This is a genomic window from Granulicella mallensis (assembly GCF_014203225.1).
GTDB classification, from domain to species: Bacteria; Acidobacteriota; Terriglobia; order Terriglobales; family Acidobacteriaceae; genus Granulicella; species Granulicella mallensis_A.
In genome coordinates this window covers 461,372-519,042 of sequence record NZ_JACHIO010000001.1, presented here as the reverse complement: position 1 = coordinate 519,042, position 57,671 = coordinate 461,372, and the positions used below count along the sequence as shown (strand labels likewise).

Sequence of the window (57,671 nt, the reverse complement as noted above, 5' to 3'; positions counted from 1 at the left end):
GGAATCCGTTGTCGCCCGGCACGGTTGGGCTGTCGCAAGTAGTCGCCATGGGCGACTCCATAGTGTGGGGCAATGGGGATAGACCCGGCTTCAAATTGTTGATCTTGTTGGACAACAGCGAGCCACATGCTCCGGCAGCCCCGTCCTTATGACAAGCTGGGTGCACTTGGGGGCGAATATGTTGAATGAGGTATAATTATTACTGAAATATGGTGTATTCGATATGGAGACAGTATCCAAATCGTGGGGCCGAACAATCCGAGATAGGCGCCAACTGCTTCGGCTCTCTCAATCTCAGGTAGCAGCGCTCAGCGGGAAAACACAGTCTCAGATCGCCCGGTTAGAAGCCGGCCTCGATGACCCGCGCCTGTCCAGTGTAGTGCAAGTCTCAAGAAGCCTAGGTACAGAGATCATTCCAGTGCCTGTGCGCCTCTTATCTGCAGTCAGGCATCTTCTCAAGTCCCACGAGCGATCCTCCCCGCCGAGTGAGATCCCCGGATTGGTAGGGAATGATCCCGAAGATAGGGCGGAGGATGCCGATGAGTAAAATGCGTCCTCTAGCAAGACTGTCTGTTTGGCTTGGGCAGACCCTCGTGGGCGGCATCACGGAACTGCCCAACGATAGAAATATCTTCGTTTTCGATCAGAGCTATATCGGGAACCGGAATCGTCCTGTTCTCAGCCTCTCCTTTTTCAATGCCGAGGGCAATCTCAATTCGGCAACCATCGAAACCCAAACAAAAGTCGCTCCGTTCTTTTCGAATCTCCTTCCCGAAGAAGACTTGCGTCGCTATGTGGCTAGGCTCGCCAACGTGAAAGAGGTTCGAGATTTGCCTCTGCTACAGCTTCTTGGTGAGGATCTCCCCGGTGCTGTGGTCGTTCGCTCCGAGAGCGATGGTCCTCCACCAGAAGGATTCGAGGAAGACCTGACAGTCCAAGGCCCGAGTCGCGAAAATCAACCGCTAAGGTTTTCACTCGCCGGAGTCCAGATGAAATTCTCGGCCGCCGGCTCTCCGGAGAAAGGGCTCACCATCCCCGTCGAGGGTAGGGGAGGCCATTGGATCGTCAAACTTCCCTCGCAACGATACCCGCTGGTACCCGAAAACGAGCATTCGATGATGCAGTTCGCACGTGCCGTGGGAATCGACACAGCAGAGACAGGGCTCGTTCCCACAGAGGAGATTGAAGGACTTCCCGAACCGTTCCGAACGAAGGCTAATTCTCTCTGGGTGCGTCGCTTCGACAGAACGCACGAAAATACTCGCATCCACATGGAAGATTTCAACCAGCTCTATCGGCAATTTCCGCGAGAGAAATATGACAACTATAGCTATGGAAACATGGCAAAAGATCTGGCGAGTATTGCGGACTTGGAAGCAGTGAGAGAGTTTGTGAGCCGTCTCATCTTCAGTGCCGCAATCGGCAATGCCGATATGCACCTTAAGAATTGGACTCTGCTTTACCAAGATGGCCGAACTCCGAAGCTCTCGCCGGCATATGACTTTGTTTCGACCATTGCTTATCTCGACGACTTTACGATGGCGCTTTCGGTCTCCAAAGAGAAAGACGTGCGGAAGTTTGACAGAGCGCTCTTGACAAGATTTGCAGCGAAGGTTCCTGTCCCCGAACGCCTGATGACGGATGCCGCAATGCAGACCGCAGAGCGGATGGTCACCGTCTGGCCGCAGATTCGGGAAGACCTCGTGATGAGTACAGAAGCGAAAGAACGCGTCACAAAGCGTATGCAGATATTTCCCTTGACAAGGCAATTCATGCAATAAGGACGCGCGACCCAGGAGTGCCGATGACTGCAGAAGGACTATCGAAGTTGGGTGAAGCGATAGACGATGCTACGGGCTCAAGCAATATTGCGGCGCTGGAATCTTTGGATGCGTATGAGTACATATGTGGCCCGAGGATGCCTATGCGTCCAGAAACCCACGCTTCATTGCAATCATTACCGCGTGAGTTCTATCGTTCGCACAAAGCTTAGCCAGAACGCTCTTGATGTGGCCCTTTACCGTTTCCTCAGAGATAGCGAGCCTGTCCGCGACAATCTTGTTCGAGCAACCGGACGCCACGACACGGAGCACCTCAGTCTCGCGGGCTGAAAGGGCATCAGCACCAATGTGCTCGGCGATCTCATCGGCAATCTCCCTTGGGATTCTTCGCTGTCCTGCATGGACGCCACGTATCGTGTCGATGAGTTCTGTGCGGAGCATGCTCTTAAGGAGGTATCCCACCGCGCCTGCCTCGAGAGCGCGCGTCGCCTGCACATCGCCAGAGTAGGTGGTGAGGACGACGATGCGAGCGCGAGGAAATTCTTTACGGATGGCAAGAATTGCTTCAATACCGTTCATCTGTGGCATCTGCAAATCCATGAGCGTAACGTCTGGTCGCTGTTGCCGGAAGGCAGCGACAGCCTCCCTCCCGTTTGTAGCCTCAGCTACGAGCTCCATATCCCTCTCAGCCTGGAGCGCGAAAGCAATACCATCCCTGACGAGCGGATGATCATCGACACAGAGGACCCTTATGCGATCGGATTTGTTCACAAAGCGCCTCCTGAAGAGTTCAGCCGTAGATACAGCGAGAAAAGTTCGCGAGAAGCCAGCCAAGATTTTGGGAGTGATGCTGAATCAGCCGCCAAGATATCACGTTTCCTCTCGGAAGGACCCCCTCATAAGGGTTGCTCTACGACGGTCTTCCTGCGGGTAGCCATTCTTGATCTTCGGACCTACTGTACAGAGGTGCAAAGGCTCCGCAGCTCCTATCCAAGTGGCATTCCAGGGATCGCCCTGGTCTTGCTTCGATTGTCCGTGGCGGCGCTCTTGTTCGCCGGAGGCGATTCGCGCTCGTCGCTTGTCAGGTCAAGCCCATTATTTTTCTTCAGCCTAGCCGTAGCTGTCGCCCTTTGTACAGGGGGCGGCACAAAACTGGCGGCATTCCTTGCGCTGGTTGTGCAGGGACTTCTCCTGGTTCGTTCGCCGCAGGAAAACATCGTGTTGAGCGCCATCTTCATGACGCAGAGCCTTTCAGCCGCAATGCTTGGAGGGGGTTATTACTCCATTGATGGTTTTATGTACGGACGGAAGCGAGTTATCTTCCCGCCTTCTCATAAGTGAAACAGATGCGATGCAGGTAAATTAGGGTATGGTGTTATCGCGCCGCCTCCTGCGTGTGATCTTCGGACTGTCTCTCGTGGGCGGTGGAGCGATCACCTGCCGGGCAGACGAGTACCCCCCGATCAGCGAGTTTCAGCACACTGCCTGGAGTGCCAGGGAGGGAGCACCGGCTATCGCAACATGTTTTGCGCAGACCCCAGATGGGTATCTTTGGATTGCATCGCCGATTGGCCTCTATCGTTTCGATGGCGTGCAATTTCAGAAGTTTCAAACCGCGCACGGCGAGCATCTTCTTGATATAGGTATATCGACGCTCTTTGTCGCAAAAGAGGGGGGACTTTGGATCGGTTATACCCATGGCGGAGCGAGCCTGCTCAAGGACGATCGCCTGACTAACTTCGTTGACGCGGAAGGACTGGCGGCGAACGTCAAGGTATTTCATTTCGCGGAAGACAGAGATGGTCGAATGTGGGCGGCAACTAGAGGCGGTCTATTTCGTCTCGAAGACGAAGGCTGGAAGGAAGTGGGGGACGATTCCGGCTATACCGAATCTTTGGCGCAGGAGGTGGCGATCGATGAAGATGGAACGCTCTGGGTGCTTACAAGTCAGAATGTTGTCTATCTACCAAGAGGCGCTTCGCGATTTAAGATAGCGGGGCCGCAAGTTGCCGGGTTCGGCTTTGTCTATCGATATGGTGGAACCATTTGGATGACGCGCTCAATTCGGCACAAACCCATGGGACATCAAACGCCAGAGCACACGCCCTATCTGAACGGATCTGTTGTGGGACATGATGCCCCCGGTTATTTTGTGGACCAGGCGGGCGGTCTTTGGGTCGAAAACACGGGCGATGGGCTCTATCGGGTCTCTGACGCATCACGCGTGTCAAGCAGCGATGGAGTTCCCCCTACCAGTGGCGTAGAGGAGTTTTCGAGTAGAGACGGGCTGAGTGGAAACGAGATCTTCAGTGTCTTTGAGGACCGGGAAAAGAATGTTTGGATAGGCACGCAAAACGGCATTGACCGGTTTACTCCAAGCAAGTTTGTATCGGTCAAATTACCCACGGGCGCGACCGATCTGGAATTGGCTCCTGGAGATCATGGATCAGTCGTCGTCACAACCTTCCACGGCTCAGCGATCACGATCGATGCCGACGGAAAGACAGGGAATAGGATAGGTGCCGGTGGGAGCGTCAGCTCCCTGTATCGCGATCCAAAGGGGGCTCTTTGGTTGAGCACGCCGCATGGACTGTCACGGACCATCGCAGGTCGATCGGAGCAGATTGCTCTGCCTGATTTCCATCGCCGGCGAGGGATCGACAACGTACTCGCCATGACGATGGACAAGGGAGGCGCGCTATGGGTCTCTATAGATGGAGAAGGGGTCTTTCGTTTGTCGGGCGGGACCTGGACCCAGATCAAGACACCCTCCATTCCATCGAAGACCGCCGCACTGTGTGCGTTCACCGATAGCGGCGGAGCCATCTGGCTGGGCTATCCCGATGACCTCATCCTTGAATTCAGCGGGAAAGGGGTGAGATCTTTCACTCATTCGTCTGGTCTGGAACTCGGAAACATCAAGACTCTGACGGAAGAAGCAGGGACTCTATGGGCTGGCGGGGACACTGGCATAGCGTTTTTCAGGAATCAAATCTTTAATCCAGTACAACTGGCAGACCGCAAAGAGCTGCGAGGCGTGTTTGGCCTCGTCTTCGCACGAACCGGGGATCTGTTCATTACGGATAGATCCGCTGTAGGTCGTATTGCTAGGTCAGAGCTCGCTAGACTGCCTAGAAATTTGGAACAACCGGTGACCTATCAGTCACTCTACCTCGATAGTTCTCCCCCCGGTTTGACTCCGCGTTCGAGCTCGGTTCAGGCCTCAGACGGCAGGTTGTGGTTCGTTTCGTCGAATGGGCTCGCATGGCTCAATCCCTTGCAGTCATGGAGCAATCCTCCTCCTCCGCCGGTGCTTATAAAGTCCGTGAACATCGGTGACAGGTCTTTCGAAGCGACCTCCAAGCTGGACTTTCCGCCACGAACCAAGAGCGTACAGATCAGCTACACCGCTCCGACCCTAACCTCTTCGGAGAATGTCCATTTCAAATATCGGCTCGATGGAAACGATTCAGAATGGCAGGATGCAGGAACGCGAAGAGAGGCTTTCTACACAAACCTTGCTCCGGGGAGCTATGTGTTTCATGTGATCGCCTCCAATAGAGACGGCATTTGGAACGACACGGGGGCGTCTCTTGCCTTCCACATCTCGCCAGCATTCAATCAGACGAGAGGATTTTTTCTCGCCTGCGCGGTGGTCTTTTGCGGATTGATCTATCTTCTCTACCTCTTCAGAATTCGACAGGTTCTCTCTCTGCACGAGACCATGGCCGCGGATCGAATGGCGGAGCGAGAGCGTATAGCGCGAGAGTTGCATGACACTCTCTTGCAGGGGGTGCATGGCCTCATCTTAAGGTTCGGCGTTCTCACAACGAATTACCCAGAAGGAAATTCGACCCGCGCCGCATTGGAGGACACCCTGGTTCTTGCAGAGAAGATGCTCATCGAGGGCCGTCAACGAGTTCGCGATCTCCGTTCCGAGGCGAACTCGGTTGATCTTCCAGAAGCTCTCTCTGAGGCAGGGCATGAAATGGCAAGGAACGCTAATCTCCCATTCGTATTGCAAGTACATGGCACGCCTCGACCACTACGGCGGATAGTGTCCGAGGAGATATTTAACATTGGGCGGGAGGCGATCAACAATAGCTTCCTGCACGCACAAGGTTCGAAAGTGGAGGCGGAGCTGGTCTATTCCAAAACCTCCATAACGCTTCAGGTGCGAGATGATGGCCGCGGCCTCGAACCCTCGGTCCTTAAGTCAGGTCGTACGGTGGATCACTGGGGCCTCCCGGGTATGCGAGAACGCGCTGCTTCTCTCGGCGCAGAATTCCAGATCTATAGCAAAGCGGGATTTGGAACTGAGGTTGAACTCCGTATCGCAGGCCGTATCGCCTTTCAAAAAGGGCAGCCTCTTGGCTATGGAGCACGGGTATGGAGAGGTATTCGCCGTACGATGGCCAGGAGCGGCGCCACGAAGAGAATGCCCGACTAGTTGAGAGGGCTTACGGCAAACCCGAGCTGGCGGTAGTATACGCTCCCTCAAAAGGGTTATAGGAACACGACCCTATTCAGCATTTACGGGCTTGACCTCATCAGGGACACTCATCGTGTCGATCTAGTTTTGGTCCACGTGAGAGATTCGAAGGATCTTTCCCCCGACTCCGTTCCCATCAACGTTTCCTTGTAGAGGTCATCATCGTGAGCACTTCGTGTAGCAGGCCTACTTGCGCTAAATTGGCACTCTTCCTTTCGTTCATGGTTCTGGTGAGCCAGCTCTGGAGCCCGTCAGCAGCCGCTCAGCTTTCTTCGGCATCGGTTACAGGAGGGGTCAAGGATGTGAGCGGTGCAGTCGTGCCAGGCGCGCGGATTGTGCTGAAGAATGGGGCAACGGGAGTGGAGCGCGCTGCGACCTCCAACGACAGCGGGAGCTATAACTTTCCTGCCGTCCCTCCGGGACCCTATACCTTGCAAGCGACGAAGACCGGATTCGCTACGTTTAGCCGCGGTGGCTTCACGCTCGTTGTTAGCCAAACGAGCACCATTGACATAACGATGACGGTCGGAGCCGTCAATGAGACCGTCTCCGTGCAAGCGGAAGGACAGACGCTCGAAACCGGCAGCTCCCAGTTGGGCACGGTCATCGGAAGTAGGGAAGTGACGGACCTGCCTCTGAATGGACGTAACTTCACCCAATTACTTTCGCTCACGCCCGGCGCCTCGCCGATCAGCGTGGCCCAGAATGGCAGCGGTGATCGAACGCCCACTACCTTTGGCTCAGCATTCACATTTCCCGCGGTAAATGGGCAGACGAACCGTAGCAACTTTTTCATGGTGGACGGCTTGAACGATGAGAACAGCTGGTACAACACCTACACCGTTGCCCCGATTATTGATGCGATTCAAGAGTTCAAGGTTCTCTCTCATCCGGATCAGGCCCAATATGGAGGCGTAACGGGTGGCATCGTCAATGTCGTGACGAAATCTGGGACGCAGCACTTCCATGGCTCTGCCTGGGAGTATTTACGCAACGACTTTTTCGATGCGCGCAATCCATTTCTGAGCTCTGTTACGCCGCTTCGACAGAACCAGTTTGGCGGTTCGCTCGGCGGCCCGGTAATACTTCCTAAACTGGCAGGACTGCGCAAGAACACCTTTTTCTTTGTGGCCGCCGAGGGATTTCTCTTCAGTCAGCCTTCCAATAGCTTCTTTATCGTTCCTACCGCCGCAGAGCTCAGCGGCGATTTAAGTGCGGTGCCTACGCAGATCTATGATCCCTCGTCGACTCGACCCGATCCCGCAAACCCTGGTCAATTTCTCCGGACGGCTTATGCCAATAACCAAATTACGCCCTCAGAGGTTGATCCAAGAGCGGTTGCCTATGCAAAGCTGGTTCTGCCGGCCCCGATCTTCATACCCAGTGCGCCGCAATATAACGCCATCAATACAGAGTCGAACAAGCAGCAGCAACAAAACTATACCGTCAGGATCGACCATAACTTCGGGGATCACGACTTCGTTTGGTTTCGCTACAGCGCAGAGCGCTTGAATGAAACGACGCCAGGAGGCCTTCCCAGCATCACGCAAACCCTCAGTGAGCCGGGTCAGAACTACGGAGCGAGTTGGATGCACGTCTTCGGACCTTCACTCAGCCTGCAGGCCCAATTCGCGCGTTCTCATCTTGGCTACGATAGCGAGAGCCTCTTCTCTATCCCCAATGTAATTGGGACATACGGAGCGACGCCCGCGATTGCAGGATTTGTCGGCGGCATTCAACTGATGCCACAGATTGGTGTCAATGGCTTCTTCAGCGGCGGGGAATCGTCTGCTCCTTCCCCCGATCTATCGACGACATGGCAGTACAAGAGCGATGTCACGAAGAGCTTCGGGCGGCATGTCCTCCAGGTTGGCGGAGAGTGGAATAGTCTGGGGCATACCGAGAAACAGCTCTACGGACAGGTCGGGTTTGCGCCTCAGCAGACAGCCGATCCGAATAATCTCGGCACCACGGGAAGCGCCCTCGCTTCCTTCTTGCTCAATGTTCCGGATAACGCCTACCGCCGTAACGTGAACATCGCGGAGAGACCGGGCGGCATCATGGGATTCTATGTACAGGATCAGATACGAGTCACGGAGAAACTAACGGTCAACGCTGGGCTTCGCTATGACCGCACCTTCATCCCTGGCTACGGAACAGAGAGTTCAGTCGGAACGCAGGGCAGCATCGAGACAGGAGACATGGACTTTGACAATGGCACCTACATTGTCCAACAGCTGCCGCCTTCCTGTGAGGATCGCGGGTACGCCCCCTGCATACCGGGAGGCGTTCTGCCCGCGCATGTCGTCGTAAGCCCTGATAGGCGGATACTGCATGACACGAAGGCGAACTTCGGCCCCCGTATCGGTGCAATATACCGTGCCAACCCACGCCTTGTGATTCACGTAGGTTTTGGGATCATCTTCGATAATTGGGCTGCTGCCATCCAACTGGCGCAGAACTATCAAGGCTCCTGGCCGGATATAGGAACTCAATCCGTTCAGAGTCTCAATCTGCCTAGCGGCACAAGCTTACTTCCAACAGTGACCGGGCAAAATCCGTTTCTCGGTGCTAGTGCCTCCGATCTACCTGCAAGTACTCCGTTCACTCCGTCAAATGCGAATTACTACGTAGATCCGAATATCCGGAACCCCTATTCCGAACAATACAACCTCGGAATCGAGCAGCAGCTGACCCAAAATATGAACCTTTCTCTCAATTATGTTGGGTCGGAATCGCACCGTCTGGATGTCGGAACCTACTACAACACCGCCGTCACACCCGGCCCCGGAGATCCAAGCGCGAGATCGCTGTACCCTTACATGATTGCCAGCAACTATGATCGCTCCATCGGAAACGGAACGTATAACGCCTTGCAGCTTGCTTTGAGCCGGCGCTTTGAAGGTGGCCTCGCCTATCAAATCTCCTACACCTGGAGTAAGTCGATCGATGAAGGATCCTCGGGTTACTTCGGCGTTGAAGGTACCAATGTCCAGAACCCGTACAACATCCGCGGTGACCGCAGCGTATCTGCATTCGATCTTCCTCAACAGTTCACGGCGAACATCAACTACGAGGCGCCGGTCGGCCGCGGCAAGCGCTTCTCGACCGGCAACAGATTGGCCGATTATGCACTTGGCGGCTGGCAGGGTAATGCCATCTTCAGCGCCCACTCCGGCCAGAATTTTAGTCTCAATCTTGATCCGGACATCGCCAACGTTGGAAATGAGGGATACGAAAGGCCGGATCTTATCGGCAACCCGAAGCCAGCACATCAATCGAAAGACGAGTGGTTCAACACCGCCGCTTTCGTCGCACCTGCGCAATACACCTATGGAAACGTTGGACGCAATTCTCTGCGGCAACAAGGTTTCTGGGATCTTGACCTCTCTGTCTTCCGGCAATTTCCAATGTACGGGTCGGCGCGCCTCGAGCTGAGAGGCGAGGCGTTCAACGCAACCAATAGTGTCATCTTAGGTACACCTGGAACCGATCTTTCGAGCCCGACGACCTTCGGAGTAGTCTCCAGTACGGCCAATGATGCTCGCAAGCTTCAGATTGCCGCAAAGATCATCTTTTGAAGAGAACGCCACTGCCTCTTGACTGACAGATGGCCTCGGGTCGCTCTATCGTGATTTGGTTTGCGCTGCAATGGCAGACGTTCTTCCCTAACAGTAATGCATAACGGGACGGCCCCTTTGCCGCAAGGAGAAATTGAGTGACGATCAGCCGGCGAGAATTCAACTATGGGCTCATGACAGCTGCGACGTTGCTAGGAGGCGCGCGCAGATTGGACGCTTTGTCCGCTCCGACTCAAGTGCGGGAGCCGTTGTTAGATCTGCAGCAGAAGTTTCTGGACTTGCGTTTCGGGATGTTCATTCACCTGAACATGGCTACCTTTGAGGAGCGTGAGTGGGGAGACCCAAAGGCATCTCCGAAGCTGTTCGATCCAGCTCATCTGGACACGGATCAGTGGGCAGAGGCGGCCGCGTCCGCCAACATGGGATATGGATGTCTGACGACGAAACACCATGACGGCTTTTGTCTCTGGCCCACAAGGACTAGTAGCCCAAGTGTCAAGGACTCGTCCTTCCCGCATGACATCGTCCGCTCTTATACCGATTCCTTTCGGAAGCGCGGGCTGAAAGTTTGCCTCTATCTCTCTATTCTCGATCTGAGGGCTGATATCCGTCCGTATCAGATCACATCGCAGAAGATCGACCTGATTAAAGTCCAGCTAACCGAGCTTCTGACCAACTACGGAGAGATCACGATGTTGATCTTCGACGGGTGGGACTGTGGTTGGGCGCGGTTGCACTACGATCAACTCCCCTTTAGGACAATCTACGATCATATAAAGAGCCTTCAGCCCAATTGTTTGGTCTCTGACCACAACGCGGGCCAGTATCCTGGCCCCGCTCTCTATTACTCAGATATCAAGGAGTACGAGCAACACGCCGGCCAGAAGATTCCAGCTGACAGTCTGGTTCCATCGCAGTCTGGCACTACGTTGCAGAGCGAATGGTTTTGGAAGTCTGACTATCCTCGGCAAGAGCTAACGTCAGCCAAGCAGATTGTCGACGAATGGCTAATTCCGTTCAATCAAGGACATTGCAATCTCATCCTGAATGTCGCTCCGAACCGGGATGGGCGATTTGATCCAAACGCAATTGCGAGGCTTGAGGAGATTGGCAAGCTTTGGAAGAACCCCGGTCCTTCCCCGAAGATAGCCGCCTCCATCCAGATCACGACTCCGAATCTGGCATTTGCCAAGCGTTCTTTTGCCAGCAGCAGTGCCGATACGTCCGGACCCGATCTCGCGAATGACAATAACTTTCGAAGTTCCTGGATATGCGATGAAGGGCAGAAGTCAGGCTGGCTAGAGATTGATTTTGATCAATCGGTCGCATTCAATACCGTTTCGATCGTGGAGTCCCGCTACGACTCGGACTCTGGAGCGAAGAGCCGAATTGACAGCTATCGAGTGCAGCATTGGCATGACGGCTCATGGTCCGATCTCGCAATAGGCAAAGGTGGGAATACATTCCAGCTGCACCAGTTCGAACGGATCAGTGCGGAGCGTATTCGGTTGGTATTGTCTGGCTCGACGTTACCTCCTGGCATTACCGAATTCGGAGTCTACAATGAACCCCTGTGATCGCAGCCTCCATTGGTCGCCGCAAATCCGGTGTCGGACCTCGATTCATGTTGGAGTGAGCAAAACCTGTTGGCATCCCCGTCCTCGCCATTCATGGCACAGGATGCCATCGACGTTTGGGCGTACTTGAGAGTTTGCGCTGCGCATCCCTGGTAAATGCCTGGGTAAACGCCGGTGCGTCGACGTCGCACTTTCCCTTCTTGGCTAATTCGATTCGAATCGGTCGTGGTTCCAGCAACTGTTGAGATCCGGCAATGATCGCTGCGAGATCATTGCCGGATCAGACGGTAAAGCCGCGAGTTCAGTGATTGCGTTGGTAGCGTGCACGTTCTGCCCCTCTAAAGGGGTGTTGGCGCGCGCCTCAAACGAGGATATGCCGCTTCGCCTTCTTGAGAAAAACTCATCGTGTTGACCCTCTGAAATTCGCGTGAAAGAAGCGAGAGTGGGCGAAGCCCATTTAACTCTCACGAAAGATTGATGGGGTTATGGGTTCAGGTAGCTGCGACTGTGCCTCGGCCTGCAGAGTGCTGTGAATTGAACCGAGATCTCCGAACACCTCAGGGCCCATGTTTCTGGCTGTGACGATGATCCCCAGGAATCCAGTCGAAAACACAGATTCAACCGAACAAGTACATCCATTTCAGAGGTCAGCAATGCCTAAGCTAATGTCAAATCTGCAACAGCGTCTCTTCCTCGGAATTTGCCTGTTAACGTTCTTTCTCTCGGCATGTTGTGGGGCTCAGGAATATCGAGGCACGATCACTGGACGGGTAACGGATCAATCAGGAGCGGTGATACCCAAAGCTGCGATCACTGCCGTAGGCCCGCAGCAGACTTATCATGCGGTGACAAGTGCCAATGGGGAATACACGATTCCCTATGTTCAATTGGGCGTGTACCGGGTATCTGCCAAGGCGCCGGACTTTGGCGAGGTTACGAAAAGCAATATTAATATCGAAGTCTCTTCAAAGATCAATCTGAACTTCGCTCTGCAAGTTGGTGGCGTCTCCGAATCAGTAGTAGTTTCCGCTGATGCCGTGGGGCTCAATACAGATGACGCCTCCGGTGGAACTGTAATGGATCCAGAGAAGGTCCAAAATCTTCCTTTGAATGGCCGCCAGGTCTATGGACTTTTGTCACTTGTTCCTGGGGTAAAAAACTATGCCACGACAGGCGCACAACAGGCCACCGGGCAGGACGAGAGCAATGCCTATTCCATCAATGGGCAATCAGGGAACTATAATCAGTTCTCTTTGAACGGCGCCTCAGTATCACAGCAGGGAGGAGGCGGTTCGGGAACCTGGAACATCTCGCCCAGCGTCGATGCTGTCGAAGAGTTCAAGGTGATGACCAATACCTATGACGCTCAGTACGGCCGCGAGGCGGGTGGAACCGTCAATACCGTGCTCAAGAGTGGAACCGACCAATTCCACGGGACGGTCTATGATTTTTGGCGCAATTCGATCTTGGATGCGAATTATTATCAGTTGAATCAGCAGGGGCAAAGTAAAGCATTTCACAATCAGCACCAGTTTGGTGGCACCGTTGGTGGGCCTATTCTCCATAAGAAGCTCTACTTCTTCGGTAGCTATGAAGGGTGGCGGGAAGTGTATCCGGTGGCCGTTGTAACGGGTACTGTAACTCCGGACATGTTGCCGGGACCGGATGGCAGTGTGAACCTGACAAATTATCTGGCGAACACCAGTGCGCACAATATCTATGATCCTCTGACAACACACTGCGTTGTCCCAGGTCAGAATCCATGTGAGAGTTACGCGAGGAATCCTTTCCCAAACAATACGATTCCGGCTAACAGGATCAGTCAGATCGGCCTCAATATCTTGAAGCTATGGCCTCATCCCAATGTTCCGGGCAATACCTATAGCAACAACTATATTGGGGATAATCCCGGCCGGTTCCAGTACAACCAGCCGATCGTTCGTGTCGACTATGCGTTCAGCGACAGAACCCGCATGTATGGGATGTTCGCGTGGTGGTCAGGTACATCGGATAGTAATTCGTCCGGCCTGCCAGGTGAAATTGCGCAGGGAAATATCAATAACTACAAATCGAGTTTGACCCAGGTCCTCGATTTGACGCATACGTTTACGTCAACACTCTTCGGAGACATTCGCGTTTCCTACAATCGAGCAACGAATATCAGCTACGACGGCGCGCTTGCTGCTGGTCTCGATAACAGTCTTACAGCGGAGAGTCTAGGGTTAAGCATGCCGCAGATTCCGACGACATCCAACCGATATGCTCCAGAGATTGGTATCTCCAACTGTTGCACTGCGAACATTATCGGAAATACCGTCAATCCAAATATGTACGAGACCTATGAATTGTCACCTTCTGTGAATCAGGTGTTGGGGCACCACAACCTGCACTACGGCGCAGATTTTATGCTATTCCACGACATTCCTGGGGGCGACGGACAGCCCAACGGTAACTTCTCCTTCGGGAGCCAATACACTCAACAGGATCCATATAACAATGTCGGCGATGGCGACGGTATAGCGGAACTCTTATTAGGGGTACCTGACAGCGGTTCCGTGGACGATTTTCTGACCGCCTACGAGAGCTACAACTACTATGCGGCCTACGCACAAGACGATTGGAAGATTCTCCACAACCTGACAATCAATTTGGGCCTGCGATGGGAGACTGAGAGTTCGCCGCGTGACCGCAATAATCGCTTGACGGCAGGTTTCTGTACGACATGCGTCAATCCGGTTACCAATCAACTGGATTACTCTGGTGCTGCTGCCTCTCTCTCTAATCCGATTTTGGGCGGATTACAGTTTGCGAATGGTAACTTCACTGCTTACCAAAACTACTGGGGCAGCCTGCTGCCCAAGGTTGGTGTGTCGTACGCTTTGGGGGACAAGCTCGTTGTCCGAGGAGGCTGGGGGTTGAGTTCAGCACTCGGCGTCGAACTAGGCGCACAGTCTACCTGGCAGGAGACAACAGGCTATACTGCCTCCCTTAACGGTGGCCTGACGCCAAGTGGTTATTTCAGCACAGGTAATCCGTACCCTAACGGCTTTACACCGCCTCCGGGCAATTCCCAGGGGTTGGAATCGGGTATTGGAAATGGGGTTCAATATGATCAGCGCGATCGGCGGATTCCCCGCGTGCAGTCGTATTCCTTTGGGTTCCAAGGGGCGGGCCCATTTCAGTCTGTGTGGGACCTTGAATATGTCGGAGCCCATACGACTCGGCTTCGTTCCACGATCCAGTTGAACTCTATTACCCCTGCAGAGTTCGCGGACGCGCATGTGAACCCAGGAAAATACAATGCTCAGGTGCCGAATCCTTTTTACGGTATTGCAGGACCGGCAACAACGCTCGGTAGCAGTCAGACGATTTCGGCCGTAAGGCTACTAGTTCCATTTCCCGAGTTCGACTATGTCGCCGACTATGCCGATCCGCAAGGATACAGCAACTACAACTCGTTGCAGGCGAAGTTTGAGAAGCGCCTCACGAACTCAAACGTTCTGGTGAAGGGTCTGAGCGTTCTAGCTTCATTCACTTGGTCCAAGATGATGACGGCGACGGACAGGCTCAACGATAGTCAGGATAGTTTCGTCGACGTCAATCCGACGTACCATATTGACCCCTACGACCGCGGTTGGGACTTTTCCTTCAGCGGTCTCTACACGTTGCCCATCGGCAAGGGTGGCCTCATTGCCAGCAACGCCCATGGCCTTTTAGGGCAGGCTCTCGACAGTTGGCAGTTGGACTGGATATTTCAGAATGATGGTGGCCAACCCATCGGTTATCCCAATGGTTATGTCTACAACTGTGGTGGGCCCTACAATATTCGTCCTGCACATAAGACCTATTACAGCTATCTGAATAACTCCGACAACTACAGCGCTTATACGAGTGGCACGCAGCCGAGTTGCTTCACACCCTTGGCCCAGTACACCGCCATAACGGCGATGCCCAACACTGGTGTGGTCCGCACCCCCTGGGCTCAACAGACGTCCTTGGGCGTGGAAAAGCGTTTCAACATCACCAACGATATAAAGCTTCAATTCAAGGCAGAGGCTTTCAACCTTACGAATACACCTATCTTCGGTGGGCCCAACACAGGGAATGTCACCGACCCGTTGACGCGGAATAATAATGTCGCAGACCCAAATGCTCCGGGCGCTTGGTCGGGATACGGGACGGTCGGTGCAAATCAGCAAAACAGCCCTCGACAGATACAGCTTTCGTTGAAGGTTCTTTTCTGATCAGGTTGATTCCTCTTCGTCGAAATGTGTGGTTTCCATGAGATGGAGACCTCGACTCCGAGCGGTAAGTCTGGCACCGAGCGAATTGTTCACGGTTCCCGGAACCGGCCATGCTCCAACCTACAGTCCAGTATCGCCGATGACTCAGAAATGACTATCGCCGACCACTAGCTGATCACACCAAGAAGATTGGCTTTCTCCTCCGAGAAGGCCAATCTTGGGCATTCTCTCCTGCCTATGATGTAGCCCATGCCTACAATCCCACCGGCGAATGGACCTATCAGCGCCAAATGAGTGTGAACGAAAAATTTAGTGGCATTACCCAAGAGGACCTGCTGGAAGTGGCTGACCGTTTTGGAGTGAGACGAGCCGAGAACACCTTGTCCGATGTCAACCTGGCCATCGACAATTGGTCGGAGATTGCCGAGGACGCAAATATCCCTGTGTCCGGTCGGAACCGTCTCGCCAAAGGCTTTGTCCTGATTGGGCGGCAACGCTGAATCTCAAGCAGCTATGGGTTTCCTCAGACGGTAGTGTTTGAATTGCTCGCGGGTTTCACCATCGGTTCCAACTCCAATTGAATCGGCGAGAACGAGCATCATCTCACCGATCCGCGCTTCAGAAGCCAACGACTGAATCTGTGCGACCGTCTCGGATGGTCGGCGGAAGTGGTAGGGACTGTGTTCGATCTTTGCGGCCCACATCCTTGCGATAGAGATTGCGATCGTTGTACCAATCTGACCCATCTGCGAGAAGTAGACCGAAAGATAAGGAATGCAAGAGGCCTGTACGACCAGGAGGCGCTCCGCAGAATCTGCCGCGATCACCCAGAGACCGAACGCGCGAAGCAGAACCCTGATGTCCGCTTGCCCATCCTTGCCGACAGGAGGGGCCCCCTGAATCTGCTGCCACCGCAGTCGCCCCTCAAGGATTTCAGCCAGGACATCGAGCCCAATTCCCCAAATCTCCGGGTCATCCTCTCTCAGTTTCTCCGCTTCGTCTTGAAGCGCTTCGATCTCCTTGCGCACTTCTGCAGGTGTCTGCTCTGCACCGATGCTCATCTCCAGCAGCACTGGAAAGAGCCCTAAATGAAGTCGTGCCAGCCTTGAGAACGGCTTCTGCGTTTTCCTTCTAGTATTGGCTGTCGCCAATTCGGCCTGTCGCTCCTCAGAGAGCTCAACGGGAAGATCACACAGCATCCCTAGGGCCGTTTCGTTCGCATGCCGTAACGCATCGATGAAACGGTGCTCCCGTACATCGAGCGGAATCGCGTGCATCTGGTACATCTGAGCCAAAGCGCTCCCCGAGGTCTTCCCCCCGATCTTCTCCGTAATCCCCGCCCATTCTGCTGCTTCGCGCTCTTTCCCCAGTTCGTCCGCCCACTGAGCCATGCCGCCTGGCATGAGAAAAACCAATCCGGGTCGATAACGGCTGGAGAGAGATTGGACTCCGCCGATAAACATGCCTGGGCGCGGTTCCGTCACCAAGTCTTCGTCAACTTGGGTCCGGGCAAGCGCCGACGAGTAAAATGACATGTTGTTTGCCGCCAACATGAAGAAGTTCTTCCAGCGTTCATCATCTTCACGATGTTCAAGCAAGCCGCGCACAACATCCGACCAAGTCGCAAAAAGCTCACCGATCTGGCCAGTCTTCCAAAAGAACGTAGCCAACTCCGCGCGCGCCTTGAGCTGATTGAACAACGTGAGGTCCTCGCTGGAGTTCCCAATCGCGATTGCACGTTCAAAGGGAACCGCCGACGGCGCGCCTTCGCGTAGAAGAAGATGCCCATAGCGCAATGCATTGAGCTGTTGATGCAATGGGAAGTCCGGTTTATCGAAGCGGTAGGCGCGCGTCACCCATGTCGACGCAAGGTCCCACCGATCAATGTCGATGAGCCAAGTTGCCAAGCCGTCCGACACGATGAACTGCGCGAGTTCGTGCGACTCATTCGCGCCGTAGAATCGCTCTGCCTCAATCTGCGGTGAATCCGTCTCCTTCAAATGCACGATCCGAACGGAAAGCTGAGACCTCAAGATACACGCCGATACCAGGGGTGTCTTCCAGTCCGAAGCAATCTCTTCGCACCGCTTCAAACAGTCGAGAACACTCTGCCAGTCTCGCTGATCGCCAGCCTTTTCCTGTTCGATGGACCACAAAGAGTCGAACATTCTCATCGCTGAAGGCTCGGCATATTCCGCGATCATTAAACCGTTCCGCTCGTCGTTACTTAATTCATTTACCTCAGCCATCCATGCGAGAACGTCCGCACGGGTTTTTATTCTCATCGCAGCGCCCCAGAAGAGTTCCGAGGCTTTGTGGTCCTTCAACTCACGCCGCAATTCGGCGGGACCGTCCCGTTCCGCCCGTAGAGCACTCGCGATGAAAGGGAGCGCTTTGCCTGGTTCTTTCTCGATGTACTTCATCGCAATGAGACCGGAAACCGCGAAAACCGACATCTGGTCTCGTTGCCCACGGGCACCTGCTATCAGCGAGACGAGGTCTTCCAGCGCGGGCTGATGGCCTTCATTTCGGCGAAGGCCATTGATGACCTGTAGACCTCGTATGAATATTCTCAGCCAAAGAGCCATCTCCTTCGGTAAAGGCAGGCTCTTCCAAAGGGACAATAGCATACCCGCGTGGACATCGACCCCCGCCAGGCGCAACGCGTCGAGCGCACGAATATACACCATCGCGGCTTCGTTCCATCGTTCTGCTTGCATCAAGTGGGTAATCGCTTCGGACACATCGAACTGATTCAGGGTGCCCTTGGCTAACACCCATTGGACGGCAGAGGAGTGGATCTCCTTCCTGATCGGGCGCGACAGGTTGCCGTCCCCCGAACCGGCAAGAAGTGGTGATGTGCGCCACCGGTCCTTCTTGATGCGGTGCAACCAATTACCGCTTAGCGAATACAGACGCTCGCGCGCACGATCAATCGTCGGCTCGATCTCGGCGATCGCGATTGCTTCCTTTTCGCTAAAGTCGCGATTGAGCAGTGTGAGACGATACAGCAGGTCCCGAGACCCGGGCTCTTGTGTTGCCAGCAACCGGCGTTGAGTCTCTGCGCGCAGATCTTTCGCGTAGTTCGAGCGGAGAGTGTCTTCCCAAGCGGCATCATCCAGATTCCAACTTCTTGACTGCCAATCTTTGAGGAGCAGAGTAACCAGGTCCGGCATCCCATGCGTCACACCGATGGCAACATTTAGAAGGCCATCTCGAAAGACGGCCTTCGGTGCTCCATACAGCTTCATGAGCTTCAGGATCTCTTGATCGTCGAGTCGATTCACCTCAACACGTTCGAAGAGAGTTGAGAGGCCGCGTGGAAGAGGATGCAGCGAAACCAAGATAACGAAAAACGTGTCCTTGCTAGCCAAAGACTTGATACGGGCCTCAAATGCCGGCTCCAGTATGGCGTCGTCCATGTTGTCGATGACTAGAAGGCGATTGCTGCCAGCATTGCTATCGGTTATTAGGTCGGCTGACAGGTCCCGCAGTGCGATTTCAAGCGCCATCACAGCAGGCACTTGCTTGTTCGCATGCAAATCCAACCACACTACGCGGCCATACCCTATGCTCAGACTTCTCGCCAGTTCGGTGCACCCGGAACCCATGTCTCCGTGAATCGACACCCCTTTACCTGAACTGAGCGCTTTCTGCGCCTGTCGCTCGAGCGTAGCGCGCTCCAGTCGTAGCTCGGGAGGAGGCGGAGCCTCCACATTTAAAGTTGGAATCGCCAGGACCACGTCGCCAGTTATCGGCAGTGTCCGCGCAAAAGTCTCGATCATCTTCGCGAAGATGTTTCCGGTTTCGTCTGCTGACAAGCCTATCGACACCGATGCCGTCGCGCCATTGGTAGCCTGCGCAATGCCGACTCCGCTTGCGATCTGCTCGCTGTTGGTTCGCGATTCCGACATTAGTTCCTATCACCGGTCATCGTGACGCTGGCAACGCTGCTTCGGTCGGCTTGAGCTATCCCAGTGCCATGGGCTACCTGCCCTCCCATATTGTTTCCTGGAAGGGCACGCACAAGATTCAACAGGCTGTTCGCCTGGGCGATAACCTCGTCGTTCGCTCCGATTCTCGAGCCTTGCAACTCCTCGGCCAATACTGCGCGCCGCGGTTCGGAGTCCGGTTTGGCCTCAACCTTCTCTAAGGCATCGGCGACGTCACCCGTGACCGAGTGGCGCTTGATGGCCGACTTAAGTTTTTCGTAGCCATCGGAAACCCCCTTCTTCGCCACGTCTGTCAGACCGTCTTTTGCTCCGGACGCTAGTGCACCAACCAAAGCTGCCATGATCGTTTCGACCATATCGCCCTCCTACGGGACACAGTGTCTAGTTTATCGGTGAGGACGTGGTTAAAAGGTAGCTTGAGTCATCTCTCTGCTGGTTGCGTCCCACTGTTCTGCAGTGGTGCTGAATATAACCCCCTCTGAGCCTATCTTCAAACCAGATCGCGATAGGCTTTCCGCGGTCATGAAGGGCCGAGATTGTTGCCTCTCAGGCTGTCATTGTTTGCCTCACCAATGCAAAGCTTGCCATCCGCAACGCAGAAGAGGCCGATCTCCAAAGGCAAGGCTTCGTGAGAACTGGCGCATTGCAGACGCGGCCGGAGAAAGCCTGAGTGACGATGAGATTGATCGGGAGATCAGTCTGGTCCGAGGCTCGGATCTGAGACTTCTGACGTCGGAAAAACACTTCAGCATTCATCGGCAATGTCAAAACTGTCTGCAAACTGGCTCTACACGGAAAAGATTTACCGTGCCACTATTGTCCTATGCATGGCTATGATCCAAAGAAAGTAATCGAAGTAGTTCGAAGGGCGCGTAGGCAAAGATGCTTGTCGTGCGCAAGACTGGCAGAGCTCTCTGGTCTGAGCACTAAGACAATCCATCGAATAGAGAAATCCGGGTTTTGTCATGCTGCTACTCTAGCGTCAGTGGCAGAGGTCGTAGGTATTGAACTCTCGGATTTTAAGTCCGACATTCGACACGAAGGTTCGAGCAGCGCATCACCTTTTGTCATAGCAGTGATGAATTTCAAGGGGGGAGTTGCAAAGACTACGCTATGCCTGCATCTAGCAGGTGTCCTTGCCAAATCCGGTAAATCGGTTCTCGTCCTTGATTTTGTCGGGCAGTTGCACGAGCTCCTAGCCGAACGGCCGCCAGAACTGCCCGCCATTACTTCATTTCGGGCCAGCGATACTTGTTTTAGGAAGTCGTGGCCTGTGCGCACTGAGTTCGATTGCATTCTCATTGACTGCAATACCAGCGACTACGCTTACTGTGCTTCCGTCGTGCATCAGGCAGATGTATTGATTGTCCCGACCCCACAGGCCTACATGGAACTCGAGGCAACGTATCTTGCCATCGAGGCATTCCAGAGAGTAGCACCCCAAAAACTGGTCATTTTGCCAGTCCTTGTCATGGAACGAAAGAGAATCCGCGGTTCTTCAGATACAAGAAAATTGATAGATGACATCGAACAGAAGCTTGGTTGCCCATTTGCTTCATCACGTATCAGCTACAAACAATTCTTCAGTTATCTTGGCGTCTCCATACCCGGCTGGAACGAGAAAATCGCGAAACCAAAATACACAGTTTCCGGCAAGACCATAGCCGATATCGATGACCTCCATTGCAAGGCCGCCGTTGCGGAATTCAACGGGTTACTGGCGGAAGTCTTTGAGCTTTCAAAATGCGGTGATCGCACACATAATGGGTTCCATCTCATCCAGTAGCTTGGCGCGCTAAGGCGTTGAAGTTGGGGATGACAGACCGGGTGGTGGACTAAGCGTCGATAGTTTTCTTGAGTTGTCTTGTCCAGATGACTATCAGCAACTTTGTCTATCGGCAGAATGATGGAGGGATGACTACCAGAATTCATGCCTGATCCAGCTCGTGCCGTGCTTCTCGGCCCCGCCTGAAAAGTGTCTCGCGATCTTTCTACATCACCCTGCGCGTGCTTCCCGTAGGAATGCGTGATCAGATTGGCCTTGCGTATCTCCTGGCACGAGCCACGGACACCATTGCCGATGCCTCACTGATTCCTCCGGGACACTCTTGTCCCTTCGCAATCAAGTGAATGGCACGCCCGACGGAGGAGCGCTCACGCGGATGTCGGTGGAAGTTGGCTCTCAACAAGCAGATTTAGACGAAAAGGTTCTGCTCGAGTCGCTTGGAGCAGCACTGACGGTGCTCTCTCGATTGAGTCAATCCGATCGAGAAGCCGTGCGCGATATCGTCACCACTCTTACGAGGGGGATGGGAGTTTGACCTGCTTACTTTCCTGATGAGTCGTCAGGCGCATCGTCGCACTTCGGAAGTTCTCCGAACTGGATCAATACATCTATATGGCGGCCGGTTGTGTGGGGGAGTTTTGGACGAAGATGACCTTTGTGCATGTGCCTTCCTTGCGTAAGATCAGATCGACATCCTTATAGGATAGTTTCTTGCACCGCTGCAGGGGTCGCAGAAAATATCCCCAAACTGCCGCAAATCAGAATACCAACCTTTATTTCGCGTGTGGGGAACGATGTGGAAAATAGACATATCCCTTTTATTTGCAACGCCCGTGAATCCCTGGGGGACAATCTTAGTCAGGAACGGGCGGCTGTCGCTGCAGCAAGAATTGACCCGGCAGTGATGATGCCGTGCAAATCGTCAACAAAGGGATTGAAAGTCCGTTCCGCTGGCCATTCTGTGGTCGAAGGGCAGAGGTTTGGTGGACAGAGGACGTGGGTTCGATAGGGGGTGCGATGTGCGTTCCTAATGGTGCCTCAGGGCGCTCAGAGAGCCACCCGTTACGCCTGGTTTCTTACGGTTACGAGTTTCTACTTTTCTGTCACAGTGGAACTCGTAGGTTCGAATCCTGCTGTGCATGCTAATTATTTAACAACTTATATGGGTATGACATTCGCATTACTTGCGGTCTCTTGTCGCAAGGCGCTGAAACCTGGACTTCTCCTGCTTTCGTTCGTGCTCGCTCTCGTCACTTCTGAGCCGAAGCCACCAACGGGTAATCTCGCATGCTCCTATTGCGCTGTCGCGTGATGCATAAATGTAGGCGCAGACAATAGGAATTCTTCGAGCATAACGATATAAGTGTTGACACGATGACCTTAATTCACCAGGTCAAACTGCTGTACAACTGCTGTACAGACAGCTCCAGATACGCCCCTAAACACCTCAAAACCGCCTGTAACGTTCTATAACTCGCAACAACTTACGCAAGACCCGGTCGTTTCGTAATCAGCAGGTCAGCGGTTCAAGTCCGCTCGTCGGCTCCATCATTTCAAAGACTTAGCCTTCAGTTGACCGCCATGTGCTGTACAACTGCTGCACAGGCTATTTTTCTTCCAATACATGCATCGCCTCCTGCGCCACTCGTGCGCAGTTTTGATATAGAAGCGCTGGGTCGTACTCACGTCCCAGTGCCTCAGGTGGAGACGCCCGATGAGCCCTCCAAGTGTGCATCGGAGGGGGCTACTTTCTGCGTCGGCTCTCTTCGTAGGAACCTTCAGATCACACAGATAGCTATTCCGAGTCAGGCGGTTCGATGGCGACGGCGCAGTCCAGTTCTCCGGTGAGAACATCACAGTTGCCGAAGAAGCCGATCTCGTTCTGGCATAGATCTCCTGCACCAAGTGAACCGCCCAGGAGGGTCGAGACGTTCAGTCCAGGTCTTCCGCACTTTTGAAGTCGTACCGACCTCGCAACCTCGGCTCTCCCGCCCCGCCGCGTGTGTACTACTGCCCTGAAATCACTGCCCGAGCGCACCTCTGTTGTCTCACGCAAGTCAAACCCCATCAATAAGTTGTTACCAATTGACAACCAGGTATCTACAAGTTGTATACAAGCTAAAAATGATGGTCTTTGCGTGGTGAGCAACGTTCCGCGTCCGATCGCCAAAAATGCTATTAAACTAGGAATTCTGTGGCTAGAAAATAATTTGCAGAAAATTATTGACAAAAATATGAATCACGAATATAAACCGTGTATGCCGTCTCGGCTATGGCCCCACCAATAAATAAAACCTAATGCGACTCCTCTCGGATTCGTAGCCAAGTCCTACTCATATCTTTTGGAGGTAGCATGACCATCCTGAAGTTACGCAGAGGTATTCTTGTCGCACTCACTCTCGTTTTTTGCCTGAATGGTGCTGTCGCGATGCACGCGCAGTCCGGGCAGGCGGACGTTCAGGGTGTCGTTACCGACGTATCCGGGTCCATCGTGCTCAAAGCCCAGGTTGTCCTGACGAACACGGACAACGGAGAAAAACGCACCGTTACCACAGCGTCGGATGGCCGTTACAGTATCCCCACCGTGGCTCCCGGTCATTACTCGCTTACCATCACCGCGCCCACGTTCTCGCCCGAGACCATCAATGGTCTCGTCATCCAGCTCGATAATCACGTGAATCAAAACGTCACATTGCAGGCCGGTAACGCCACGCAGAGCATCACGGTTCAAGGTGCCGTGCCGGCGGTGGACACAACCTCCTATGACGTGGGTGGTGTCGTCGAGCAGGCTCAGATCGAAGACCTTCCCATTCAAAACCGGCAGTATCTCGCTCTCGCGCTGCTGACACCTGGCACCACGCAGGCTGCCTCGCGCAGCTTCTATAGCAACGTGCAATCAGGAGGCGGCGTGTACTACTACGCCAACGGCTTCTACTGGGACGGTGTATCCAACCAGCAGACCGAAGAAGGCGATCCGCGCCAGAACATTCCGGAAGATTCCGTAGCTGAGTTCAAGACGTATACCGCATCCATGCCCGCCGATCTTGGCTGGGCGATGGGCGGCTTTACGACGGTCGTATCCAAGAGCGGCACCAACAAGATTCACGGCGATGCCTTCGAGTACTATCGCGACACCGCTCTCACCGCCGACACTCCGTTCCAGAAAGCCAGCGAGCTGGCCGAGCACACCGGTTCTCCGCTCTACAAACGCAATCAGTGGGGCGGCTCGATAGGAGGTCCAATCCTCAAGGATCGGATTCACTACTACGGAGCCTTTGAGCGCACACAGGCCACTACCTCCTGGACTCTGTTCGAGCCGGCCGGCAGTCTCGCTGCAACGGACTATGCCCCACTCCTCGGGACCTTCCAGAATCCCAGCCACGATCAGCTCCTCACCGTCCGTGTCGACGACGACCTCAAGCCGAATCAGCAACTTTTCTTCCGTTATTCGCAAGAGTGGCAGTTGTCTACGGCGAATGGATGCGGTGGACAGACCACAGCCTATTGCTACGATGGCGAGTTTCCACGCAAGGCTTACGTGGCCGGGCATACCTGGGAACCAAAACCGAATATGGTGAACGAGGCTCGTTTTCAATACGCTTATATCTCCTACGAGCTAGGCCCCTACAACACGCCCATTCCAACCAAGCCGGAACAGCTGGCGAATCCGGCCTATAGCCAGAATGTATCTCTGGCCTATGACTTTCCCAGCCTCTCCTTTGGGCATAACTATGCCGCAGTAGGCGTAGAGTCTCGCTGGCAGGTCAACGACTCCCTGACCATTCAGAAGGGCGCGCATTCGATCAAGATTGGTGCGGATGTAAGTTATATCCCCTACATTGACTCCGACGATCTCAATTTGAATGGAACCTACACCTTCCTTGCCGACCAATCCTTTGATAACACGGCCGCCACAGAAGCGAAGCTCACCAACCCCTACCAATTCACCCAGAATGCGATTCCTCAGATCTTCTACCTGCCGTCGACCCAGCAGTCGTATTTTGTGGAGGACAGTTGGAGAGCAAGGCCTAACCTGACTGTCAACGCGGGTCTCCGCTATGATCTCCAACGGGGTGCTTCCTTCCTCGATACCTATACGCCGAACACCACCACTGAGCCCGTGATTCCCGGTGAAGGAAATCCGCACGATCGCGGGGACTATCACAACGTTGGCCCGAGAGTTGGCGTATCGTGGGACCCCTTCAAGAAGGGGAATGATGTCATCCGCGCGGGCTATGGCATCTATTACAACTTCATCCAGACCGAGCTCCAGGAGTCGGAAAAACTTAACTTCAAGAATTGCAACATCTCGCTAACGACAGGCATTGCCCCTGCCGGCACGCCACCCAATAATGTCCTGCCCTATCCGAACCCCTATAACGGCCTGAGCGTCACGGACTATTGCTCGACGACGCCGCTGACCGTCGCTACTCTTTCTCCGTATCTGCAAAATCCCTATATGCACCAGTTTTCTCTTGGCTACAGTCGCCAGCTCGGCAAGGATCTTTCCCTCGCCGTCGATGGTCTCTATAATCGTGGCCTGCGCGACTACAAGATCTACGACCTCAATATTCCGGCCAACTATCCGGCTAACACCGCCAGGCCGGATCCCACCTTTTATCAGATCAATCAGAATGCCTCCACCTCGGCCAATGAGTACAAGGGCTTCTATATCAAGTTCGACAAAAGACTGAGCCATCACTACATGTACACCGCTTCCTATGCTCTTAGCTCGTCTCATGACAACAACCCGCACCAGGCTCCCACGAACTACAACAATCTTGGAGAGGACTGGGGCCCGGCGCAATTCGACCAACGCAATGCGCTGGTATTCAGCGCCTCTGTCGATCTGCCGTATCGCATCCAGGTTGGCGGCATCTACAGCCTCCGCAGTAACTTGCCCTTCAGCGTGACAACGTCTACCTTCAGCCCTAACGTGTTCCCGGCAAATCCCAATGCCGACGGTACGGCTCAGTATGTTCCTGGAACTACGCGAGACCAGGGCAATCGAGGGATCAACTATGCCGCGATCAACGCCTACCGTGCCGATCTCGACGCCAATCTCAATCCATACATGTTGGCATGCCGAACCACCGCTCCAGGTACCGGTTCCTGTCTCTCTACGAACCTCGGTCCGAAATCGATTGCTTCCACGGGCTATAACGACTTCGATCTCCATGTCTCTGTCATCGCCTACAAGCACAACTCTCTGCAGTTGAAGATCATCGGCCAGGCATTCAACCTCTTTGGCACTCAGAATAACTTGACCATCAACACCGCGCCCACAACCAACAGCTTCGGTGCAGCTACCTCTGGCAGCAACGTCCAGATCGGCTAGCTTGCAGCGCAGTTCAGCTTCTAGACAGTCATGGAACGTGGGCCCGGATACCATTGTCCGAGTCCACACCCTATCGGTAATTACCCACACCAAGGACAAATGCATGCGAATTCTAAGTGGGCTTTTGATTCTTAGCCTTGCTGGTTCTGTAAGTCTTGTGGCTCAGAAAAGCGATCCAGCACGAGTCGCCGAGTATGCCAAGACTCTTCCCTCCGTCACGCCGCCTGTATTCGACGAGCAGAGGAAAGAGACCCTTGCAACCTATGCCATCAGTTGCTCTGACCACCCGCAGGAGAACACCGGAACCCACGATAACTTTCTCTGGGGCTACGAGAAGATGCCCGTGCTCCTTGAAAGCTACGACAGAAATCGTGCTTTCTTTGGCTGCTCAAACTGGCATGACGCCGTGGGCTCTGTCTGGACGGTGATGCGGTTGCTCCTTCAGAATCCAAAGCTCCCTTTGGAAGGGTCCATTAAGGACATTGCGACCACCCACTTCCGTAAGACCAACATGGACGGCGAGTATGCTTTCTTTACTCAACCGAAGCCTGCCGCCATGGCTATCGTTGCCGAGCCGAACTTCGAAGAGCCCTACGGCTACTCCTGGTTGCTCAAACTGTACGGCGAGACGAAGGCTTCGGATTCACCCGAAGGCAAGAAGATGGCGACAGCCCTGGCGCCATTGGCCAAGTGGATGTCCGAACGCTATGTTTTCTATCTCTACAATCTCAAATACCCGTTCCGCGTGGGAACCGATGCCAACACGGCATGGGCAATGAGTCTTGCCCTTGACGGCGTAAACCTCTCCGAAGACACAACCATGAAGACCGCAATCCAGGCTACTGCCCTTCGTCTCTTTGGCAAGGACAAGGATTGCCCCACCGGCATGGAGCCCCAGAATTCGGATGACGTCTCGTCCTGCCTCACGGAGGCAGCCTTGATGGGCCGTGTCATGGACCAGCAGGCCTACCTCAAGTGGCTCGACGATTTTCTTCCCCCGGTCTACTCAAAGCTCTTTGAGGGATATACCAGGAAGATCGATACCAGCCACACGAATACGACAGACGCCGACGCGCAGCTTCAGCTGGATTATAAGTCTCACCTGATTGCCCTGAACTTTCAACGCGCCACCGATCTTCTCCTCATCTCCTACGCTCTACCCCAGGACGATGCCCGCGTTCCAGTCTTCAAGACCCTTGCCGCAATCAATGCAACTCATGGATACGAAGACCTCGGCAAGGCTGGGTATGAGGGCCAGCACTGGCTCGCTACCTACGCTCTCCTCTATGAAAATGCGGCGAAGGGACCTGCGCCGCTCGCCCCCGAGAAGCCCAAGAACCATGACAACGCCGCCACCGCAGACTAAGTAAGACCAGTTGCGAGCCGAAACGCAATCATGCCAATGCCCCATCACCGATCAGGAACCTAAAGGACGCTCGTATGCGCATACTATGGACGGTATCGATCATGCTCTGCTTCACAGGTGTTCACTCCCTGTTGGCCCAGCGCAGTGACACCGCGAAGATAGCGGACTATCTGAAGAGCCTGCCCGCAGTCAATCCTCCGGAATACGGAGAAGTGCAGCGGCTCTCCCTTGCCGCGAATCCTATAGGCTGCGAGGACCATCCGCATGCCCCCCGCCTGGGCGTAGCAACCGACACGCGCCAGGCCTATCTCTGGCAGCCCCAGGGGGCGCAGCAGATCCTCGAAGACTATGACAAGCATCGCGCCTTCTATGGCTGCCTGGATTGGCACTCCGCGGTCAACTCGACCTGGATGATGGTGTCGCTCATCAAGGCCGATCCCACCATTGAGGTAGCTCCGGCGATTCGGCTTGAGCTCGAAACCCATATCCAGAAATCCAATATTGATGGAGAGATCGCCTACTTCAAGGCCCTCAAAGGCCGCGAAGCCGACTTCGAAAAACCCTACGGATATGCGTGGCTACTCAAGCTCTATGGAGAGGCCAAGACATGGGACGACCCTGAAGGGAAGCGTGTTGCCACAACCCTGGAGCCTCTCGCAAAGTGGATGACCGAGCAGTACATCACTTATCTGCGCAGCCTCAATTACCCCATTCGCGTAGGGCTGCATCCCAACACCGCACTCGACATGAACTTCGTTCTCGACTACACCACGGAGACCAGAGATACGGCCACTCAGGCCGTCATCCATGACACCGCGCTACGCCTCTTCGGCAACGACCAGAACTGTGCTACGGAGTCCGAACCCGTCTTCGGCACCTTCGCGTCGCCCTGTCTTGCGGAGGCAGCGTTGATGGGGCGGATTCTCGATCCGTCCGCCTACAGCAAGTGGCTCGACACCTTTCTCCCGCCCGTCTATTCCGATCTCTTCCAGGGTTACGTGAAGGAGATCGATGCCATGCATGGAGACAATCTTGACAGGTCCGGTACCGATGAGGAGGGTCTGCCCAATGCGCATCTCGTCGGCCTCAACTATCAGCGCGCAGCCGACTTCGAGATGATCGCCAACGGCCTTCCGAAGGATGATCCCCGCGTCGCCGTCTACCGCAGGTTCGCCAACATCTCCGCTAAGGAGGGGTACACAAAAATAGGCACGGCCGGTTACCTCGGCACCCATTGGATTGCCACCTATGCGCTTATGTATGAGAACCTTGTCAACGGGCCGGTCGCGCCACCGGAAACCGTGCGCGCTGAGGTGAGAAAAAAATAGTATGTGCTCTGCAGTTGCCCATACAATCATCGCGGCGGATAGGTTTGCACACTATCACAATCACCATCCCGGAATGGATTCTGTTGTATACACTTGGTACATTCCAATGACGGAAGCTCAACGCATTTACAAGGAATTGAAGCAGGATATCGTTACCTGCAAGCTGTCTCCCGGGCTCTCCATTTCTGAGTTAGAGATGTGCGATCGTTACGCCGCAAGCCGAACCCCCGTCCGTGAGGCATGCCGGCGTCTCGAAGACGAATCATTGATGCAGATGATTCCTTTTCGCGGCTATAGCATCACTCCGCTGACGATCGAAGAGTACCGAAATCTGCGTGAGCTTCAGTCCGTCGTAGAACCCGCGGTCGCTGCTCTCGCTGCAGAGCGTGCAACCCCAGAGCAGATCAAGGAAATCAGTGGCTGGGCAACATACGAATATCAAATTGGTGAGAGAAATAGTTACTACACGTTTCTTGAATGGAATAAGAACTTTCATATTTCGATTGCGGCCGCTAGCCGAAATCAGTCCCTGCTCCAGATAGTCACCAACGCGCAGACCCGTCTCATGCGCTATTACTACCTGGTGATCGTGATGGATAGCTACGGCCCGCAGTTGGTTGCCGAACACCAGGAACTTGTCCGTGCGCTTCGTTCCGGCAATGCCGAGTTAGCTCGCGCGCGCGCCAGCGATCACCTCGAAAACACGGTGAAGCGCAGTATGAAGGTCGATCTCTTAGCGGTGAATCTTCCCAATGCCAACCCCATGAACACCGATTATTCCGACTGGCTCCGCAATCCTGAGCCGCTCGGTGCAAAGCGTCCCAAACGTGCAAGGCTTACACGCACGCGCAAGACCCTCAAACATTAAATGATTCAACCATATGCGGAACAATTTTCGTTCCAGGGGAAGACCAGGTTTCAAGTCCTATGCGTATAGCCATCGACACTGGCGGAACGTTCACCGATATTGTGTATTTTCAGAATTCGCAGTTCGTTGTGTTGAAGGTGTTTTCAACCCCGTCCGATCCTGGAAGAGCAGTGATCGAAGGGCTGCACAAGATCTCGCCCGATCCCGACGTCGTCGTTCGGCACGGCACCACAGTTGCCACCAATGCCATGCTTGAGCGCAAGGGAGCACGCGTTGCGTTTCTCACGACCAAAGGTTTTGAAGACACGATTGCGATTGGCCGCCAGGCACGGCCGAAGCTCTATGACTGGTTCCAGCCAGCGCCAGAGTGCCTCGTTCCCAAACAGCTTCGCTTCGGCGTCTCCGAGCGAGTCAGTTCGAACGGAGATTTACTCCTCGCGATCGATCCCGTTGAGCTGGAGATAATAGTTAATAACATTGCGGACGCCGGCGTGGATGCCATCGCTGTGTCGACATTATTCTCCTTCGCTAATCCGGAGAGCGAAATCAAAATCGCCGCAGCACTCGAACCCCTCGGCTTGCCCCTTTCCATCTCGCATCGCATCCTGCCTGAGTTTCGCGAGTATGAACGTGCATCCACCATCGTTGCCAACGCCTACGTCGCTCCCAAGGTAGGTTCATACATCACCACCCTCGCAGCCAACATATCGAAGGTCTACGCAGATAGCCGCCTTGAGGTCATGCAGTCTTCGGGCGGCATCATCTCTGCTCGCATCGCCGCAGCAGAGCCGGTTCGAACCATGCTCTCCGGACCTGCTGGTGGTGTCATCGGCGCCTATAAACTTGCAGGCCTTGCCGGATTCGACCAGATCATCGGCTTCGACATGGGTGGGACTTCCACCGATGTCTTCCTCGTCGACGCGACCGGCCCGCACATCAGCAATGAGTCGATCATTACCGGCATCCCCATCGGTGTGCCCATGCTGGACATCCATACCGCCGGTGCTGGCGGCGGCTCCATCGCTCGCTTCGACGCCGGAGGACTGTTGCGCGTAGGCCCGGAATCTGCTGGTGCCGATCCCGGTCCCGTCTGCTTCGGCCGTGGCACACAACCCACCGTCACTGACGCGAATCTTGTTCTCGGTCGACTCGATACCGACCGCTTCATGGGTGGCTCCATCAGCCTCGACCGCGATCGGATGCTGCAGTACATGGAGCAGGAGAAGGGAAGTCTCGCCACCGTCGAAGAGTTCGCCTCCGGTATTCTGCGCGTTGTTGAGACCTCCATGGAGAAGGCTATTCGTGTAATCTCCGTCGAGCGGGGCTATGATCCCCGAGACTTCACGTTGGTTGCATTTGGCGGAGGCGGTCCTCTGCATGCATGCTCTCTTGCGCACGCCCTGCAGGTGCCGCGTGTACTCATTCCAGCGCTGCCCGGCGCGCTCTCAGCAGTAGGCATCCTGCTCGCCGATACCATGCGCGAATACTCTCGTACCGTCATGCAAACCATCGATGCTGACCTCGAAGAAACCTTCGCCGAGCTCGAGAGGCTGGGCTTCAACGAGTTTGAAACCGAGGGTCTCGCAGGCAAATCCTTTCGCTCCGTCGACCTCCGCTACCGAGGCCAGGGCTATGAGTTGAATATTCCCTACGGTCCCGATATGGCCTCTGCCTTTCACGCCCTGCACCAGCGCAGATACGGCTTCGCGAACGAGGGCCGGCCCCTTGATATTGTGAACATCCGCGTGCGCGTCGCCGCTCCGGCAGAGACCTTCGAGCCACCACGGCAGGAGATTATCGATGGCGATGGCAGTGCTGCCCTCGTCGGCACCCGTACCGTCTACTTCGATGGCACGCCCCACCCGACGCGTCTCTACGAACGCGACAAGCTCCACGCGGGCGACACCTTCACCGGTCCCGCCATCATCTCCGAATACAGCTCCGCCACTATCCTGCCGCCGGGCGATGTCCTTCGCGTCGACGCCTTCAAGAACCTGGTGATCGAGGTGTATGCATGAAGCCGCAACCCGTTAGTCCCATCGAACTCGCTATCTTCAAGAGCGCTGTTCACTCCATCGCCGAAGAGATGGGCGCCGCTCTTCGCCGCACCTCGATCTCGCCTAACATCAAGGAGCGTCGCGACTACTCCTGCGCTCTCTTCGACCGCCATCAGCGCGTCATTGCTATGGGTGACCATATGCCCGTGCACCTCGGCTCCATGTCTCACTCGGTCGATGCAGTCGTAAAATCCCTCAAGCTCGGCGAGGGCGACATCGCCATCCTCAATGATCCCTATGCCGGCGGCACTCACCTCCCGGATATCACGCTTGTCCTTCCCATCTTCATCGAAGGCGTCGACGGTCCAAGCTTCTACGCAGCCTCCCGCGCTCACCACGCCGACGTCGGAGGCACCTTCGCCGGCTCCATGGGGCCCTGCCGCGAGATCTATCAGGAGGGCATTCGCATCCCCGCCATTCGTCTCGTAGTCGGTGGTGAAACCAACACTGAAATCCTCTCACTCATCCTTCACAACGTCCGGACACCCGAAGAGCGCGAAGGCGATCTCGACGCGCAGATCGGTGCCTGCCGCGTCGGCGAGCAGCGGCTAAAAGACTTAGTTGCCAAGTACGGCCATGCCAAGGTCAACGAGCTCTCCGACGGGCTGCTCGCCTACACGGAACGCCTGGTACGCGCTGAACTTCGCAAGATGCCCGCAGGCAGATATGAGGCCGAAGACTTCATGGACTCCGATGGCATCACCGACGATCCCATCCGCATCGCCGTGGCCATTACCTTCGATCCTGACGCTGGGTCGGCCGCCATCGACTTCAGCGGCTCTTCCCCGCAGGTAGCGGGAAGCATCAACGCGGTCTATCCCATCACCTACTCAGCCTGCTTTTACGTCTTTCGCTGCTTATTAGGAGACGATGCGCCAGTGACCGCCGGCATGATGAACGCCATCACCGTCTCCGCGCCGGCCGCCACCATCGTCAATGCGCGTCCACCCGCGGCAGTCGCCGGAGGTAATGTGGAGTGCAGCCAGCGCATCGTCGATGTCCTTCTGCGCGCACTTGCCAAGGCCGCTCCCGACCGTGTCCCCGCCGCAAGCTATGGCTCGATGAGCAATCTCACTGTCGGCGGCTGGGATGAGCGCTTCCATCTGCCCTTCACCTATTACGAGACGACTGCCGGCGGCATGGGTGCACGTCCTGGTATCGATGGCATCGACGGCATCCACTGCCACATGACCAACTCCCTCAACACGCCCGTTGAGGCACTCGAGTACGCCTACCCCTTCCGCGTCCGTTCCTACTCCTATCGCAAAGGCTCAGGCGGCGCGGGCGAGTTCAAGGGTGGCGACGGTCTCATTCGCGAAGTGGAGCTGCTAGCTGACGCGCAGGTAACGCTACTCGGCGAGCGCCGCAAATTTCAACCCTATGGTCTTTCCGGTGGTATGGGCGGCGAGGTCGGCCTGAATTTGCTCATCAGGCCCGACGGTACCTCCGAAAAGCTTCCTGCGAAGTGCAGCATCTATGCAAAGAAATACGACCTCATCCACCTCGAAACACCGGGTGGTGGCGGTTGGGGAGTGCCCGAAATTGGCTAGATCGAAGTTTTCGAAGTCCTTATAAAACAGCATCGTCAAAGCAGCAAAGAAGTAGCACTCAATATCGAATGGGGTATTACCGTAATTCGTTTCGTTGCAGTATGCGTTGCCTTTGCTCTTGAAGGAGTCAAGCAGTAGCGTCTGAATTCCGTGTTTCCGCGGGATTCTTCAACGCCTCAGGTAATAGAAGCGAGCATCCGGCCACGTACAAATTTCCAAACCGCGCCTCAGAAAAAGGAATCCCTCATGAGTGAGCCAGGCATCACCATCCTGCCAACCCGCAAGAAACTCTGGTTCCTCCAACTCGAATCCGAGGAGCGCTCCGCACTCGTCGCTACTTTCGCCGGCTGGATGCTCGACGGCATGGACGTCATGGTCTACAGTTTCGTGCTCCCGACTCTCATTCTGATCTGGCACATCAGCAAAGGCCAGGCCGGTTTGCTCGGTACCTCGGCTCTACTGCTCTCCTCTGTCGGTGGCTGGCTCGCCGGCCTCGCGGCCGACCGCTTCGGTCGCGTCCGTATCCTTCGCTTAACCATCCTCTGGTTCGCAGTCTTCACTTTTCTCAGTGGCTTCACTAATAGCTTCAATCAGCTCTTCATTATTCGCGGCCTCCAAGGCCTCGGTTTTGGTGGCGAGTGGGCCGTCGGCTCCGTCCTCATCGGCGAAACCATTCGAGCTAAGTATCGCGGCCGCGCCGTCGGCACCGTGCAGGGTGGCTGGGCCATCGGCTGGGGAATCGCCGCGCTCTTCTACACACTCTTCTTCGCTGTACTCTCGCCTAACATGGCCTGGCGCGCGATGTTCTGGATCGGCCTCGCTCCCGTCGTGCTCGCTATCTACGTCCGCAAGAATGTCCAGGAACCGGAGATCTATAAAGAGGCGACCATCCTCCGCGCCAACCATCCATCAACGAACAAGGGCTCCAATCTCACTTTTCTCAAGATCTTCTCGCCCGCAATTCTTCGCATCACCGCGCTCGCCTCCCTGGTCGCGCTCGGAGCGCAGGGTGGCTACTACGCCATCAACACCTGGCTCCCGCTCTACCTCAATGCGCGCGGCCTCAACGTCACCCACACTGGCGGCTATCTCCTGGTCGTCATCCTCGGATCCTTCGCCGGCTACCTTGTCAGCGCCCATCTCGCCGACAGGCTCGGCCGCAAACTCACCCTCATCCTCTTCGCTGCGTTCTCCGCGCTCACCGTCTTTCTCTACACCATCGTCCCCATCAGCGACACGACCACCCTGCTCCTCGGCTTTCCGCTCGGCTTCTTCCCCTCCGGCTCCTTCAGCCCCATGGGAGCCTTCTTCACCGAGCTCTTTCCCACCGCCATCCGAGGCTCCGCCCAGGGCTTCTCCTACAATCTCGGCCGCGGTGTAGGCGCCTTATTCCCCGCGCTGGTCGGCTACTTCGCCATCCACATGCGCCTGGGCCACGCCATCGCGATGTTCGCCGTATCTGCCTACCTGCTCATGATCCTCGGGGTCCTCCTACTGCCGGAGACCTGTGGCGTGGAATTGGAAGAGAACGAGAAGAGTGCGATTTTCTAAATACAAAGCTGTTCGCGAACTGAGAGCTGACGGCCTGTTGCCAAAGAGCACGAAGCTACGCTCTTCAAAGTATCTGAACAACCTGATTGAGCAGGATCACCGCGGGGTCAAGTCCAGAGCCCGACCTATGTTCGGCTCCAAGAACTTCTAGCCTGCCGTTATCACGATCGCTGGCGTGGAACTACTCCGCCGTATTCGCAAGAATCAATTTGCCTTAAGTCGACTGAGGATCAAAGGCCAAGCTGCGCCCGCGATCTGGAATGCCATGCTCGCCGACATTCGAATGAAGCTATTTTCCTTTCAATACACGCATCGCCTCCTGCGCCGCTCGTGGCGCAGTTTTAACGTAAATGCCCCACATCTCGTCGATGAGATGTGGGGCATTTACGTTTCGGCTGCACCGCTTTGGGCCGCGGCTAGAGCATTTTCCCTGTAGGTGTAGAGCGGGGCCTCGATCTTTATGGGTGTTTTCCCCAATGAAAACGCCGCTGCACGCCCGTTTCCGGATTCCCAGCAACAGGGAAAATGCTCTAGTTGAGGGAGAACCAGTTGAAGTTCGCGACGGTGTTGAAGAAGCCGCCGGTGTCCATGATGAGTTGGAGCGTGTGTGCGCCCTCGGGTAGCTTGACGTTGGGAACATCGAGCGTCTGCCATGTCTGCCAGCCGTTGGTTTGCGGGACGGATAGGGCCGGAGTGATGCGTTGGCCGTCGCAAGCCAGGTGGAAGACTCCTCCGCCTACGTCAGAGGCGACGCGGACGTGCAGGGTGTATGTTCCTGCACTGGCGATGTTGACCGAGTAGTTGAGCCAGTCGCCGGGGTTGGTAGAGCCTACGTCGAATCCGCCGCCGGTGTCGGTAGACGTTTCGATGGAGACTGTCTCGCCCGGACGGTAGTTGGCTCCGCCTGCGTTTGTGGTGGCGCCATTCCAGTAGCCGATGGATTTACCGCCGGTATCGAAGTTCTCGGCCTGGATCATGCCCGGGATGGTGGCTGGAGTGCCTCCGAACGGTGCGCTGGCTGTGGGAGGATTTACAGCGAACCAGTTGAAGTTGCCCATACCGCCGGAGGGCCCGTTGCCGTCGAGGGTGACCTGCATGATGTGCTTGCCCGGCTGGAGCTGGAAGCTGGGCGAGACCATGGTGGTGTAGGTCTGGAAGGCGTTGGTTTGAGGCACGAAGAGATTACCCGTGGCGTTCTCTCCGTCGAACGAGACGTGGTAGTAGCCGCCGGGACCGGAGGAGGCTACGCGCGCCTGAAGGTTGTAGATGCCGGCCTGGGTGACGTTGACTGTGTAACGAAGCCACTCGCCTTCCTTGGTAAAGCCGACGTCGAAGCCGCCGCCGGTGTCGCCAGTCTGCTCGACGCCGACAGTTGCGGGCGCACGATAAGACGGGGCGTTGCCCTGGTCGGTGGTGTCGAGGTTGAAGTAGCCGACGTAGTTGCCGCCGTCATCGAAGTTTTCAGCCTGGACGAGGCCGGGAAGCGCCCAGGGAGTTCCGCCGAAGGGCGTCTCCTGCCCGCCGATGGTGAGTTGAACCGTGGAGGACCGCTCGACGCCGCCCTGACGGCCGGTGATGGTGAGGGGATAGGTGCCGCTTTGCGCGTCCTTCGTGGTGATGATGGGAAGGAGGGCGTTGGGAGCGAAGGGAAGCTGGCCGACCGCGCCGAAGGCCCCGGAAGGTAGTCCCTTGAGATCGAGTTTGACCGGGGAAAGATCAAAGCCGTAGTGGTTGACGTTGACGGAGAAGAGAGTGCCTTCGCCAGGAGCGACTGTATGTGTGTCGGGACCGGCGGTGACGTCGAAGGTGTTGCCCTGGTATCCGGCCCAGGTGAAGGTGGCGACGGCTTTGGCGGGGAGAGCGTAGCTGGCCGTCTTGCCGTGCCAGTTGAGGCTGAATTGGCTGGGAGTGGATGCGGCGTTGTAGACAAGGACGGCGACGGAGCCGTCGGGGTTCTTGAAGGCTACATCTTCGACGTTGCCGCTGCCGAAGGAGTTCGACTGGATGCGATAGGCACCGGTCTGAACGAACTTCGAGAGGTGGCCGAGGGCGTAGTACTCGACGTTGCGGGAGACGGTGGAGGGGGTGGTGCTGGTGTCGATGGTGACGATGCCGCGGCAGTCGTTGCAGCCGTGCTCGACGGTGGGGCCACTGTTCTGGTCGAGATCCATGTTCCACATGGTGACGGTCTTGCCCCAGTTGCGGAGGACGTTGATGATCTGGCCTTCGACGTCGTTGCCGAGGTTGGTGGCGAAGTCGGGTGCGAAGGTGCCTCCGGTGCACTCGGTGAAGTAAATGGGGGTGTCGGGGTAGAGATCGTGAATGGCATTTTGCGCGTCGGCTACGTTACCCGCATAGCAGTGGAAGGAGATGCCGGCCAGATATTGGCGGGCCTCAACGTTATTAAGGAGGACTGCGGGATATTTGGGGTTGTCCCAGTTGTGTTCGTAGCCCAGGATGCCGGGGGTCGCGTCATTGGGGTCTGCGTTCTGACCGATGAAGTTCCAGTTCTGGTTGCGGAAGTGCATGTTGCGAAGAGCAGGACCCATGTACTCGGCGATGAAGCGGCCCTCGTCGGTGGGGTTCATGAACATGGAGGAGTAGCCGGTTGTCTGGTTGAGAGGCTCATTTTGAACGGCGACGTAGTTGATGGGGACGCCATTGGTCTCGTAGGCCTGGATGAACCTGGTGAAGTAGAGGGAGAGTGCAGCGAAATTGGCGGTGTTGAACGAACCGCCGTCGAGCGTGCCGCCGTCCTTCATCCATGCCGGAGGCGACCAGGGGAGAGCCATGACTTTCATCCTGGGATTGGCGGCGATGGCCTCGCGCAGGGTGGGAAGAATGTAGGCCTTGTCGTGGTCGATGGAGAAGTGCTGCATGTGAGGGTCGGTGTCGTTGGCGGCGAGGTCGTCGTAGGTGAAGCTGCTGAGCGAGAGGTCTGTGGAGCCCATGGGCTGACGGAGGAAGCTGAGGTGAATGCCGTCTTCGCTGAAGAGATCCTTCATCAGCGCAGTGCGCTGGGCGACTGTGAGTTTGTTCTGGACGAGCCAGGCGCCGGAGTCGTTGAAGGTGCCGCCGACGCCTTCGAGCTGCTGAAAGTGGATGGTGTCATCGACGTCGATGGCGAGCTGGCTGGCCGTTCCGGGGGTGAAGGTGAGGGAGGGTTGCGGAGCGAGGAGCGAGGTCTGATCGGGCGTGGTTTGGACGACGCTGACGACCTGCGCATGTGCGGGCAGGAGCGTGACGGAGAGAAGGAAGGCGAGAAGAGTCGGTTTTACAAGAAAATCGATTGTCTTGGGAGTTAGGGAGGGTGCGCTCATGATGGAACCCTTTCTGGTTTCGGAAGCGGACCATTAGATATCACACGAAAATTGGGGGTGTCAATTTAGCCGAGAACCTGTTGGAGATGCTGATACCCGACGCTCTGAATCCTCTGATCGACGAGGAACAAAGCGAGCTTCTTGCAGCCACGGATTGAGGCGAAGGCGAGCCACGGACTCGACGAACCGTTTAGCTGCGTTCAGGTCCGCAAACTCGATGCAGAGGTTCTCTCGCGCAAACACCTTAAAACCACCTGTCATGTTCTATACGCCACAACAACTTAGGCAAGACCCGGCCGTTGCGTAATGAGCAGGTCAGCGGTTCAAGTTCGCTCGCCGGCTCCACTTTTTGCCCTCCTGAACCTGTTTTGGTTCTAGATATCCACTGAAATCTTCTGTATAGCCTCACAACCCCCTTGAATGACGGAGGGTTGGCCCGCATACTCGCATCAGAGTCTAGCCGCGTGGGGCGGCAGCCTTGTACCGAGAGACGAGCGCCGTGAGCCGATACTGCCGAGAAGACGTTCTGCGCATCCTCCGCTTACCAGCCCGCCAGCTTGCCACCTGGGAGCGCGCCGGACTGGTGGCCTCTTCAGACAATTACTCTTTTGACGAACTCGTACAGTTGCGCAAGCTGCGCGATCTGACCGCAACCCGCATCTCCGTGAAGAGTATCCGGCGGTCGGTGGACGCGATGCAGAAGGTCGCCGGTATGGCCAATCCTCTGCAGGAGTTTGCGGCGGTACGCTCAGGATCGGGGGTAGCATTCCGGCAGTGGGGAGCGCTGGTCAATCCCGTGACGCGCCAGATGGCGTTCGATTTTGAGCTGACTCCCTGTGCGGGGATGCTTATCGTCCGCGCAAACGGACAGGCGCCTTCGCGGCTTTCCAATGAAGTACAGGATATGTTTCTGCGCGCGGTGCGTCTGGAAGAGCGCGGCGAGACGCTGGGCGATGCCAAGGTGCTCTACGAGACGATTCTTGAGATGCAGCCAAACCATGCGGCGGCGGCGATCAACCTGGGCACCATCCGCTACAACGCGCGCGACTATGAGGCGGCAGAGGCCTTCTACCGCCGGGCGACCGAAGCTGATCCCGAGTACGCGCTGGCTTTCTTCGACCTTGGCAATGTGCTGGATGAGCAGCAGCGCCTGGCCGAGGCTATTACAGCCTACGAGCGAGCCGTGGAACTCGTGCCCCAGTATGCCGACGCGCACTACAACCTCGCGCTGGCCTATGAACGGGTCAAGGAGCCGCGGCGGGCGTTGCGGCATTGGACAACGTATGTCCGGCTGGACCCCTCCGGTCCCTGGGCCAGCCATGCCCGTGGACAGGCCAAGAAGATTCTGGGCTCGGAACGGCTGGCGATCGTCTGCCGGCATGGACGGACGCTGAAGATCGCCGGGTAGCTGCTCGTCCAAGCAAGCAGTCAAGCCACGCTGATACACTCCCATCCAACGCTGCTAACTCTGTTTTACCTTTGGGAGACCCTGTCTGATGGCTGTACCCTCAACCTTCCGCCCCTTTGTGCCCGCTTCTGAAAATCGGAAGGAGCTGTCATTCCGGGCGTTGCTGCTCGGTTCGATCTTTGGCGTCATCTTTGGCGCGGTCACTGTTTATGTCGGCCTGCGGGCCGGTCTGACCGTGGCGGCGAGTATCCCGATTTCGGTGCTGTCGATCTCGATCCTGCGGGTCTTCGGCAGGGCGTCGATTCTGGAAAACAATATTGTGCAGACGACCGGCAATGCCGGTCAGTCGATCGCCTCGGGCGTGATCTTTACGCTTCCGGCGCTGATCTTCCTGGGGTTCGACCTGGAGGCCTCACGCATCTTCGCGCTGGCGCTGTTTGGCGGCTGGCTGGGCGTACTGTTCATGATCCCACTGCGGCGGCAGTTGATCGTCGAGGAGCATGGAACGCTGGTCTATCCCGAGGGCACCGCCTGCGCGGACGTGTTGCAGGCAGGAGAGCGCGGCGGGTCGTTCGCCAGCCGGGTGTTTCTGGGGCTGGGATTGGGTGGGCTCTATACGCTCTTCCAGAATGAGAACCTGTTGGGGCTGTTTCCAGGCACCCCTAACTATCAACCGAACTTCGATCCCAACGGGCAGCAGATTTTAAAGGGTGCGGCACTCCGCGCGGACGTTACGCCGGAGTACCTGGGCGTGGGGTACATCATCGGGATTCGTGTGTCGGCCATTATGCTGGCGGGCGGCGTCTTTTCCTGGTTGGTGCTGATGCCCGCGATCGTCTTCTTCGGCAAGCACCTGAGTGGACCTCTATATCCGGGCACCGTGCCGATCAGCATGATGAGCCCCAGTGATTTGTGGAAGACCTATGTGCGGCCCATGGGCGCGGGTGCGGTGGCGGCGAGCGGTCTGATTACATTGCTGCGCACGGCGCCGACGATCCTCGGGGCTCTGACCTCCGGTTTCGCGAAGATGGGGAAGAGCAAGACTGCGGAGGTAGAGACGGAAAGCCGTACGGAACGCGACATGCCGATGAGTGTGGTGGTCGGCGGCAGCGTTCTGTTGATCGTGTTGATGTTTCTGTTCCTTCAGTTCAAGCCCGTTCCCGGAGCCCAGGTGGGTTGGCTGGCGAATATTGCGGCCTCGCTGCTGGTGATCGTGTTCGGCTTCCTGTTTGTGACGGTGAGCGCGCGCATTGTGGGCATCGTGGGGTCAAGCGCGAGTCCGGTGTCGGGCATGACGATTGCTACCCTGATGGCTACGGCTGCGATCTTCCTGGTGAAAGGGTGGACGGCTCCGGCGTTTGGCGCGCTGGCGATTACGATCGGCGGCATGGTGTGCGTTGCCGCTTCGAACGCGGGCGATACATCCCAGGATTTGAAGACGGGTTATCTGATCGGCGCGACTCCCTGGAAGCAGCAGCTTGCGGTGATGGTAGGGGTGATCGTCTCGGTCTTCGCCATTGGCCCGACGCTTACCGCGATGAATAATGGATTCGAGAGCTTCCAGAAGCTGCCGCAGCCGCGTGCCATGACGTTGGCTACACTGCCGGATGGCGTGCAGGACCAGGGAGCCTTCAAGCGCGATACCTTCAGCCTGACGCCGTGGGGATCGAAGGCGAAGGGAACGGGTGGCTCCGTTTCGAACGGCAAGCAGTATGAGTTGCTCAACTCCATCGGGTCGTCGACGCTGGAGGATGGCAAGTATCTCTACAATCCCGCGACGAAGCAGATTGAGATCCAGTGGGTACAGGGCATCGGGAGCGAGGAGGTTGCGGCGCCCCAGGGACGTCTGATGGCGACGGTCATCAACGGCATCCTGAGCCGTAAGCTGCCGTGGAGCCTGGTGCTGCTGGGAGTGGCCCTGGTCATAGGCATCGAATTGCTCGGAATACGGTCGCTTACCTTTGCCGTGGGAGCGTATCTTTCCATCGGCACTACGCTGGCGATCTTCTGTGGCGGCGTCGTGCGCTGGCTGGTGGATCGGGCGGCGGCGAAGGCCGGCGAAGGGGAGAAGAGCGAAGCCGAGAATGAGGTCTCGTCCGGAAGCCTGCTGGCCTCAGGACTGATTGCGGCCGGTGGCATTATGGGTCTGGCCGGTGTGGGGCTGAAGCTGTTGGAAGAGTTTGTGACGCATCGTCCGACGCCGCATTTCAGCACGACCAATCCGCTCTACAGGGACTGGGTCAGTTGCGTGGCGTTTGCGCTGCTGGCTTTCAGCCTCTACTACTTCGCACGCAAACCGCTGGGAAATAAGGAGCAGTAAATCGTGAGAATCAAGAAGAGTTCGATGCAGCGCTGGGTTGCAGCCCTGGTGCTGGCCCTGGCCGTGGCCCCCTGTGCGCGTGCCGATGAGGCATCCAAGCGTGCGAAGGTGGAAGAGCTCGTCAGCGTCATGCACATGGATCGCATGATGGACCAGATGCTGGAGGCGATAAAGGGGCAGACCGAGCAGGCGATGCAGCAGCCCGGGGCCGATTCGATGACGCCGGAGCAGAAGAAGATAGAGACGGATTATCAGGCGAAGGCCTTGCAGATCGTGATCGACAGCATGGGCTGGAAGGCCATGGAGCCGCAGTTCGTAACTCTTTATGCGCAGAACTTTACAGAAGAAGAGATCGACGGAATGGTCGCGTTCTATAAATCTCCGACGGGACAGGCTGTGCTGAACAAGATGCCGCAACTGATGTCTTCTGCGATGCAGCTTACACAGTCGCGCATGGTCGATGTCCAGCCAAAGATAAAAGCCTTGATGGATGACATGGTGAAGCAGATGGATGCTGCCACTCCAAAGTCGAGTAGCCCCGCCGCGAAAAACTAGGCGTGTGAACGCCGAATCACGTATTTTGTTCCCCCACAGGAACGTCATCCTGCGCGTCCGTTCGACTACGCTCAGGACCGAAGGACCCCGAAGGACTTGATCTCACCCAGGATGCCGGGACCTTTTCCAGCACGAGAGTTCAGGCTCGAGCGCTCGGGGTAGAAAAGCTCCAAAGGGCATAGGCAAGAGGTCAACCCTCGGGGTCCTTCGACTCCACGTCCCCTGGTCCTGAACGGTATCCATTGATTGAAGGCAAACCTTCATGGATGTCCTGCTTCGATACCCTCGTAAGATAGGTCGGCGCAAGGATTGCTCTGTTGGCTTAGCAAACTGTCATTTGTTTTATTCCATCGCGATCTCACTGACAAAAAAAAGGCCTGTATCTCACTCCGTTGGGAGTGAGATACAGGCTGTGTTTCAGCTTCCGAACAGCTGGTTAGAATTCGATGCGGCCTGAAAGCTGCAGCACGCGAGGGTTTCCGTTGGTTGCGGTGAGCTGACCGAAGTTGCTCGTAGCGGTGATGGTGGTTTGCCCGCTATAGCTTCCATAGTCAAGATCGTCAAAGTTGGGATGATTCAAGACATTGAAGGCGTCAGCACGGAACTTGAAATTGATGTTCCTGGACGGGAGGATCGCGAAGGTCTTAGCCAGCCCTGCATCCATGTTGAAGAACTCGGGGCCACGAAGGATGTTGCGGCTTCCTATGCTAAGCCCGAGCGGCCCGGAGAACGCATTCACTGCTGCAGTGGGATCAGCAAAGACATTCGGCGAGCCATCCTCTCCCTTGTGAATGCCACGTTTAATGGCGTTCTTATCGCCATTGAAGATAGCCGGCGCATCGTTTGCGAAGCCGGCGACGAAGGCATTCGAGAGCGGTGACCATGCCTGTCCGCTGTGCCAGGAAGGAATACCACTCACACTCCAGCCACCGATCAGTTCATCGGCAAACCGCGGCAGAGTAGCGCCGATGCTGCGTCCGCGACCGAAGGGCAGCGCGTAGGTAACGTCGCTGGTGATGTAATGTGTCGTGTCAAAGTCAGAGTTGCCACGGCACGCGCGCGGGTGCACGAGATCGCAGATAAACCCGTATCCGTCACCGGCACCGTCGTTCGCGACCTCTGACGTGTTGTCAATGGAGTGCGACCAGGTATAGTTCACGTCGAACTGCAGACCGTGGCTCAGGTTCTTCTGCAGTGTGACGAGCAGACCGTTGTAGCTGGAGAAGCCCTTATTCGTGAAAAAGGTATTTTCGCCAAACTGGGCGGACATACCCACGTTGGGCTGCAGGTAGGGAGAGAGCGCCTGGATGAAATCGCCGAAGTCGCCAACCCTGACCAGATTTGTATTGGAGGCAACGGCAGCCGAGGTGTTATTAGGGTAGATTGTCGACCCGCTGCTCTTAAAGTTGCTGGCGAGCTGATGTTCGAACCAGGGCTCCGCGGGCAGGTTTTTCTCGCTCATTCCGGCACGAACTTCACGCTCGATGTTCTGCATGGCCTGGTTCATCGTCTGGCCCGATGCGGCATCGGGGAAGTCGATCAGCTGTGCGGCGTCGCCCTGCGCCAGTAGCCTGCGGCCAAGGCGACCGACATAATTGACCTTGAGCACGGTAGAACCCTTGAACTGGTGCTGCATGCCAAAGCTGAGCAGGATGGAATACGGCGTCTTGAGGTTGGGATCGACCGTGGTGTTGAATTGGCCTCCTTGCAGGCCATTGGTAACACCGTTGGTGACCCAGGGTTGAAAGGGAGCCTTGGGGGTAGGGGGGGCCGCTACGGTCGGTGCAGAAGCGATGCGCGGGTCGTTGGCGACGGAGCCGGTTGGGTCGTTAACATTGCCATTCTGATTGGTGACGTTCTGTTGGAACAGATAGGAGTACTCAATCTGCTGATTCAGAATCGCGTTGATGACGGTGCGGTCATAGACGAGGCTCGCGCTGGCGTTGAAGACAGTGGATGGATCGAAGCCAGGTGTATACGCGAAGGCCACGTGCGGAGCGAAGTCCAGCAAGTTTGACTTGTAGAACCCCGGGCCGTTGTTCTTTTTGCCGCCTAGCACGTAGGTAATAAACGGCACCGCGTTGTTGCCCGAGATGCCGGCCGCACTCTGCTTCAGGCGAGCATCAAAGTACTGGTCGAAGCCCGTGGTCTGGATGGTTTCAAGACCCTGGCTCTCATAGGGCACCGTAAAGAACTGGTAGTTCAAGCCGGCATTGATGGTGACTTGCGGGGTGATCTTCCAGCTATCGCTGATATAGGACTGTGTCTGGTAGTCGACCCATTTGCGAATGGAGGAAGAAGGTTGCGCCAGTGCGTTGCCGTTGACGTCATAGTTGAAGGTGCCTGCGGTGCTCGCAAGACGTCCCAGTGAAGAGACAAAGGCGTTGTCGAAATCCTCCGATGCCGTACTATCCGCCGGCAGAATGTTCTTCGGTTCAAGCTGAGGAATGCCACTGAGGTGGCCGCCGAGACCGATGTTATAGGTGTCGTAGCCACTCGTGGTGCTGTTCATGAAGTGAATCCACTTGAAGTAGCCGCCCAGCTGCAGCTGGTGACGTCCGAGGGTCCAGGTAAAGTTGTCATTCACCTGCGAGATGATCACGTGACGAGAAGTCGCGCCCGAGGGGTTGGAGTAAGGATCGTCCACAAGCGTGGGAGTGAAACCATTGAAAAAATCGACGTGGTAAAGCCCCTCGACATTTGAGGGTCGCGAGTCGTCAAAGTCCTGCACGGTGCTTCCATAGGTGAGCTGGTTGAACTTCGATTGGCTAATCTCCCAGTCCATGCCGGCTGCATACCTATAGCTGCGGTCGACGAACTGCTGTGACGGAGGATCGCCAGGGAACTGCTGCAAGCCGTTTGACTGTACCGCGTTTTGACGAGTGACGTTGCCGATACCGAAGAACTTGATCTGCGGGGTAAAGGCATAGTCAACGCGCCCAGTGTAGTTCGTTAGATTGTCGGGCTCCGGCGAATTAAAACGGAAGCCTGCAGTGTTCACTCCGTCGCCGTGGCTCAGATCGTTTGGTGCCGGATAGCGGTTTTGGAAGAGGGCAAGGATCTGCGGACTTTCTCCCACATGGGCCGGATCGATCTGCTGCACCTGGGCAGGGGTAAGAGAAGAGATGCAGTTCGCGGCGGTGTTCTGTCGAGAAGAGTCAGTGCAGTCCGTATTGTTGTTGATGTAGGAGATGGTGCCCGCAGCTAAGGAGGGAAGAGGAACCGTACGCTCTACCGTTGCCTGCTGCGCGATGCGCGAGTCCAGAAAATTGAAGAAGAAGAAAAGCTTATCGTGCAGGATCGGGCCGCCCACGGCACCGCCGAACTGGTTTTGGACCAGCTCCGGCTGAGGAACACCCTCATTGGCATCGAACCAGTTATTCGCCGTGGTGGAGTTGTCTCGATGATACTCATTGATGTTGCCGTGCCACTGGTTCGAGCCGCTGCGGGTGATGAGTTGGAACTGACCGCCACCGCCCGGACCATTGTCCGCGGTGAAACCGCCGGTGGTACCGCGGAACTCCTGGATCGAGTCGACCGGGGCGTTGCCCGTGATTGAGGCGAAGGTGCCGTTGGAAACATCGTTTACGTCCAGGCCGTCGACCGTAACATTGTTTTGGTCGGTGCGTGCGCCGGTGGTGGCACCGCTTGAAGTAATGCCGGGCTGCAGGCTAAAGAGCACGCTTGGCGTGCTGCGGTCATACACGGGCAGATCCTGCAACTTCGATACCTGGAAGTTGTTGCCGATGCTGGCGTCGGTCGTGTTGAGCGTCACGTCTGATGAATCGGTGACCTGCACTTCCACCGTCGAGATGCCGACAGTCAGCTTTGCGTTCTGCGTACGAGAGTTTGCAACGTTTACATAGATATCGTTGATCTTGAACGGGGAGAAGCCCGGAGCGCTGAACTCCAACGAATACCCGGGGCCCGGGGGAACGCTCGCGAAGTGATAGGAGCCAGCCGAATCCGACTTGACCTCGTAGCGAACACCGGTCGAAGCCTTGGAGAGAACAACCGTGGCACCGGGAATGACTGCATCCGACGGGTCGGTAACGGTACCATTTACTGAGGCAGTTGTCTGCGCATAGATGATTGCGGGCACTGCAAAAAGTATGAACAGGAGTACGGATCCTATAAAGCTTCGACGCATGGAGCTCCTTAAGAAGGTATGGGTGGACAAAACTCGTAACACTGGCAGAAATCGTTGTGAGTGTGGGTCCAGTGAGCTGGATTGCCGTCTCTTCAGAAGAAGAACAGCCCACCTGGGATGATCGTTAACATGCAATATACATGCCATTTTCGTTAAATTCATATTTGGGCATGTTCCGAGCATGGAATTGCGCAAAATATGGTTATTTGTAGGCAATCATCCGCAAAACAGACGGTTATCCCTCAGCGAAGAAATGGGAACGTTCATGGCTGTTTCACTTCGATAGAGTTTTTATGGGCGCAACGGGTTGCCTGAAGACCTCATGGCAATGCGAGATACCAGCTTTATCTTCGCTGGTGCTTGTGAGATAGGTTCGGGCTTTAGCCCGGACATGACTGGGCGGCCGATAGATAGGGCTTTAGGTCGTGTCTGACGAATCGGGGACAACAACGAATCAGATATTTTGTTCCTCTACAGAGACGTCATCCTGAGCGTAGCGCCTCGCGTTTTTTGCGAGGTGCGGAGTCGAAGGACCCCGAAGGACTTGATCTCACCCAGGAGGCCGGAACCTTTTCCAGCACGAAAGTCCAGGCTCGAACGCTCGAGGTAGAAAAGCTCCAAAGGGCATAGGCAAGAGGTCAACCTTCGGGGTCCTTCGGTCCTGAGCGTAGTCGAACGGACGCGTCCCCAAAAGCCGGGACGCTCCGCTCAGGATGACGCTTCTGTGGGGAGACCCAAAATAAAAGCTATGCGCGTAGCGAGCTTGGTTTCGCCCTAAACTACTATCTTCGATTTGTCAGACACTACTTAGCCCCTGGGATAGGCTCTCCTCTCCGCAAGCAGAAATGCCAAGGAGGAGAAAGCTCGTCCCAGGGCTAAAGCCCGGGCCTATCTCAGAGACAACAACAAAAGCGTAGTCGTCGATTGGTTAGATACGATCTGCGAACAGAAAGAAAGGCTGCTCTATTGAGCCGGAGGGGTGGGCTTTACCGCACCGCAGTCGGCACTTTTGAAGACCGAGGACGAGTGGTTGGTCCACTCGATGGTCTTACTGTCTGCGCCGACTTGAATCGATCCGAGGAAGTGGACCGTGCCCGTGGCATGGCTGTCGTCGCTCCAGGAGGACTCCAGGGTTCCCTTACCGCTCATCTTGCCGGAGCAGACCATATCCGCCGTCACGCTATTCGCTTTGGCGACGACATTCGATATCTGGCAACCGGCTACCTGGGGGAGGACGGAACCGTATTTATCCAGCTGCTGCTGGGTCAGGCAGACCAGCGTGGTGTGCGGCTCTCCGCCGGGAGGGATGATGCCAGCGGGAAGCGGAGACTGCTGCCAGGTCATGGTCGTGGTCAGTTCCCACAGACCGGCCTTCCGCGTCGTCGCCCAGAGGCAGGTTGCTGCGGACAAGAGGCAAACGGAGACAAGGATGGCAAGTCGGGGCTTGAGCATGAAGGATTTCCACCAGGGCGCAGTAGCACGCGAGTAGGATAACCCTGCTCCGTGAACTCTTGCATTGTGGGAATGATTTCTTTTGTTCTTCTCTCTGTCAGTCCGACAGAGAGAAGAACAAAAGCATCCGGGTAGGGGTTACAGCTCCAGTATTACAGTTCCAGGATGATGGGCATGATCAGCGGACGGCGATTGGCGTTCTTCTGGATGAAGCGCTTGAGGTCGCCGCGGATCTTGTCTTTCATCACGCCATAGTCGCGGCGCTCTTCTTCGCTGGACTGCTCCAGGGTGCGCACGACGATATCGCGTGCATTGCGGAGTAGATCGGGATCATCGGCTGCGAAGCCGCGCGTGGTGATCTCAGGCTGACCTTCGATGGCACCTGTGCGCTTGTTGATCGCGATGATCGGCAGGAAGAGGCCGTCTTCGCCGAGATGCTTGCGGTCGCGGATGACGGTGTCTTCGACGACGTCGGCGGTGGAGTTGTTGTCGATGCAGACGCGGCCGGTGGTGACCTTGCCGGTCTTCTGCGCGGAGTCCTTATCGAGCGTGAGCACATCGCCGTCTTCGAGCAGGATGACCTTCTCGGGGACACCGGTCGAAAGGGCTAGCTCGACGTGGCGCTTGAGGTGACGGTAGTCGCCGTGCACGGGGATGAAGAACTTCGGCTTGACGAGGTTGATCATCAGGCGGAGCTCTTCCTGCGAGCCGTGGCCGGAGACGTGAATCAGACCGTTGGTGCCGTCGTCATGGATCACGCGGGCATCGCGGCGCTCGAGATGGTCGATGACGCGGTAGATGCCCTTCTCGTTGCCGGGGATGATGCGGGAGCTGAGCAGGACAGTGTCGCCTGGATCGATCTTCGCGAACTTGTGGTTGTCCACCGCCGCGCGCGAGAGCGCGGACATGGGCTCGCCCTGGGTGCCGGAGATGAGGATGCAGAGTTTGTCCGGAGCGAAGTCGCGAATCTGGCCGGGGTGGATGATGAGGCCCTGCGGCGGATCGATGTAGCCGAGGTCCTGCGCGATCTCTGTCGAGTTGTCGATGGAGCGGCCGACGAGCGCGACCTTGCGGCCATGCTTGTGTGCGAGCTCCATGGCGATCTTGATGCGGTGGATCGACGACGAGAAGCAGGAGAAGAAGATCTTCTTCTTGGTTGCGGCAAAGATGTCGTCGAGGCGCGGGATCACAGCCTTTTCGCCGGGCGTGAAGCCGGGGCGGTCGACGTTGGTGGAGTCCTGCAACAGGGCAAGCACGCCCTGTTTGCCGAGGTCGGCGAAGGCCTGCAGATCGAAGGGGTGGCCGTCCGGCGAGGAGAGATCGATCTTGAAGTCGCCGGTGTGCAGCACGATGCCGACAGGCGTATGGATCGCGAGAGAGACGCAATCGACGAGCGAGTGCGTTACCCGGATGGGCATGACGCTGAATGGCCCGAGGGTGAAGCGCTTGCCGGGGAGGATCTCGATGAGCTCGGCGTCGTCGAGGAGGCGGTGCTCGTCGAGCTTGCCTTCGACATAGGCGAGCGTGAACTCGGTGCCGTAGACCGGAACGTTGAGCTCCGACAGAATCCAGGGAAGGCCGCCGATGTGGTCCTCGTGGCCGTGGGTGAGCACGATGCCGCGGACCATGGAACGGTTTTCGATGAGGTAGCTGATGTCAGGGACGACGATGTCGACGCCCAGCAGCTCTTCTTCAGGGAACATCAGGCCGGCGTCGATGACGAGGATATCGTCGCCGAATCGGAGAGCCAGGCAGTTCATGCCGAACTCGCCGAGTCCGCCGAGGGGGATCATTTGCAGTTTTTCTAAAGCCATGGACTTTCAGTCTAGCGCAGTAAATGGCCGTTAGACGCACAGGGCAGGCGATTAGCGGGTTTTACGCTAGATCGCACGAAGAACGCGGGCCGGAAGCGTGAAGATCGCGGAGATCAGTTCGAAGACGCCGCTGACCGCGATTCCGACAAGACGGAAGGGCAGAAGCACCAGCCAGATGAAGGGGTAGAGGATCAGCGCAAGCAGCGCGGCGGGCCAGCAGATGACGAGGAGAAGGCAGAAGAGAAGCAGTTTCATGGAGGGGACGAACTCCTTTCTTCAGTGAGTACGCAGAGGGGATGCGGCAGGTTCCCAGAGCGATTGCGACTAGGAGGCTTTGGCCTCGCGAGTTAGAGCATCGTGAAGGATCATCTTGAGATAGGTTTGATACTTTAGACCGCGCTGCTCCGCTTGTTTGCGGGCCATTTCGATATCTACGGGGTCGAGACGGATAGTTGTGGTCGGAATCCCTCCAACACGCGCAGCCGTGCCGCGACCAAGGCGGCCTTCTGCAGCAGCCTTGGCAAAATCCTTATCGAGTTCATCCTGATTCTCAAACCACCACTTTGCCTCTTCGGCTTCGGATTTGAATTCAGGAAGGATTCTCTTCTCCATTTTGCTCGAACTCCTTGTATTCCAGATACGTGAGACGCAATGCACGGCTCGGCGGATAAGCAGTCACAACGCGAGTTAGCCCATTGCGCAAAGTACTGACGACTACGAGAATGCGGCCAGCCAGTGTTTCTCCAACCTCGCGATATCTTGTCTCATCGTTATGAGATGAATAGCCAAGATCTAAAGGGCTATTTGCAATTACCTCTTCTGCCTCCGACGGTAATACGTCGTGTTCTGCAATGTGAGTAATGTTCGCTTCATCCCAATCAAACATTCAATGTGCCTTTATTAGTTTTTTGATCGTGGCACGAACGAAGTACAGCTTTGGGTGTACTTCGTGTTTATCCAGCTTTGTGCTCCAGAAGAGTTCGAACCTTCAACCTACTGGTTCGGATAAACACGAACGTACGAAAACATTGCACTTCTAAATCGTAGTTACTTCGTAGCTACGAGTCAAAAAGCTACCGCAACAAATCTTCAAGCGCCGTCGACAGGTCGGTCTTCTCATCGCGGTACTTCACGATAATGGGGGTGTAGACGCTGAGGCCGAGTTCTTTGCCGGGGCCGCTCTGAATGGCTCGCGAACCGGCGACGACGACGGCGCCCGAGGGGATGATCAGGGGCGTCTCGGCGGTGGCTTTGAGGATGGTGTTGTTGGGCAGGTCGTAGACCGGTGTGCCGCGGGTGAGGATGACTCCGGCGGCGAGCACTGCGCGCGAACGGACGATGGTGCCTTCGTAGACGCCGGTGTTGCCGCCGATGAGTGCGTCGTCTTCGATGATGACGGGCGAGGCGTTCACGGGTTCGAGCACTCCACCGATCTGCGCTGCGGCCGAGAGGTGCACACGCTTGCCGATCTGCGCGCAGGAGCCGACCAGTGCGTGCGAGTCGACCATGGTGCCTTCGTCGACGAAGGCGCCGGTGTTGATGTAGGCGGGCGGGACAACGACGACTCCCGAGGCGAGATACGCTCCGGCGCGAACGGCGCTGCCGCCGGTCACGATACGGATGTTCTGCTCCGGCGTAAAGCGGCGCGTGGGGTAGGTGTGTTTGTCGACACAGGACAGGACAGGGTCCTCGCCGACGGAGACCAGATGGCCCAGCCGGAAGCCGAGCAGGATGCCGCGCTTGACCCAGGCATTGACGCGCCAGCCCGTGGGCTGCGAGGCGTCAGGTTCGGCGGAGCGGAGAGTGCCCGCTTCCAGGCCTTCACGGAGCTGGAGGAAGGCGTCGAGAGCTTCAGTGTTGCCGATGGCCGCAGGGCCTTCGGCAAAGAACTTTTCAATGGTTTGTTCGAGCGGGTTCGCAGAGTTCATGGATGCTGCGATTGTACCGAGGACGCGGCGGTGGATTCCCCCGCATGGTCCGCGGCGAGCGCCCGGGACGTCCAGCCTTCGAGCGTGTAGCGGCTGCGGTCCTTCTGCCAGACAGCTTCGGGTACGGCCTGCAGTTGCTCGCGGGTGAGGCCCGGGAGCTGGAGATCGAGCGCGAGGATTCCGCCCTCTTTCTGCTCGACCCGGTAGCCGTGGGAGATGCGGACGCCGGTCTTTGCGACCCAGTCCGCCGCGCGAAGGGTGGGGAAGGCTTCGATCTGGGTGTCGGTCCAGTTGGGGAAGTGCAGTTGGTAGTTGAGCCAGAGGGCGGCGGGCCGCGTCATCCAACTGGGGCGGTGGCCAACCCCGGGAAACCAGAGGGTCTCGGGAAGATTGTTTTGCGAACCGGTCAGAGTAGCGATGCGACTGCGAAGGTCGTTGAAGAAGGGCTCGAAGTGGTTGGGACGGGCGACCAGCGAGTCCACGGTTCCGTTGAGGACGAGCGTGGGACCGGAGCGGGAGCGCAGGGCGTAGAGGTCCACGCCCTTGTCGGGCATGAAGCTGAGCGCGCGATAGGGGCCTCCCTGGCAGTTGATCTTGGTGCTGGAGTCCCAGGAGCCGCCGTTGCCGTCGAGGTCACCACCACCGGAGAGCACCAGCGCTCGGATGCGCGGGAGTTGCGGCCCGGCCAGCGCCGCTGCCAGTGACGCGTGGAACGAGCCCATCGAGTAGCCGAGCAGCGCGATGCGTTTAGGGTCGACCTCGTGCCGTGAGGCAGCGTAGTGCACGGCTTGCATTGCATCTTCGATCATGAGGCCGCCGACGCGTTCAGGATGGTCGAGGCCGGGGATAGGCTTGTCGTGCTCGCCGACCTCGGAGCCGCGCGAGGGAGTGCGTTCGAACTCGCCGATGGGATCGTAGGTCACGACGACCGCACCCGCACTGGCATAGAGCAGTCCGGTGTAGACGGCGTACCAGGAGCTCTTATCGCCACCGTGGCCGTTGACCACGACGAGCGCCGGGACTTGGCCTTTGGGGTGTTCGGGAGCGTAGACGATGGCCGGCACGCGCATGCCGTATTGCGTGCCGAAGGTGATGTGTTCCACACGAACGCCGGATGCTGCAACGAAGCTGCCGAAGTTTTTGGGGCTGAGCGTGGGCAACGGCGAATCGATGAAGAGTGTTCGTATGGACTGCTCACGCCACTGTTCCAGTTGCGCAGGCGTGGTGCTTTGCGCATGAGTGGCGAGAGCCGCGGCGAGAAGGAGCGTTGTGGTGATGAGCTTCATGGCTTGACGGCGGTAGGTTCTTCGACGTGAACGGCGAGGTAGGTGATCTGCTTGCCGGGTTCGAGGAGCCATTGATGGGGCATGCCGGCAGGGAAGTGGATGACGTCGCCAGCCACGATGTGCACGGAGGTGCCGTTGCGAATGCCGGTGCCGCGAACTTCGTTGGGCGAGGTGGTGTGCGCGTCGATGACCTCGCCTCCGTAGACGAGCGTCGCTTCGCCGCTCTGCACGATCATGATGTCGGCAGTGGCCTGGTGGACCTCGGCGATGCCGCTCTTGTCGTGGACCGTGATGGAGAGGCCATGGTTGCCGAAGTTGTCCTTGTGCTTGATGCCGAGTGGCGAGACGCCATGCGGCCAGATCACGACATCAGGCTTCGGCGCGGGAGCAACAGCCTGCCCCATGGCGGCTGCGATGAGAAGCAGGGGCGCGAGGAGCATCATACGGCGTCCTTGAAGTTTGCCGGACGGACGGCCTTCATGACCTCGTGCTTGGCAATGTAGGCGGGATCGATCTCGACGCCGACGCCCGGACTGGTAGGGACGGTGATGGCTCCGTTGTCGTCCGAACGCAGGGTGCTGGTGGCGCAGGTGTAAGGCAGGTCGTTATTGAACTCCTTGAACTCGTGGTACGGGCCGGAGTTCGGGATCGCCGAGACGAAGTGCATCATGTACAGGTAACCGAGGCCCGTGGACGAGATGTGCGGGATGCACTGCTTGCCCAGCGCCGCGGCCATCCGCGCAACGCGCATGCAGCGGATCATGCCGCCGAAGTAGAACATATCCTGCTGGACGATGCCGACAGAGTTATTTGCGAGCACCCAGCGGAAGTTATGAGTGGAGGGCTCCTGTTCGCCGAGCGCCATGGGGATGTCGAGCGCGTCCGCGACGGTCTTGAGGTCTTCGTACCAGTCAAAGGGGACGGGCTCTTCGTAGAAGGCGTACTTGTACTCCTGCATCAGCCTGCCGATGGGAATGGCTTCGGCGGCGGTGTAGGAGCCGTTGGCGTCGGCGGAGATCACCATCTGGTCGCCGAAGGTCTTGCGTACGAGCGGGATGAGTTTTTCACTGCGACCGGCGGGCGTCTCCGCGTGCGACATGCGGCCGCCGAGCTTGAACTTGATCGCCTTGGCCTTGGAGATGGCGACATCGCGCTGCAGATGCTCGATCGTGAGCTCGGGCGTGATGTAGCGTTCACCGTTGGCCTGGTAGACGTTGATCTTCGGGTTGTAGATCTTGTCCGAGATGAGCAGGCCGATGGAGCGCTTGGACATCTTGCCGAACATATCGAGGATGGCGAACTCGAGCGTTGCCATGGGGACGAAGATGGCGAGTCCGGTGGCCTTGTAGTTGCTCTCGTAGACCGTGACCTCTTCCATCAGGGCTTCGAGATCGCGGGCGTCCCGGCCGAGGAAGTAGGGCGCGATGCGCTGGACGAAGAGGGGATAGAGCACCTCCATCTGCTGCGAGTTGGAGATGGAGAGGCCTTCGGCGCCGTCCTTGGAGCGGACGCGGCAGAGCCAGCTCTTCTTGTAGTGCAGGAGCTCGATGGTGTCGATGAGAACGGGTTCGGGGAAGAGCTCGCGCTTGAAGACCGGTAAGGCTGCCGCGGCGTCGCACTTGGCGTAGTTGGCCTGCAGCTCGGAGGGCGTTACGGCGCGGTGGGTGCCGTGTGGCTTGGGATTGGGAAGCACTGCGGCAGCAGCGGCGGCCAGGCTGGACTTGAAGACTTCGCGGCGTGTGGCGTGCATGAAAAACCTCGGCATAACAATACCTGTCAGACAGGATTTTTGTCGAGGTAGAGCGTGAGTGGGGTTAGTTTGTGTCGTTGCCTGTTTTTCGTCGTCATCCTGAGCGGTACGCGAAGGACCCCCGCATTCTGCACGATGCCAAAGGAAGCGAACACCGCTTATGCGGGCATCCGCTGGTCGCACGCTCTTCGCACGCCCGAGACGCGAGTGGCAGCACCAATGCGGGGGTCCTTCGCCGTTGGCTCAGGATGACGACGAAAAACAGACCTCGACCTTTAGAAGACGCGCAAATTCTCGTGCGGGCTGTCGCGCAGCAGGCCCAGTTCGCCGAGGATCATCTCCAGCGTGTGGCGTGTCCTTGCCGAGACGGGAATCATCGGCAGGCGGAGCTGTTCGTTGCCGCGGCCCAGCAGGGCGAGCACGGCCTTGATGGGCGCGGGGCTTGGCTCGGTGAAGTGGGCCTGCATCAGGTGGAAGTAGTGGCGGTTGATGCGGCGCGCGGCGATCCAGTTGTCGCTCAGGGCGTAACCGATCATCTGAGACATCTGCTGCGGAATGGCGTTGGAAGCCACCGAGATGAGTCCTACACCGCCGACGGCGAGTGTGGGCAGGGCGAGGGAGTCGTCTCCGGCGAAGACCTTGAAGGCGCGGGGCGCCTGGGTGATCAGCTCGGTGATCTGGACCATGTTGCCGCTGGATTCCTTGATGCCGATGATGTTGGGAATCTCGGCGAGGCGCAGGACGGTGGCGGGCTCAAGGTTCGCGCCGGTGCGGCCCGGGATGTTGTAGAGCAGGATCGGCAGGTCGACTGCCTGGGCGATGGCGCGGAAGTGCTGGTACTGGCCTTCCTGGCCGGGGCGGTTGTAATACGGGTTCGCGGTCAGAATGCCGGTGAGTCCGTGGATGCTCGCCAGCTTCTTCGCATTGACGACAGCCTGGTGGGTGGAGTTATGCGTCGATCCGGCGAAGACGGGAACCCGGCCAGTCGCTGCGGCTACCGTGACCTCGATGACACGCAGCCACTCCTGCTCGGTAAGCGTGGAGGCCTCACCGGTGGTGCCTGCGGGGATGAGCAGGGAGACGCCGTTGGCGATCTGCCAGTTGACGTGAGCGTGGAGCGCAGTTTCATCCACCGAACCGTCGGGGCGAAAAGGAGTAACGAGTGCTGTACCGCAACCTTGCAGATTCATGCCGAAGGGTAGTTTAGAGCACATCGCCGCTTTTTGCGCGGTCGAAAGGGGGTATGAGAGCAATTTCCCATGAGGAAACCAGGGAGGAAACTCGAAACCCGGCTATTTGTGCGTGTGGGAGTGATCCATTTCGGGCTTGTGCGGAGCGAGTTCGTGGTGGGAGGCAGGGACGTCGCCGCCGTACGAACCCCCGAAGAGGCCCAGGGTTGGAAGGATCCAGATAAACGTGACGATGGAGCTGACCAGCAACGCACCACGAGGTGAAATGTGGGCGAGGCCGATGCTGATGGCGTAGATGAAGATCGATCCCCAATGCTTGATACGGGTGCCCCGATCGAAGCTTGTCAGCCGTCCCTCACGCACTACCTGGCACTCAACGGTATAGCGCAGGATAAGAAAGGTCACGCCCGCCGCGAACATGCAGATGCAGTAGATAGTGACGGAGAACGAGTCGAAGTGCTCGTTGATGTAGTCGGTGAAGAAGGGGATCAGCGACAGCGCGAAGAGCCAGACCAGGTTGGCCCAGAGAATGCGAGTGTTCGAGCGGGTCAGTGTGCCGATGAGGCCGTGGTGATTGACCCAGTAGACCGCGATGTACGTGAACGAAAGGCCATAGACCAGCAGCGTCGAGATGACCCCATGAAACGCCGCAAAACCGCTCAGTGCGGGCACCTTCAGCTCCAGCACCATGATAGTGATGATGACGGCGATAACGCCGTCGGAGAAGGCTTCGAGCCGGGCTGGAGAGGAGGTGGCCTGCATGGGGTCGTGCCTTAGATAGTAGGGCAAAAGGTAGAGATTTGAAAATAACAGGTATCCTTGACAAAAGGATAAATCCTTATATCCTTGTTTGCAGGGGGACAACATGCAAACGGTTGAGCGTGCTTTAGATCTCAAAGTTGCCGATGCGGTGTGGGTTGCAACCGCTATGCTGCACCGTGAACATTCGAAGGTTGAGGGATTCACCGTTGCCGAAATCGTGGCGAAAGTGAAAGAAGAAGGCCTGACCGAAAAGGAAGATATCAG

37 protein-coding genes and 2 pseudogenes (1 of these 39 cut by a window edge) are annotated in these 57,671 nt (G+C 56.7%); 23 read left to right on the top strand and 16 right to left on the bottom strand.

Translation table 11 applies throughout. The annotated features are described in order from the left end of the window. Positions 1–223 precede the first annotated feature (223 nt). Both HDF15_RS26340 and HDF15_RS01910 read left to right on the top strand, forming a co-directional pair. On the top strand, positions 224–547 hold the full coding sequence (locus tag HDF15_RS26340) for a helix-turn-helix transcriptional regulator (RefSeq protein WP_044177041.1): 324 nt from the start codon (positions 224–226) through the stop codon (positions 545–547). Further along, positions 540–1,781, top strand: a complete 1,242-nt coding sequence (locus HDF15_RS01910; protein ID WP_184252564.1) for a type II toxin-antitoxin system HipA family toxin — start codon at positions 540–542, stop codon at positions 1,779–1,781. The genes HDF15_RS26340 and HDF15_RS01910 overlap by 8 nt, the downstream gene beginning before the upstream one ends. Before the next feature lie 141 nt (positions 1,782–1,922). Here HDF15_RS01910 and HDF15_RS01905 read toward each other — a convergent pair whose 3' ends face one another. Continuing rightward, positions 1,923–2,552, bottom strand: a complete 630-nt coding sequence (locus tag HDF15_RS01905; protein ID WP_014266880.1) for a response regulator transcription factor — start codon at positions 2,550–2,552, stop codon at positions 1,923–1,925. On the opposite strand from HDF15_RS01905, the gene HDF15_RS01900 reads away from it, so the two are divergent. The 6 genes and pseudogenes from HDF15_RS01900 to HDF15_RS01875 all read left to right on the top strand — a co-directional run. Next, complete coding sequence (locus HDF15_RS01900) at positions 2,508–3,122, top strand: hypothetical protein (RefSeq protein ID WP_184252563.1); 615 nt, start codon at positions 2,508–2,510, stop codon at positions 3,120–3,122. The two genes, HDF15_RS01905 and HDF15_RS01900, sit on opposite strands and share 45 nt — an antisense overlap. A gap of 28 nt (positions 3,123–3,150) precedes the next feature. Further along, positions 3,151–6,231 carry a sensor histidine kinase gene (locus HDF15_RS01895; protein WP_184252562.1) on the top strand — a complete coding sequence of 1,027 codons (3,081 nt, stop codon included), beginning with the start codon at positions 3,151–3,153 and terminating at the stop codon, positions 6,229–6,231. Between the two features lie 263 nt (positions 6,232–6,494). Then, positions 6,495–9,854: a carboxypeptidase regulatory-like domain-containing protein gene (locus HDF15_RS01890; protein ID WP_221314238.1), complete on the top strand. Its 3,360-nt coding sequence runs from the start codon at positions 6,495–6,497 to the stop codon at positions 9,852–9,854. Between the two features lie 137 nt (positions 9,855–9,991). Next, positions 9,992–11,431: an alpha-L-fucosidase gene (locus tag HDF15_RS01885; protein ID WP_014266876.1), complete on the top strand. Its 1,440-nt coding sequence runs from the start codon at positions 9,992–9,994 to the stop codon at positions 11,429–11,431. 584 nt (positions 11,432–12,015) lie between these two features. After that, positions 12,016–15,675, top strand: a complete 3,660-nt coding sequence (locus HDF15_RS01880) for a TonB-dependent receptor domain-containing protein (RefSeq protein ID WP_409254854.1) — start codon at positions 12,016–12,018, stop codon at positions 15,673–15,675. 185 nt (positions 15,676–15,860) lie between these two features. Next, a pseudogene (locus HDF15_RS01875) lies at positions 15,861–16,175 on the top strand (hypothetical protein); the annotation flags it as partial. Between the two features lie 3 nt (positions 16,176–16,178). Here HDF15_RS01875 and HDF15_RS01870 read toward each other — a convergent pair. Together HDF15_RS01870 and HDF15_RS01865 are read right to left on the bottom strand one after the other, a co-directional pair. Beyond that, on the bottom strand, positions 16,179–19,496 hold the full coding sequence (locus HDF15_RS01870; protein ID WP_184252558.1) for a hypothetical protein: 3,318 nt from the start codon (positions 19,494–19,496) through the stop codon (positions 16,179–16,181). A gap of 92 nt (positions 19,497–19,588) precedes the next feature. Further along, the gene (locus HDF15_RS01865; protein ID WP_184252557.1) at positions 19,589–19,984 is read right to left on the bottom strand and encodes a hypothetical protein; all 396 of its coding nucleotides are present in this window, start codon (positions 19,982–19,984) and stop codon (positions 19,589–19,591) included. A gap of 629 nt (positions 19,985–20,613) precedes the next feature. Here HDF15_RS01865 and HDF15_RS01860 point away from each other — a divergent pair. The 11 genes and pseudogenes from HDF15_RS01860 to HDF15_RS01815 all read left to right on the top strand — a co-directional run. Continuing rightward, the gene (locus HDF15_RS01860; protein WP_184252556.1) at positions 20,614–21,414 is read left to right on the top strand and encodes a ParA family protein; all 801 of its coding nucleotides are present in this window, start codon (positions 20,614–20,616) and stop codon (positions 21,412–21,414) included. A 236-nt stretch (positions 21,415–21,650) separates the two neighbouring features. Beyond that, positions 21,651–21,758 carry a hypothetical protein gene (locus tag HDF15_RS26335; RefSeq protein WP_409254853.1) on the top strand — a complete coding sequence of 36 codons (108 nt, stop codon included), beginning with the start codon at positions 21,651–21,653 and terminating at the stop codon, positions 21,756–21,758. A gap of 32 nt (positions 21,759–21,790) precedes the next feature. Next, the gene (locus HDF15_RS25670) at positions 21,791–21,949 is read left to right on the top strand and encodes a hypothetical protein (RefSeq protein WP_223295381.1); all 159 of its coding nucleotides are present in this window, start codon (positions 21,791–21,793) and stop codon (positions 21,947–21,949) included. A 1,818-nt stretch (positions 21,950–23,767) separates the two neighbouring features. Next, the gene (locus HDF15_RS01850; protein ID WP_184252555.1) at positions 23,768–26,752 is read left to right on the top strand and encodes a carboxypeptidase-like regulatory domain-containing protein; all 2,985 of its coding nucleotides are present in this window, start codon (positions 23,768–23,770) and stop codon (positions 26,750–26,752) included. Positions 26,753–26,855: 103 nt separating this feature from the next. Further along, positions 26,856–28,118 (top strand): DUF2891 family protein, encoded by a 1,263-nt coding sequence (locus HDF15_RS01845; protein ID WP_184252554.1) that lies wholly within the window; start codon positions 26,856–26,858, stop codon positions 28,116–28,118. A 74-nt stretch (positions 28,119–28,192) separates the two neighbouring features. After that, a complete protein-coding gene (locus HDF15_RS01840) occupies positions 28,193–29,446 on the top strand; it encodes a DUF2891 family protein (RefSeq protein ID WP_184252553.1) in 1,254 nt (417 codons plus the stop codon). 106 nt (positions 29,447–29,552) lie between these two features. Further along, a complete protein-coding gene (locus tag HDF15_RS01835) occupies positions 29,553–30,314 on the top strand; it encodes a GntR family transcriptional regulator (protein ID WP_221314228.1) in 762 nt (253 codons plus the stop codon). A 59-nt stretch (positions 30,315–30,373) separates the two neighbouring features. Next, positions 30,374–32,332 carry a hydantoinase/oxoprolinase family protein gene (locus HDF15_RS01830; RefSeq protein ID WP_184252551.1) on the top strand — a complete coding sequence of 653 codons (1,959 nt, stop codon included), beginning with the start codon at positions 30,374–30,376 and terminating at the stop codon, positions 32,330–32,332. After that, on the top strand, positions 32,329–33,921 hold the full coding sequence (locus HDF15_RS01825; RefSeq protein WP_184252550.1) for a hydantoinase B/oxoprolinase family protein: 1,593 nt from the start codon (positions 32,329–32,331) through the stop codon (positions 33,919–33,921). The genes HDF15_RS01830 and HDF15_RS01825 overlap by 4 nt, the downstream gene beginning before the upstream one ends. 246 nt (positions 33,922–34,167) lie before the next feature. Then, positions 34,168–35,472, top strand: a complete 1,305-nt coding sequence (locus HDF15_RS01820; protein ID WP_221314227.1) for an MFS transporter — start codon at positions 34,168–34,170, stop codon at positions 35,470–35,472. 7 nt (positions 35,473–35,479) lie between these two features. Continuing rightward, positions 35,480–35,683, top strand: a pseudogene (locus HDF15_RS01815) (DDE-type integrase/transposase/recombinase); the annotation flags it as partial. A gap of 319 nt (positions 35,684–36,002) precedes the next feature. Here the strand turns inward: HDF15_RS01815 and HDF15_RS01810 are convergent. Beyond that, positions 36,003–38,792, bottom strand: coding sequence for a carbohydrate-binding protein (locus tag HDF15_RS01810; protein ID WP_184252548.1), 2,790 nt, complete (start codon positions 38,790–38,792; stop codon positions 36,003–36,005). Positions 38,793–39,291: 499 nt separating this feature from the next. Here HDF15_RS01810 and HDF15_RS01805 point away from each other — a divergent pair, with 499 nt between their 5' ends. The 3 genes from HDF15_RS01805 (at position 39,292) to HDF15_RS26155 (ending at position 43,075) form a co-directional block, all read left to right on the top strand. Continuing rightward, on the top strand, positions 39,292–40,200 hold the full coding sequence (locus tag HDF15_RS01805) for a tetratricopeptide repeat protein (protein ID WP_184252547.1): 909 nt from the start codon (positions 39,292–39,294) through the stop codon (positions 40,198–40,200). 88 nt (positions 40,201–40,288) lie between these two features. Then, a complete protein-coding gene (locus HDF15_RS01800; RefSeq protein WP_184252546.1) occupies positions 40,289–42,520 on the top strand; it encodes an OPT family oligopeptide transporter in 2,232 nt (743 codons plus the stop codon). Positions 42,521–42,523: 3 nt separating this feature from the next. Next, positions 42,524–43,075 carry a DUF2059 domain-containing protein gene (locus HDF15_RS26155; protein WP_184252545.1) on the top strand — a complete coding sequence of 184 codons (552 nt, stop codon included), beginning with the start codon at positions 42,524–42,526 and terminating at the stop codon, positions 43,073–43,075. Positions 43,076–43,511: 436 nt separating this feature from the next. Here HDF15_RS26155 and HDF15_RS01790 read toward each other — a convergent pair whose 3' ends face one another. The 12 genes from HDF15_RS01790 to HDF15_RS01735 form a co-directional block, all read right to left on the bottom strand. Continuing rightward, positions 43,512–47,225: a carboxypeptidase-like regulatory domain-containing protein gene (locus HDF15_RS01790; protein ID WP_184252544.1), complete on the bottom strand. Its 3,714-nt coding sequence runs from the start codon at positions 47,223–47,225 to the stop codon at positions 43,512–43,514. A gap of 963 nt (positions 47,226–48,188) precedes the next feature. Next, positions 48,189–48,677 (bottom strand): DUF3617 family protein, encoded by a 489-nt coding sequence (locus HDF15_RS01785; protein ID WP_184252543.1) that lies wholly within the window; start codon positions 48,675–48,677, stop codon positions 48,189–48,191. A gap of 152 nt (positions 48,678–48,829) precedes the next feature. Beyond that, positions 48,830–50,491: a ribonuclease J gene (locus HDF15_RS01780; protein ID WP_014266865.1), complete on the bottom strand. Its 1,662-nt coding sequence runs from the start codon at positions 50,489–50,491 to the stop codon at positions 48,830–48,832. Positions 50,492–50,557: 66 nt separating this feature from the next. Beyond that, positions 50,558–50,746: a hypothetical protein gene (locus HDF15_RS01775; protein WP_014266864.1), complete on the bottom strand. Its 189-nt coding sequence runs from the start codon at positions 50,744–50,746 to the stop codon at positions 50,558–50,560. Between the two features lie 69 nt (positions 50,747–50,815). After that, a complete protein-coding gene (locus HDF15_RS01770) occupies positions 50,816–51,103 on the bottom strand; it encodes a hypothetical protein (RefSeq protein ID WP_184252542.1) in 288 nt (95 codons plus the stop codon). Next, on the bottom strand, positions 51,081–51,377 hold the full coding sequence (locus HDF15_RS01765; protein WP_184252541.1) for a BrnT family toxin: 297 nt from the start codon (positions 51,375–51,377) through the stop codon (positions 51,081–51,083). Before HDF15_RS01765 ends, HDF15_RS01770 begins: the two co-directional genes overlap by 23 nt. Before the next feature lie 187 nt (positions 51,378–51,564). After that, on the bottom strand, positions 51,565–52,419 hold the full coding sequence (locus HDF15_RS01760) for a 2,3,4,5-tetrahydropyridine-2,6-dicarboxylate N-succinyltransferase (RefSeq protein WP_184252540.1): 855 nt from the start codon (positions 52,417–52,419) through the stop codon (positions 51,565–51,567). Further along, entirely contained in the window at positions 52,416–53,705 is a 1,290-nt protein-coding gene (locus HDF15_RS01755; protein ID WP_184252539.1) for a S9 family peptidase, read from the bottom strand. The genes HDF15_RS01760 and HDF15_RS01755 overlap by 4 nt, the downstream gene beginning before the upstream one ends. After that, positions 53,702–54,148, bottom strand: a complete 447-nt coding sequence (locus tag HDF15_RS01750; protein ID WP_184252538.1) for a hypothetical protein — start codon at positions 54,146–54,148, stop codon at positions 53,702–53,704. The genes HDF15_RS01755 and HDF15_RS01750 overlap by 4 nt, the downstream gene beginning before the upstream one ends. Continuing rightward, positions 54,145–55,455, bottom strand: coding sequence for a mandelate racemase/muconate lactonizing enzyme family protein (locus tag HDF15_RS01745; protein WP_184252537.1), 1,311 nt, complete (start codon positions 55,453–55,455; stop codon positions 54,145–54,147). Before HDF15_RS01745 ends, HDF15_RS01750 begins: the two co-directional genes overlap by 4 nt. Positions 55,456–55,730: 275 nt before the next feature. Continuing rightward, positions 55,731–56,669 (bottom strand): 4-hydroxy-tetrahydrodipicolinate synthase, encoded by a 939-nt coding sequence (dapA, locus tag HDF15_RS01740; RefSeq protein WP_260330763.1) that lies wholly within the window; start codon positions 56,667–56,669, stop codon positions 55,731–55,733. A 78-nt stretch (positions 56,670–56,747) separates the two neighbouring features. Further along, complete coding sequence (locus HDF15_RS01735) at positions 56,748–57,407, bottom strand: TMEM175 family protein (protein WP_184252536.1); 660 nt, start codon at positions 57,405–57,407, stop codon at positions 56,748–56,750. 103 nt (positions 57,408–57,510) lie between these two features. Between HDF15_RS01735 and HDF15_RS01730 the strand changes: the two genes are divergently transcribed. After that, on the top strand, positions 57,511–57,671 hold the 5' portion of the coding sequence (locus HDF15_RS01730; protein ID WP_184252535.1) for a hypothetical protein. Its footprint extends 328 nt past the window's final position; 161 of the gene's 489 nt are visible here — the first part of the coding sequence; the start codon lies at positions 57,511–57,513; the stop codon falls past the right edge of the window.

Excerpts from the sequence above, each read along its gene's own strand:
- HDF15_RS01830 (WP_184252551.1), top strand. The coding sequence starts at position 30,374 with ATGCGTATAGCCATCGACACTGGCGGAACGTTCACCGATATTGTGTAT.
- HDF15_RS01890 (WP_221314238.1), top strand. The coding sequence starts at position 6,495 with ATGGTTCTGGTGAGCCAGCTCTGGAGCCCGTCAGCAGCCGCTCAGCTT.
- HDF15_RS01840 (WP_184252553.1), top strand. The coding sequence starts at position 28,193 with ATGCGCATACTATGGACGGTATCGATCATGCTCTGCTTCACAGGTGTT.
- HDF15_RS26335 (WP_409254853.1), top strand. The coding sequence starts at position 21,651 with ATGCGTGATCAGATTGGCCTTGCGTATCTCCTGGCACGAGCCACGGAC.
- HDF15_RS01735 (WP_184252536.1), bottom strand. The coding sequence starts at position 57,407 with ATGCAGGCCACCTCCTCTCCAGCCCGGCTCGAAGCCTTCTCCGACGGC.
- HDF15_RS01900 (WP_184252563.1), top strand. The coding sequence starts at position 2,508 with ATGATCATCGACACAGAGGACCCTTATGCGATCGGATTTGTTCACAAA.
- HDF15_RS01845 (WP_184252554.1), top strand. The coding sequence starts at position 26,856 with ATGCGAATTCTAAGTGGGCTTTTGATTCTTAGCCTTGCTGGTTCTGTA.
- HDF15_RS01760 (WP_184252540.1), bottom strand. The coding sequence starts at position 52,419 with ATGAACTCTGCGAACCCGCTCGAACAAACCATTGAAAAGTTCTTTGCC.
- HDF15_RS01750 (WP_184252538.1), bottom strand. The coding sequence starts at position 54,148 with ATGATGCTCCTCGCGCCCCTGCTTCTCATCGCAGCCGCCATGGGGCAG.
- HDF15_RS01785 (WP_184252543.1), bottom strand. The coding sequence starts at position 48,677 with ATGCTCAAGCCCCGACTTGCCATCCTTGTCTCCGTTTGCCTCTTGTCC.
- HDF15_RS01895 (WP_184252562.1), top strand. The coding sequence starts at position 3,151 with ATGGTGTTATCGCGCCGCCTCCTGCGTGTGATCTTCGGACTGTCTCTC.
- HDF15_RS01765 (WP_184252541.1), bottom strand. The coding sequence starts at position 51,377 with ATGTTTGATTGGGATGAAGCGAACATTACTCACATTGCAGAACACGAC.
- HDF15_RS01755 (WP_184252539.1), bottom strand. The coding sequence starts at position 53,705 with ATGAAGCTCATCACCACAACGCTCCTTCTCGCCGCGGCTCTCGCCACT.
- HDF15_RS01850 (WP_184252555.1), top strand. The coding sequence starts at position 23,768 with ATGACCATCCTGAAGTTACGCAGAGGTATTCTTGTCGCACTCACTCTC.
- HDF15_RS01800 (WP_184252546.1), top strand. The coding sequence starts at position 40,289 with ATGGCTGTACCCTCAACCTTCCGCCCCTTTGTGCCCGCTTCTGAAAAT.
- HDF15_RS25670 (WP_223295381.1), top strand. The coding sequence starts at position 21,791 with ATGTCGGTGGAAGTTGGCTCTCAACAAGCAGATTTAGACGAAAAGGTT.
- HDF15_RS01790 (WP_184252544.1), bottom strand. The coding sequence starts at position 47,225 with ATGCGTCGAAGCTTTATAGGATCCGTACTCCTGTTCATACTTTTTGCA.
- HDF15_RS26340 (WP_044177041.1), top strand. The coding sequence starts at position 224 with ATGGAGACAGTATCCAAATCGTGGGGCCGAACAATCCGAGATAGGCGC.
- HDF15_RS01865 (WP_184252557.1), bottom strand. The coding sequence starts at position 19,984 with ATGGTCGAAACGATCATGGCAGCTTTGGTTGGTGCACTAGCGTCCGGA.
- HDF15_RS01825 (WP_184252550.1), top strand. The coding sequence starts at position 32,329 with ATGAAGCCGCAACCCGTTAGTCCCATCGAACTCGCTATCTTCAAGAGC.
- HDF15_RS01910 (WP_184252564.1), top strand. The coding sequence starts at position 540 with ATGAGTAAAATGCGTCCTCTAGCAAGACTGTCTGTTTGGCTTGGGCAG.
- HDF15_RS01745 (WP_184252537.1), bottom strand. The coding sequence starts at position 55,455 with ATGCACGCCACACGCCGCGAAGTCTTCAAGTCCAGCCTGGCCGCCGCT.
- HDF15_RS01835 (WP_221314228.1), top strand. The coding sequence starts at position 29,553 with ATGACGGAAGCTCAACGCATTTACAAGGAATTGAAGCAGGATATCGTT.
- HDF15_RS01810 (WP_184252548.1), bottom strand. The coding sequence starts at position 38,792 with ATGAGCGCACCCTCCCTAACTCCCAAGACAATCGATTTTCTTGTAAAA.
- HDF15_RS01770 (WP_184252542.1), bottom strand. The coding sequence starts at position 51,103 with ATGGAGAAGAGAATCCTTCCTGAATTCAAATCCGAAGCCGAAGAGGCA.
- HDF15_RS01775 (WP_014266864.1), bottom strand. The coding sequence starts at position 50,746 with ATGAAACTGCTTCTCTTCTGCCTTCTCCTCGTCATCTGCTGGCCCGCC.
- HDF15_RS01880 (WP_409254854.1), top strand. The coding sequence starts at position 12,016 with ATGATCCCCAGGAATCCAGTCGAAAACACAGATTCAACCGAACAAGTA.
- HDF15_RS01780 (WP_014266865.1), bottom strand. The coding sequence starts at position 50,491 with ATGGCTTTAGAAAAACTGCAAATGATCCCCCTCGGCGGACTCGGCGAG.
- HDF15_RS01820 (WP_221314227.1), top strand. The coding sequence starts at position 34,168 with ATGAGTGAGCCAGGCATCACCATCCTGCCAACCCGCAAGAAACTCTGG.
- dapA (WP_260330763.1), bottom strand. The coding sequence starts at position 56,669 with ATGTGCTCTAAACTACCCTTCGGCATGAATCTGCAAGGTTGCGGTACA.